48 protein-coding genes (2 of these 48 only partly in view) are annotated in these 57,671 nt (G+C 44.1%); 12 read left to right on the plus strand and 36 right to left on the minus strand.

Annotation, left to right across the window (positions count from 1 at the left end; genetic code table 11):
- The 17 genes from rho to B1K71_RS17745 form a co-directional block, all read right to left on the minus strand.
- A protein-coding gene (rho, locus tag B1K71_RS17665) for a transcription termination factor Rho (RefSeq protein ID WP_077329368.1) crosses the window boundary here: on the minus strand, positions 1–1,263 show its 5' portion. 18 nt of this gene lie to the left of the window's left edge; only the first 1,263 of its 1,281 coding nucleotides appear in the window; it begins with the start codon at positions 1,261–1,263; the stop codon falls past the left edge of the window.
- Positions 1,264–1,529: 266 nt separating this feature from the next.
- The gene (glpX, locus tag B1K71_RS17670; RefSeq protein WP_077329370.1) at positions 1,530–2,501 is read right to left on the minus strand and encodes a class II fructose-bisphosphatase; all 972 of its coding nucleotides are present in this window, start codon (positions 2,499–2,501) and stop codon (positions 1,530–1,532) included.
- 374 nt (positions 2,502–2,875) lie between these two features.
- Positions 2,876–4,162, minus strand: coding sequence for a UDP-N-acetylglucosamine 1-carboxyvinyltransferase (locus B1K71_RS17675; RefSeq protein WP_077329371.1), 1,287 nt, complete (start codon positions 4,160–4,162; stop codon positions 2,876–2,878).
- Between the two features lie 519 nt (positions 4,163–4,681).
- Positions 4,682–5,323 carry a fructose-6-phosphate aldolase gene (gene fsa / locus B1K71_RS17680; RefSeq protein ID WP_077330360.1) on the minus strand — a complete coding sequence of 214 codons (642 nt, stop codon included), beginning with the start codon at positions 5,321–5,323 and terminating at the stop codon, positions 4,682–4,684.
- Between the two features lie 346 nt (positions 5,324–5,669).
- Positions 5,670–6,029: a response regulator gene (locus B1K71_RS17685; RefSeq protein WP_077329373.1), complete on the minus strand. Its 360-nt coding sequence runs from the start codon at positions 6,027–6,029 to the stop codon at positions 5,670–5,672.
- 212 nt (positions 6,030–6,241) lie between these two features.
- Positions 6,242–7,849, minus strand: coding sequence for a CTP synthase (locus B1K71_RS17690; protein WP_077329375.1), 1,608 nt, complete (start codon positions 7,847–7,849; stop codon positions 6,242–6,244).
- A 246-nt stretch (positions 7,850–8,095) separates the two neighbouring features.
- Entirely contained in the window at positions 8,096–8,599 is a 504-nt protein-coding gene (gene rpoE / locus B1K71_RS17695) for a DNA-directed RNA polymerase subunit delta (RefSeq protein WP_077329376.1), read from the minus strand.
- 411 nt (positions 8,600–9,010) lie between these two features.
- Positions 9,011–12,247: a fused isobutyryl-CoA mutase/GTPase IcmF gene (gene icmF / locus B1K71_RS17700; RefSeq protein WP_077329379.1), complete on the minus strand. Its 3,237-nt coding sequence runs from the start codon at positions 12,245–12,247 to the stop codon at positions 9,011–9,013.
- Positions 12,225–12,893 (minus strand): TetR/AcrR family transcriptional regulator, encoded by a 669-nt coding sequence (locus B1K71_RS17705; protein ID WP_077329380.1) that lies wholly within the window; start codon positions 12,891–12,893, stop codon positions 12,225–12,227. The genes icmF and B1K71_RS17705 overlap by 23 nt, the downstream gene beginning before the upstream one ends.
- Complete coding sequence (gene meaB, locus B1K71_RS17710) at positions 12,886–13,821, minus strand: methylmalonyl Co-A mutase-associated GTPase MeaB (protein ID WP_077329382.1); 936 nt, start codon at positions 13,819–13,821, stop codon at positions 12,886–12,888. The genes B1K71_RS17705 and meaB overlap by 8 nt, the downstream gene beginning before the upstream one ends.
- A gap of 232 nt (positions 13,822–14,053) precedes the next feature.
- Complete coding sequence (locus B1K71_RS17715) at positions 14,054–15,193, minus strand: acyl-CoA dehydrogenase (RefSeq protein ID WP_077329384.1); 1,140 nt, start codon at positions 15,191–15,193, stop codon at positions 14,054–14,056.
- Between the two features lie 12 nt (positions 15,194–15,205).
- On the minus strand, positions 15,206–16,348 hold the full coding sequence (locus B1K71_RS17720; RefSeq protein ID WP_077329385.1) for an acyl-CoA dehydrogenase: 1,143 nt from the start codon (positions 16,346–16,348) through the stop codon (positions 15,206–15,208).
- A gap of 51 nt (positions 16,349–16,399) precedes the next feature.
- The gene (locus B1K71_RS17725; RefSeq protein ID WP_077329386.1) at positions 16,400–17,251 is read right to left on the minus strand and encodes a 3-hydroxybutyryl-CoA dehydrogenase; all 852 of its coding nucleotides are present in this window, start codon (positions 17,249–17,251) and stop codon (positions 16,400–16,402) included.
- Positions 17,252–17,344: 93 nt separating this feature from the next.
- Positions 17,345–18,532, minus strand: a complete 1,188-nt coding sequence (locus tag B1K71_RS17730) for an acetyl-CoA C-acetyltransferase (RefSeq protein ID WP_077329387.1) — start codon at positions 18,530–18,532, stop codon at positions 17,345–17,347.
- Between the two features lie 165 nt (positions 18,533–18,697).
- Positions 18,698–20,806 carry a (Fe-S)-binding protein gene (locus tag B1K71_RS17735; RefSeq protein ID WP_077329388.1) on the minus strand — a complete coding sequence of 703 codons (2,109 nt, stop codon included), beginning with the start codon at positions 20,804–20,806 and terminating at the stop codon, positions 18,698–18,700.
- Between the two features lie 476 nt (positions 20,807–21,282).
- Positions 21,283–22,953, minus strand: a complete 1,671-nt coding sequence (argS, locus tag B1K71_RS17740) for an arginine--tRNA ligase (protein ID WP_077329389.1) — start codon at positions 22,951–22,953, stop codon at positions 21,283–21,285.
- Positions 22,950–23,390, minus strand: coding sequence for a DUF1934 domain-containing protein (locus B1K71_RS17745; RefSeq protein WP_077329390.1), 441 nt, complete (start codon positions 23,388–23,390; stop codon positions 22,950–22,952). The genes argS and B1K71_RS17745 overlap by 4 nt, the downstream gene beginning before the upstream one ends.
- Positions 23,391–23,565: 175 nt before the next feature.
- Here B1K71_RS17745 and B1K71_RS17750 point away from each other — a divergent pair, with 175 nt between their 5' ends.
- Positions 23,566–25,632, plus strand: coding sequence for a transglycosylase domain-containing protein (locus B1K71_RS17750; protein WP_139343357.1), 2,067 nt, complete (start codon positions 23,566–23,568; stop codon positions 25,630–25,632).
- A gap of 184 nt (positions 25,633–25,816) precedes the next feature.
- On the opposite strand, the gene B1K71_RS17755 is transcribed toward B1K71_RS17750, so the two are convergent.
- From B1K71_RS17755 to B1K71_RS17765, 3 genes are all read right to left on the minus strand, one after another.
- On the minus strand, positions 25,817–26,341 hold the full coding sequence (locus tag B1K71_RS17755) for a YwhD family protein (RefSeq protein WP_077329391.1): 525 nt from the start codon (positions 26,339–26,341) through the stop codon (positions 25,817–25,819).
- Positions 26,342–26,444: 103 nt separating this feature from the next.
- Positions 26,445–26,951: a YwgA family protein gene (locus B1K71_RS17760; protein ID WP_077329392.1), complete on the minus strand. Its 507-nt coding sequence runs from the start codon at positions 26,949–26,951 to the stop codon at positions 26,445–26,447.
- Positions 26,941–28,254, minus strand: a complete 1,314-nt coding sequence (locus tag B1K71_RS17765; RefSeq protein ID WP_077329393.1) for an HD domain-containing protein — start codon at positions 28,252–28,254, stop codon at positions 26,941–26,943. Before B1K71_RS17765 ends, B1K71_RS17760 begins: the two co-directional genes overlap by 11 nt.
- A gap of 97 nt (positions 28,255–28,351) precedes the next feature.
- On the opposite strand from B1K71_RS17765, the gene B1K71_RS17770 reads away from it, so the two are divergent.
- On the plus strand, positions 28,352–29,200 hold the full coding sequence (locus B1K71_RS17770; RefSeq protein ID WP_077329395.1) for a lipoate--protein ligase family protein: 849 nt from the start codon (positions 28,352–28,354) through the stop codon (positions 29,198–29,200).
- 262 nt (positions 29,201–29,462) lie between these two features.
- Here the strand turns inward: B1K71_RS17770 and pta are convergent, their stop codons facing one another.
- Positions 29,463–30,434: a phosphate acetyltransferase gene (gene pta / locus B1K71_RS17775; protein WP_077329396.1), complete on the minus strand. Its 972-nt coding sequence runs from the start codon at positions 30,432–30,434 to the stop codon at positions 29,463–29,465.
- A gap of 193 nt (positions 30,435–30,627) precedes the next feature.
- Here pta and hemQ point away from each other — a divergent pair, with 193 nt between their 5' ends.
- From hemQ to B1K71_RS17795, 4 genes are all read left to right on the plus strand, one after another.
- Positions 30,628–31,368, plus strand: a complete 741-nt coding sequence (hemQ, locus tag B1K71_RS17780) for a hydrogen peroxide-dependent heme synthase (protein WP_077329397.1) — start codon at positions 30,628–30,630, stop codon at positions 31,366–31,368.
- A 160-nt stretch (positions 31,369–31,528) separates the two neighbouring features.
- Positions 31,529–31,951: a cell wall hydrolase gene (locus B1K71_RS17785; protein WP_077329398.1), complete on the plus strand. Its 423-nt coding sequence runs from the start codon at positions 31,529–31,531 to the stop codon at positions 31,949–31,951.
- A gap of 17 nt (positions 31,952–31,968) precedes the next feature.
- Positions 31,969–32,445 (plus strand): spore coat protein GerQ, encoded by a 477-nt coding sequence (gerQ, locus tag B1K71_RS17790; protein WP_077329399.1) that lies wholly within the window; start codon positions 31,969–31,971, stop codon positions 32,443–32,445.
- A 69-nt stretch (positions 32,446–32,514) separates the two neighbouring features.
- The gene (locus B1K71_RS17795) at positions 32,515–32,766 is read left to right on the plus strand and encodes a hypothetical protein (protein ID WP_077329400.1); all 252 of its coding nucleotides are present in this window, start codon (positions 32,515–32,517) and stop codon (positions 32,764–32,766) included.
- A 2-nt stretch (positions 32,767–32,768) separates the two neighbouring features.
- On the opposite strand, the gene B1K71_RS17800 is transcribed toward B1K71_RS17795, so the two are convergent.
- The 5 genes from B1K71_RS17800 to B1K71_RS17815 form a co-directional block, all read right to left on the minus strand.
- On the minus strand, positions 32,769–33,137 hold the full coding sequence (locus B1K71_RS17800) for a DUF423 domain-containing protein (RefSeq protein WP_077329401.1): 369 nt from the start codon (positions 33,135–33,137) through the stop codon (positions 32,769–32,771).
- A gap of 27 nt (positions 33,138–33,164) precedes the next feature.
- Complete coding sequence (locus B1K71_RS17805) at positions 33,165–33,440, minus strand: YwdI family protein (protein WP_077329402.1); 276 nt, start codon at positions 33,438–33,440, stop codon at positions 33,165–33,167.
- A gap of 95 nt (positions 33,441–33,535) precedes the next feature.
- Positions 33,536–33,670: a hypothetical protein gene (locus B1K71_RS20310; RefSeq protein ID WP_281250363.1), complete on the minus strand. Its 135-nt coding sequence runs from the start codon at positions 33,668–33,670 to the stop codon at positions 33,536–33,538.
- Positions 33,671–33,784: 114 nt separating this feature from the next.
- Positions 33,785–35,359, minus strand: a complete 1,575-nt coding sequence (locus tag B1K71_RS17810; protein ID WP_077329403.1) for an FMN-binding glutamate synthase family protein — start codon at positions 35,357–35,359, stop codon at positions 33,785–33,787.
- Positions 35,360–35,780: 421 nt separating this feature from the next.
- Complete coding sequence (locus tag B1K71_RS17815; RefSeq protein WP_077329404.1) at positions 35,781–36,080, minus strand: phasin family protein; 300 nt, start codon at positions 36,078–36,080, stop codon at positions 35,781–35,783.
- A 221-nt stretch (positions 36,081–36,301) separates the two neighbouring features.
- Here B1K71_RS17815 and B1K71_RS17820 point away from each other — a divergent pair, with 221 nt between their 5' ends.
- Entirely contained in the window at positions 36,302–37,651 is a 1,350-nt protein-coding gene (locus tag B1K71_RS17820; RefSeq protein WP_077329405.1) for a YjiH family protein, read from the plus strand.
- 364 nt (positions 37,652–38,015) lie between these two features.
- Here B1K71_RS17820 and B1K71_RS17825 read toward each other — a convergent pair whose 3' ends face one another.
- The 4 genes from B1K71_RS17825 to B1K71_RS17840 form a co-directional block, all read right to left on the minus strand.
- On the minus strand, positions 38,016–38,843 hold the full coding sequence (locus B1K71_RS17825; RefSeq protein ID WP_077329406.1) for a sugar nucleotide-binding protein: 828 nt from the start codon (positions 38,841–38,843) through the stop codon (positions 38,016–38,018).
- Between the two features lie 34 nt (positions 38,844–38,877).
- Positions 38,878–39,891, minus strand: coding sequence for an acyltransferase family protein (locus B1K71_RS17830; RefSeq protein WP_077329407.1), 1,014 nt, complete (start codon positions 39,889–39,891; stop codon positions 38,878–38,880).
- 176 nt (positions 39,892–40,067) lie between these two features.
- Positions 40,068–41,246, minus strand: a complete 1,179-nt coding sequence (locus tag B1K71_RS17835) for a M24 family metallopeptidase (protein ID WP_077329408.1) — start codon at positions 41,244–41,246, stop codon at positions 40,068–40,070.
- Between the two features lie 113 nt (positions 41,247–41,359).
- The gene (locus B1K71_RS17840; protein WP_077329409.1) at positions 41,360–42,193 is read right to left on the minus strand and encodes a non-homologous end joining protein Ku; all 834 of its coding nucleotides are present in this window, start codon (positions 42,191–42,193) and stop codon (positions 41,360–41,362) included.
- Between the two features lie 103 nt (positions 42,194–42,296).
- On the opposite strand from B1K71_RS17840, the gene B1K71_RS17845 reads away from it, so the two are divergent.
- Positions 42,297–44,081, plus strand: coding sequence for a DNA ligase D (locus B1K71_RS17845; RefSeq protein ID WP_077329410.1), 1,785 nt, complete (start codon positions 42,297–42,299; stop codon positions 44,079–44,081).
- Between the two features lie 83 nt (positions 44,082–44,164).
- Here the strand turns inward: B1K71_RS17845 and B1K71_RS17850 are convergent, their stop codons facing one another.
- The 4 genes from B1K71_RS17850 to B1K71_RS17865 form a co-directional block, all read right to left on the minus strand.
- On the minus strand, positions 44,165–45,559 hold the full coding sequence (locus B1K71_RS17850; protein ID WP_077329411.1) for an L-cystine transporter: 1,395 nt from the start codon (positions 45,557–45,559) through the stop codon (positions 44,165–44,167).
- Positions 45,560–45,775: 216 nt separating this feature from the next.
- Positions 45,776–46,216 (minus strand): OsmC family protein, encoded by a 441-nt coding sequence (locus tag B1K71_RS17855; RefSeq protein WP_077330364.1) that lies wholly within the window; start codon positions 46,214–46,216, stop codon positions 45,776–45,778.
- Between the two features lie 242 nt (positions 46,217–46,458).
- Positions 46,459–46,818, minus strand: a complete 360-nt coding sequence (locus B1K71_RS17860) for a DUF488 domain-containing protein (RefSeq protein ID WP_077329412.1) — start codon at positions 46,816–46,818, stop codon at positions 46,459–46,461.
- A 44-nt stretch (positions 46,819–46,862) separates the two neighbouring features.
- Positions 46,863–48,590: a phospho-sugar mutase gene (locus tag B1K71_RS17865; protein ID WP_077329413.1), complete on the minus strand. Its 1,728-nt coding sequence runs from the start codon at positions 48,588–48,590 to the stop codon at positions 46,863–46,865.
- A 192-nt stretch (positions 48,591–48,782) separates the two neighbouring features.
- On the opposite strand from B1K71_RS17865, the gene B1K71_RS17870 reads away from it, so the two are divergent.
- Entirely contained in the window at positions 48,783–49,862 is a 1,080-nt protein-coding gene (locus B1K71_RS17870; protein WP_077329415.1) for an AI-2E family transporter, read from the plus strand.
- 354 nt (positions 49,863–50,216) lie between these two features.
- On the plus strand, positions 50,217–50,396 hold the full coding sequence (locus B1K71_RS17875; protein WP_077329416.1) for an SE1832 family protein: 180 nt from the start codon (positions 50,217–50,219) through the stop codon (positions 50,394–50,396).
- Between the two features lie 62 nt (positions 50,397–50,458).
- On the opposite strand, the gene B1K71_RS17880 is transcribed toward B1K71_RS17875, so the two are convergent.
- A complete protein-coding gene (locus B1K71_RS17880) occupies positions 50,459–52,318 on the minus strand; it encodes a cation:proton antiporter (RefSeq protein ID WP_077329417.1) in 1,860 nt (619 codons plus the stop codon).
- 339 nt (positions 52,319–52,657) lie between these two features.
- Here B1K71_RS17880 and brnQ point away from each other — a divergent pair, with 339 nt between their 5' ends.
- Together brnQ and recQ are read left to right on the plus strand one after the other, a co-directional pair.
- Positions 52,658–53,962 (plus strand): branched-chain amino acid transport system II carrier protein, encoded by a 1,305-nt coding sequence (brnQ, locus tag B1K71_RS17885; protein ID WP_077329418.1) that lies wholly within the window; start codon positions 52,658–52,660, stop codon positions 53,960–53,962.
- Positions 53,963–54,218: 256 nt separating this feature from the next.
- On the plus strand, positions 54,219–56,378 hold the full coding sequence (gene recQ / locus B1K71_RS17890) for a DNA helicase RecQ (protein WP_077329419.1): 2,160 nt from the start codon (positions 54,219–54,221) through the stop codon (positions 56,376–56,378).
- Between the two features lie 172 nt (positions 56,379–56,550).
- Here the strand turns inward: recQ and B1K71_RS17895 are convergent, their stop codons facing one another.
- Positions 56,551–57,671: the 3' portion of an aminopeptidase gene (locus B1K71_RS17895; protein WP_077329420.1), read on the minus strand. The gene runs 124 nt beyond the window's last position; 1,121 of the gene's 1,245 nt are visible here — the last part of the coding sequence; the start codon falls outside the window, past its right edge; the stop codon is at positions 56,551–56,553.

Genomic DNA, 57,671 nt, shown 5'->3' on the forward strand with positions numbered 1-57,671 from the left:
ACGGGCCATTTCCTCGTCCATTTGCTGGAAAAATTCTTCGTTGTTCTTCGATGCACGCAATCGCTTCAGGAAGCGGTCCAGGAAGTTGTGGGAATCCTGCATTGTTTTGCGGATTGCCCAAATTTTGTCAAGATGACTTTTTGAAATAAGCAGTTCTTCTTTCCTGGTGCCGGATTTAAGAATGTCAATTGATGGGAAAATACGACGTTCGGCAAGACTGCGGTCAAGGTGCAGTTCCATGTTGCCGGTTCCTTTAAATTCCTCGTAAATCACATCATCCATGCGTGAGCCTGTATCGACCAATGCTGTCGCCAAAATGGTGAAGCTGCCACCCTCTTCAATATTGCGGGCAGCACCGAAAAAGCGTTTCGGACGGTGGAATGCCGCCGGGTCGATACCACCTGAAAGCGTACGTCCGCTTGGCGGGATAACCAAGTTGTATGCACGTGCCAGCCGCGTGATACTATCCATCAGTACGATGACATCACGTTTATGTTCAACAAGACGCATCGCGCGCTCCAGGACAAGCTCGGAAACTTTGATATGGCTTTCCGGAACTTCGTCAAATGTTGAACTGACCACATCGACATCCGGTGAGACGGATCGTTCAATATCGGTTACTTCCTCAGGACGCTCGTCGACCAGCAGAATAATCAGCTTCGCTTCCGGGTGGTTTGCGGAAATGCTGTTGGCAATTTCCTTCAATAATACCGTTTTACCGGCTTTTGGCGGGGCTACAATCAGACCGCGCTGTCCAAAGCCAACTGGTGTCATAATATCAATAATCCGGGTGGAAAGTCGTTTCGTATCTTTTTCCAATTGCATTAAACGGTCCGGATAAAGTGCTGTCAACGCCGGAAAATGGACACGTTCTTTTGCTGTTTCCGGGTCTTCCCCATTGACCGCGTCAACATGGAGCAAACCATAGTAACGTTCGTTTTCTTTTGGAGGACGGACTTTACCGGAAACTTTATCACCATTGCGCAAATCAAAACGCCGGATTTGTGATGCGGAAATATAAATATCCTCAGCACTCGGCGAATAGTTGATCGGACGCAGAAATCCGAATCCTTCCGATGGAATAATTTCCAGAATTCCATCCATAAACAGGTATCCGTCTTTTTCCGCCTGTGCTTTTAATATCGCAAAAATCAGCTCGCGTTTTGTAAGTTTTGCATAATAGGATACCTTATACTCACGCGCCAGAGTATATACTTCTTTTAATGTTAATGTCTCTAAATGAGATATTGTTAGTGCTGCCATTCAATTCACCACGCCTATTCATTTTTACAATTTGATTATTTGTTCAGATATGCTTTCATTAAAATTTTCCTTATGATGGTCAGTTTTATATGAAATGAAGAATTACTGGGAGCTAGAATAGAAGTTTGTACACATTACAACTATAATATCCAAACTATACTAGTATTAAACATCTACCATAATACCCTTTAACCTGGCAAGTTTCAACTCCATTTGAAAAAATAATAGAGAGGGAAGCCCGTTCAATGGCTTCCCTGCACTTATATTTATGGTTTGATTACGAGGTTTGGTTTTTTCTCCAGGCTGTGTTTTCCATCAATAAAGCGGACTGTTCCGCTTTTAGCACGCATGACGACTGTCTGGGTAGTTGCATTATTTGCGCCTTTAAACTGAACACCTTGCAGTAATTCGCCGTCTGTTACACCGGTTGCTGCAAATATGGCATCATCGCCGCCGCAAAAATCATCCATATACAGAACTTTTTCTGTATCCGGAATACCCATATCTTTGCATCGTTCGCGCTCTTCATCATTTGATGGAATCAGTTTACCCTGCATTTCACCGCCAAGGCATTTCAGTGCAACTGCACCAAGTACGCCTTCCGGTGCGCCGCCAATACCTAAGAGGAGGTCGACGCCTGTATCATCAAATGCGGTGTTCATTGCCGCTGCAACGTCACCGTCCGGAATCAGTTTGATACGGGCTCCCGCTACACGGATTTCTTCGATCAATTCTTTGTGGCGGGGGCGGTCCAATACGATAACAACAAGGTCTTCCACTGCTTTGTTTTTCGCTTCCGCAACAGCTTTCAGGTTGTCGGCTGTGGAAGCGTTAATATCAACTTTGCCTACCGCTTCCGGTCCTACTGCAATTTTTTTCATGTACATATCTGGTGCATGCAACAATTTTTTATGATCGGCAATCGCGATAACTGCCAGCGCATTCCATGTACCCTGGGCAACGATGTTTGTTCCTTCAAGCGGGTCTACTGCCACATCCACACTAGGACCGGAACCAGTACCAAGTTCTTCGCCTATGTAAAGCATTGGCGCTTCATCCATTTCACCTTCACCGATGACGACTCGTCCTTTCATCGGTATCGTATCGAATACGTCACGCATAGCGGAGGTTGCTGCATCATCTGCTTCTTCTTTTTTTCCCCGCCCCATCCAGCGAGCTGATTTAAGGGCTGCTGCTTCGGTAACGCGTACGATTTCCATTGTTAAACTTCTTTCCATGTCATTCCTCTCCTTTAAAACAAAATACCCTCATCCCACGAAGATATTTTGAATCTCCTTTAGAGAATGAAAAAAGCGTTGCGGCTGAGACATTGGAAAATGGAGCGAATAACCGCTCCGGAAATATACTTCGCTTTCACTGCCAGCATAAGTGCGACATCTGCTCAAGCAAGCTTTCGCAGTGTCTTCTTTACCGCGGGCGGCTGCTGAGCCTCCTCGTGCTTACGCACTGCGGGGTCTCACCTATGCCTTTCCTCCCGCTGGAGTCTCCGTATATTCCCTCCGCTAAATTCCCAATTTTTTCCTTTTGAATTACACGTTTTTATTATGTCCCAGCCTTTTTATATCTAATACCCATCCATAACCAGCCGGCTTCAGGAGTTTTGAAACTGCTGGACTTCCTGCTCGGTCATTTCCTCGCGCCAAACATTTGCACCAAGGGCAAGTAATTTATCTGTAAGCTTTTCATACCCGCGGTCAATGTGTTCGAGGCCGGTTATTTCAGTAATGCCATTGGCCATCAATCCGGCAATGACAAGTGATGCACCTGCACGCAAGTCGGTTGCTTTCACCTTTGCACCCTGGAGCTGAACAGGCCCGGATACAATGGCAGATCCACCCTCCACTTTTATTATAGCATTCATTCGGCGTAATTCATCAATATGTTTTAATCTTGCTGCGTAAATTGTATCGGTAATGACGCCGGTGTTGACTGCCTTGGTTAAAAGTGTTGTGAACGGCTGCTGCAGATCAGTCGGGAATCCCGGGTAGACCAATGTTTTAATATCAACACTTTTGAGCGGATTTTTCGGGGCAACCAAAAGCTGCTCATCACTTTCTTCTATCGTCACACCCATTTCGCGCAACTTTGCCAATACGGATTCCAGATGCTGTGAAATTACGTTATCAATGATAACTTCATTGCCCTGTGCAGCCGCGGCAATGGCATAGGTTCCCGCTTCAATTCTATCCGGGATGATGGTATGACGGCATCCATTCAAGGACGAAACCCCTTCAATGCGGATGACATCCGTTCCCACACCCTTGATCTTCGCACCCATATTCGTTAACAATGTGGCTACGTCAATGATTTCAGGTTCTTTTGCTGCATTTTCTATGATGGTTTTTCCTTTTGCTTTAACAGCGGCCAGCATAATATTGATAGTTGCGCCAACACTGACAACGTCTAAGTAAATCCGCGCGCCGGTCAATTCTTTTGCACGAAGATAAATCGCACCCTGTTCATTGGTCACTTCCGCCCCAAGCGCCTCAAACCCTTTGATATGCTGATCAATCGGGCGCGGACCAAGATGACATCCACCAGGCAGGCCAATGACAGCCTGTTTAAATTTGCCCAGCATTGCACCCATAAAATAATAGGATGCCCGCAGTTTTTTGACTTTTCCATTTGGCAACGGCATCGACACAACGTTAGTTGGATCAATGTAAGCTGTTTGCCCGTCCCAGGTAACACGGCCGCCTATTTCTTCCAGCAGACCGCCCAATGTATAGATATCCGAAATTTCCGGAAGACCTTCAATCGCTACCTCAGAATCAGCTAAAAGTGCAGCAGGCAGCAATGCAACTGCACTGTTTTTAGCACCGTTGATCCGAACCTTTCCATTTAACAAATGACCGCCTTCAACTAACATTTTTTGCAATTAGGAGCACCCCACTTTGTATGTTACAGGACTTACTGATGCAGGCTGACATTGCACTGCCATTCATTTCCATCCATATTCAGTCATAGTTTGCACAAATTTTCCATTTTCATGTACTTATTTTTTTAAAAAACAGGGTGAGCCGTGGCCAGCTCCAGCGCCCAGCAACTAGCAAACTTCACACTCCTCCACTACGATAAGTCAACATCGGTTCGGATTTTAAGGAAGGCCGACTAAAACCGGCCTTTGCGGCCAACGTCGGCACACCCCTATGAAGGGGCGTGTTTCCTTTATCCCATTGTTGAAGGAAGATCGGCTAAAACCGCCGCTTTGCGCGGCAACGCCGACCCACACTAAATGGCAGGGCGCAGTTTGTCGCAGTTTGACTGGCAGTAATCCCCACTGAAAATCGTGGGGAAACTGCCAGTTCAAGCCCGATTTGTTCAACTAACATTCAGTGGGAAAAACACCACTGAATGAAGTTTCACGATATACGTTGCTAAACGGGCGCTTCCGCTTTTATTTTTGCTTATTCCAATCTGCAAGGAATTTTTCGATACCTTGATCTGTTAGTGGATGTTTGACAAGCTGTCCGAGTACCTTGTATGGAATTGTTGCAATATTCGCTCCATTTGCTGCAGCATCAATCACATGGAGTGGATGTCTGATTGATGCAGCAATAATTTCCGTTTCGATGCCATGACGGTCAAAGATTTGTGAAATCGTTGCAATCAGATCCATTCCATCATGACCGATATCATCAAGTCTGCCGAGGAACGGTGAAACATATGATGCACCTGCTCGCGCTGCAAGCAGAGCCTGATTTGCATTAAAAATCAAGGTCACGTTCGTTTTAATATTCAGATCACTGAACGCTTTAACCGCTTTTAATCCTTCCAGCGTCATTGGAACCTTGACAGTGATATTTGGTGCGATTGCAGCAAGCTCCTTGCCTTCCTTAATCATTCCTTCCGCATCTTCGGAAATGACTTCTGCGCTGACGGAACCGTCCACCTCACTGGTGATTTCCTTCAAACGATCATGAAACGAAACACCTTCCTTTGCCACCAGGCTTGGGTTGGTCGTCACGCCGGCCAGTATCCCGAGTTCATTTGCCGAACGAATTTCTTCAATGTTCGCCGTATCAACAAAAAATTTCATCGTTGTATACCCCACTTTCATGCATTATTTATTCCTATGAATTATGCCCGATCAGATGAACCGAATGCACACATTTTAACGTGCCATATTTCGTTTTATTTCGACGAAAACACGCTGAATTAGATGCGGTTCGACAGCTTTTTTCGTCAACGTACCGGCAGTTGTGCCGATACCTCTTCATAGCGGCCTGAAAAGCACGGGCATATAAAACTTCACCTGATTCCATATATTTTTACTACAGTATTAGAATACCAACTACTGCCGGAAGTGGCAAGAACAAATACAGGTGGTCAATCCATTAAAAAAACAGCCGGTGATAAAATCATCGGCTGTTTTGCGCTGAATATTATCCCAACAGGTTCCTGGTGTAGTCGCATACTTCCTGAACATTAAACGGTTTGGCAAGAATCTTTTTCACCAATCCGAATTGCTCGGTTTCACGGCTGATATCCTCCGGCAGTCCGCTCATTACGATTGCCGGTGTTGTTATTTCACGCTCGCTCATCTTTCGAAGAACTTCAATTCCATCAATTATCGGAAGTTTATAATCGAGCATAAGCAGATCAAATTCTTTGCTGGACAGATAATCCAACGCTTCTTTTCCCGTCTGTACAGTCGTTACCTGATAGCCTTCATTTGTAAAAATCTCCTGCAGAAGCAAGCGGATGCCTGGCTGATCATCTACGACCAGAATCTCTCTTGTCATTGTTTTGAACCATCCCCATCCCCATTTCGCAATTATTTTACTTTTTACCCTAATTTATCTTTTATCACATTATATCTAATTCTACATGAAATGAAAATATCCTTTTTCATATCGAATTTTTGACATGAAATAAGTAATTTGACTGTATTTATACGATAAGACCTACATATGGAAGCAAACGCGCGTTCCGCATGTAGGTCTTTATCCCTTACCTATATTTCTTTTTGTTGAATGGCTGCTCCGACGAATCCTTCGAACAGTGCTTGCGGGTTCGTTGGACGTGACTTGAATTCCGGATGGAACTGGCACGCGATAAACCATGGATGGTCTTCAATTTCAATGGTTTCAACCAGTCTGCCGTCAGGGCTTGTTCCGGAAAAGATAAATCCGCTGTCCGCCATTTGCTCACGGTATTCATTGTTGAACTCATAACGGTGACGATGGCGTTCATACACGATATCCGCATTTTGATAGGCAGCTTTTGTTTTTGTGCCCTCCACCAACTTGCACGGATAAATACCAAGTCGCAAAGTACCACCCATATCAGAAATATTTTTCTGCTCAGGAAGCAAATCTATGATTGGATATGGAGTGTGCGGGTCGATTTCCGCAGAATGTGCTCCTTCTAATCCGAGGACATTACGAGCGTATTCGACAGTCGCAAGCTGCATGCCGAGACAAATTCCGAAGTATGGAACTTTGTGCTCTCTGGCATAGCGGATTGCCGCGATTTTCCCTTCAATCCCACGGTCTCCAAACCCGCCGGGAACCAAAATGCCGTCCACGTCTTCCAGTGCATGCTTAATGCTTTCTTCACTAAGTTTCTCAGCATTAATCCACTTGACTTCGACATTGGAATCATACGTATAACCGGCATGCTTCAGCGATTCAACAACTGAAAGATATGCATCCGGCAATTCGACATATTTACCTACAAGCCCAATCGTTGTTGTTTTGGACAAACCACGTACTTTATTGACTAGCTTCATCCATTCTTCCATTTCCGCCTCTTTGCATTCCAGTCCGAAATGGTCGCATGTCAGCTGATCCAGATGCTGCTCCTGCAAGGAAACCGGAATCTGATATAATGTATCGGCGTCGATCATTTCAATAACCGCTTCTTTATCAATATCGCAGAAAAGTGCAATTTTCTCTTTCATTTCCTGGCTGATAGGAAGTTCTGTCCGCAATACAATGGCATCGGGCTGTATCCCAAGTGAACGCAATTCCTTTACACTGTGCTGGGTCGGCTTTGTTTTCATTTCACCTGCTGCTTTAATATATGGAACAAGTGTACAATGAATGTACATGACATGGTCCCTGCCGATATCACTTTTAATCTGGCGGATTGCTTCCAAAAATGGTAATGATTCGATATCGCCGACTGTCCCGCCGATTTCTGTAATGACAACATCTGCCTTCGTTTCCTGTCCGGCGCGGAAGACCTGTTCTTTAATTTCATTTGTGATATGCGGGATAACTTGTACCGTCCCGCCAAGATAATCCCCGCGGCGTTCCTTTTTGATGACGCTGGAATAAACTTTTCCAGTTGTGATGTTGCTGTATTTATTCAGGTTAATATCCGTAAAACGCTCATAATGGCCAAGGTCAAGATCTGTTTCCGCGCCGTCTTCCGTCACGAAAACTTCACCATGCTGATACGGGCTCATAGTACCCGGATCCACGTTGATATACGGATCAAATTTCTGAATGGTAATTTTTAATCCGCGGTTTTTTAATAAGCGTCCCAGTGATGCTGCCGTAATTCCTTTTCCCAATGAGGAGACAACGCCCCCGGTTACAAAAATATATTTCGTCACTGTTCATCCCTCTTCCTTCTATTGTTAATATGTTCATTTGAGTCGAAATTAAATCGTCAAAAACTATTTTGTGGGAATCTCCGCTTATTCCTGCCATTTCGAATTTGGTTTTTGTAGCTGATTTTCCAATAAAACAAAAAAAGCGCTCCCCTAACGGAAGGGGAAACGCTTTGTATTTTGAAATTAAAGAGCCCAATAAAAATTGTACTCATCCCTTATCAAAAAGTCAAGCAGCCTTCATGAAAACTATTTCTTTTTTTCCTCATTATCGTCGTCATCTTCGTCATCATAGTCTTCATCATGTTCGTCATCATAATCGTCATAATCTTCATCATGATCGTCATCATGGACTTCGTCTTCAAAATTATCGGTCAACACTTCAAGATCATCATCATGATCTTCCGGTTCTTCTACTTTTTCTTCTTTCTTTTTCTTCGTTGCCTTTTTCTTTTTTGTCGTTTTTTTCTTTTTCGGCTTAGGGCCGTCCTCTACCTGATCAATCGGGTACCACCGTTTCAATCCCCAGATGCCTGAACCGGTTGTAATAAAACGGCCGTCCACGGTCAGGTCTGTATAGAACTGTGAAAGGTAGTCCTGTTTTAGTTCCTCAGTAAAGCCTTTCATTTCAGCTACCTGATCATATAATTCACTGTAATGAACAGCTTTTTTATTATCTGTCAAAATGATATGTGCCAATTCAATCATTGGCATTCTTTGCATTTCCTCGCGGCTGTAATCTTTCAAACCCATGCTACCGCACTCCCTTTTTCATGTATTAAGGCGATGGTTATTGTTCATCGCAACATAATGTTCGTTTTATGGTTGTATAGTATAAATCATACCATACATTATAAACAAATCTGAAACGAATATGCCAGTATGAACCTGAAAAAAGTTGAGAAAATCTTGTTTTCTCAACTTTTTTGAATTCGTCGTACGATTCTATGCTTTTGTACCATCCAGCTCAAGCACCCAGCGACTAGTAAACTTCCTGGAGCCTCCCTACGATAAGTCAACGTCGAATCGTAATTTAAGGAAGGCCGACTAAAACCGGTCTTTGCGACCAACGTCGGCATACCCCTATGAAGGGGCACGTTTCCTTTATCTCGTACGGTCCAGTCCAGTTTATACGTCGCTAAACGGGTGCTTTCGCTTTTGTACCTACATATTCCTTCTGTATTGTCCGCCGACTTCGTACAGGGCGTTGGTGATTTGTCCGAGGCTGGCAATTTTTACAGTTTCCATCAATTCGACGAAAACATTTCCGCCGGTTGCTGCGGTTTTTTTCAGTCGTGTTAATGCCTCTTCCACTTCGTCTTTGTTTGCATCCTGGAATTTATGCAGTTCGCTGATCTGATGTTCTTTTTCCTCTTTGGATGCCCGGGCGAGCTCCATTGAATCAATCTGATCCTCTGACGGCGGATTTGGATTGATGTAAGTGTTGACGCCGACGAGCGGCAGTTCACCGGAATGTTTTTTCCCTTCATAATACAGCGATTCTTCCTGAATTTTACCGCGCTGATACTGGCGCTCCATTGCACCAAGCACACCGCCGCGGTCATTCATTTTTTCAAATTCCTGCAGTACCGCTTCTTCGACAAGATCTGTCAGTTCCTCTACAATAAACGAACCTTGCAGGGAGTTTTCATTTTTTGTCAAACCGAATTCTTTGTTGATAATCATCTGAATCGCCATTGCACGGCGGACAGATTCTTCGGTTGGTGTCGTAATTGCTTCATCATATGCATTTGTGTGCAGTGAATTTGTATTATCCTGAATCGCAATCAATGCCTGCAATGTTGTGCGAATATCATTAAAATCAATTTCCTGTGCATGCAATGAACGTCCGGATGTCTGAATATGATATTTCAATTTCTGGCTGCGTTCATTCGCACCGTACTTATCACGCATCGTAACAGCCCAGATGCGGCGAGCCACGCGCCCGATAACCGTGTATTCCGGATCAAGCCCATTTGAGAAAAAGAAGGATAAGTTTTTCGCAAACTTATTAACGTCCATTCCCCGGCTTAAATAATATTCCACATACGTGAAGCCATTTGCCAATGTAAAGGCAAGCTGTGTAATCGGATTTGCCCCCGCTTCTGCAATGTGGTAGCCGGAAATGGAAACCGAATAGTAGTTGCGCACTTCTTTATCAATGAAATACTGCTGAATATCCCCCATCATGCGAAGCGCAAATTCGGTTGAGAAGATACAGGTGTTCTGACCCTGGTCTTCTTTCAAAATATCTGCCTGCACTGTACCGCGAACGACCGATACCGTTTCATCCCGGATTGTCTCGTATTCATCTTTGTCCGGTCCACGATTATTCTCTTCCTTGAATTTGGCAACCTGCTGATCAATGGCGGTGTTAAAATACATAGCCAAAATAATCGGTGCCGGTCCATTGATTGTCATGGAGACCGATGTTTTTGGATCAGTGAGGTCGAAGCCGCTGTACAATTTTTTCATATCGTCCAATGTACAAATGCTTACACCGCTTTCGCCAATCTTTCCGTAAATATCCGGACGCTCTGCGGGATCTTCTCCATACAGAGTTACCGAATCAAACGCGGTGGACAATCGTTTGGCGTCTTCATTTTTGGATAAATAATGAAAACGGCGGTTGGTTCGTTCCGGCGTTCCTTCACCGGCAAATTGACGGGTAGGATCTTCACCTTTTCGTTTAAATGGAAAAACACCTGCCGTAAACGGAAATACGCCTGGTACATTTTCCTTCATCAGCCAGTTCAGGCGTTCACCCCAGTCGGCAAATTTCGGGAATGCCACTTTAGGAATTTTAAGGCCTGCAAGCGACTCTGTTGTATTGTCCATTTCGATTTCTTTATCCCGGACTTTATATGTCAGCTTATCACCACTGTACCGTTCCTTTGTTTCATCCCAGCCATCAAGAAGCCTTTTCGCTTTCGGATCAAGGTCTTCCTGGTATGTCCCGATAGATTTATCAATTGCTTCTTTCGCGCTTTCATCTTCAAGTACCTCTTTTGCCCCTTCCAGCTGATACAGCTTCCGGGCGATTTTACTCTGTTTGTCGGCATGGCTGTGATAGTTGCGGACATGTGTGGCAATTTCACGCAAATAATGCCGGCGTTCATTTGTAATAATCATATTATCCTTTTGGGCGATTACGTTACGCTCAAAGTCAATATCGGCATTCCATTCATATTTTTCGTTCAATGTATCGATAATGGCAGCAAACAAAGCGTTCGTACCGGCATCGTTAAACTGGCTGGCAATCGTGCCGAAGACCGGGAATTTCGTTTTGTCCTCGTGGAAAAGCATATGGCTGCGCTCATATTGTTTACGGACTTGATTTAACGCATCCTCAGAGCCTTTTTGTTCAAATTTATTAATGACAATAAAGTCGGCAAAATCAATCATGTCGATTTTTTCCAACTGTGAAGGTGCACCAAACTCTGCAGTCATCACATACATGGACAGGTCAGTCACATCGGTAATTGCCGCATCACCCTGACCGATACCGCTTGTTTCCACAATAATAAAATCGTAGGATGCGGCGCGTACAACATCAATAATGTCATGAAGCGCCTTCGATAATTCGCTCCTTGAATCACGCGTTGCCAGTGAACGCATGTATACACGGTCGGTAAAAATAGCGTTCATCCGAATACGGTCGCCTAATAATGCGCCGCCGGTTTTCTTTTTCGTCGGGTCAATCGAGATAATCGCAATTTTTTTATCGGGTACTTCGTTAATAAAACGGCGAATCAGTTCATCGGTGAGGGAACTTTTACCCGCACCGCCAGTACCGGTAATCCCGAGCACCGGTGCATGATTGGATTTTTGCTGTAATTTTTTCAGTACCGTTTGTTTTTTATCGTCTTTCTGATTGCCTTCCATATACGTAATGAAACGGGCGATTGCCTGTCGTTCTCCGGCAGCCAATTTATCCTGATCTTGTTTCAAATCAATCGGCGGCAAAAAGTCACATTCCTCAAGCATTTTATTAATCATACCCTGAAGCCCCAGTTCACGGCCATTTTCCGGTGAAAAAATCCTGGAGACTCCGTAATCATGCAATTCTTTTATTTCCCGCGGGATAATGACACCCCCGCCACCGCCGTAAACTTTTATATGTTCCGCGCCTAACTCATTCAGCAGGTCAATCATGTATTTGAAATATTCCACATGACCGCCCTGATAGGATGAAATCGCAATTCCTTGCGCATCCTCCTGAATCGCCGCATAGACGACCTCCTCAACAGACCGGTTATGACCAAGGTGAATCACTTCCGCTCCGCTCGACTGGAGAATTCTGCGCATAATATTGATTGATGCATCATGACCGTCATATAAACTGGATGCCGTTACAAAACGAACGGGATTTACCGGCTTATACAGTTGCACTTGTTCCATCATCCATCCTCCTGTCTTTCGTATTTTTTCGTTCAATTGCCAGTGCCTGTGTTAAATAGTCTGTCTGGCGTTCAATGTACTCATCAAGGGTAAACTGCTTTTGCAGCATCCATCGTCTGAACCCCCACATTTGTCCTTGGATAAATATGTTATTCGCCAGAAGTTTCACATCCTGCTTTGCCATGTCATGCGGGACACATGAAACAATGACCTCTTCCAGCATGCCGACCATGTCGCGTTCCTTTTGCAGGACATAGTCGCGTGTTTCCTTTTTCAGCGATTTAACTTCCTGATACAGGATAATGACTTCTTCCTGCATGTCATCCATCAATTCAAAATAAGAGCGGATAACACTTTCCAGATTGTCAACGGATGGATTCTTCAGGTCAATAGCCGCCTCAAGCCGCTGTCTGACTTGCTTATAAATCGCATCCACAACAAGAAAAAGCACATCTTCCTTTGTTCGGATATATTCATAAAGTGTGCCGATGCTGAACCCGGATTCTTTGGCTATTTCACGTGTCGTTGTCCGGTGAAAACCTTTTTCCTTAAAAAGCGAAATTGCACCTTTGATCATTTGGCTGCGGCGTTTTTCGACCAGACTAACATCTTTTACAGAAGAAAGGATTTTGTTTTTTTCAGTCATGTTTGTCCCCCTTCCATTTTTTAAAAATTTCCTGTGCCAGCTGATATGGATCACTGTCTGCCTCAATTGTAATGTCCGTGTTGTTTTGCTCCATGTATTCTTTTACGTCAAGCCATATTTCTTCGCGAACAAGTTCATAAACTTCCAGCTCCTGCTGAAATTGACGTCGTTCTTTTCCTTCAGCTGTATGATATAAAAAATCATGATGCGCATTGATTTTTTCCCACAGTTTATCAATGCCTTTGTTTTCTGTCGTAATCGTTTTGACAATCTGGGTCTCCTGATCGCCTTTAGCTGTCATCATCACAAGCTCTTTTAATAGTGCCTTGAGCTTGCCGTAACCAGGCAGGTCTGCTTTGTTGATGACAAACAAATCGGCAATTTCCATAATGCCCGCTTTAAAAATCTGCAGCACATCACCACTATTCGGCGTCAAAACAAGTGCAGTCGTATCAACAATTTTCATAATGTCCAGCTCTGACTGACCGACACCGACTGTCTCAACGATTACGACATCAAACCCATATGCATCGCAAATCCTTACTGCATCTTTGGTCGCCCGGGCAAGACCGCCAAGACTGCCGCGCGTTGCCATACTGCGGATGTAGACACCTTCATCGGTAAAGTGTTCATTCATCCGGACACGATCGCCAAGCAGTGCACCGCCGCTGAACGGGCTTGTAGGGTCGACAGCAACCACTGCAACAGTTTTTCCTTCACTCCGAATATGTGTAATCAGCCGGTTAACGAGTGAACTTTTTCCGGCACCGGGCGATCCGGTTAAGCCGACATATTGGGCATGTTTTTTCAAGGAGAAAACATCGCTCAGCATAGCGAGCTTCTCAGGATGGTCATTTTCCACCATGGTGATGGCACGTGCCAACGCGCGTATATTTTTTTCTTTAATTTGTTCAACAAGCTGGTGCATGTTCATGACCATCCTTTCTGTTTCAAAGTAGTTCACCGGTATTTGGAACTGCTTGCCTGATTGGATGTGCTCCCCGTCCGGGTCTGGATTTCGCACGGTCGAAATTATAAACTTGAGCCAAATATTTGTGAACTTAAGCCGATTCGGATCAAATTTGGGCCAAAATTAGTTCAACTTGGGCCAAAAGCCCGTCAATTTGAGCCAAACGCTATTCACTCCCGCATTAGATCTTCTACTTCGTCAGCATCCGGCCAATAACAAGGCGCTGGATTTCGTTTGTGCCTTCATAGATCTGCGTGATTTTCGCATCGCGCATGTAACGTTCAACCGGATAATCTTTCGTGTAGCCATATCCGCCGAATACCTGAACAGCTTCAACGGTAATGCGCATGGCGGCATCACCGGCAAACAGCTTCGACATTGCGGATGCTTTGCCGTATGGTTTTCCTTCTGATTCAAGCCATGCAGCCTGATAGGTTAAGAGACGCGCTGCTTCCACATCTGTTGCCATGTCAGCAAGCTTAAACGAAATACCTTGATTCGCTGCAATCGGTTTGCCGAACTGTTCGCGTTCTTTCGCATAATCCGTTGATGCATCCAGTGCACCTTGGGCGATTCCGAGCGCCTGTGCAGCAATACCATTACGGCCGCCGTCAAGCGTTGTCATAGCGATTTTAAATCCTTCGCCCTCTTCACCAAGCATGTTTTCTTTTGGCACACGGCAGTTTTCAAAAATCAATTCCGTCGTAGGGGATGAACGGATCCCCAATTTCTTTTCCTTCTTACCGAATGTAAACCCTTCTGTTCCTTTTTCCACGATAAATGCGCTGATCCCCTTATGTCTTGCTTCCGGGTTTGTCATGGCAAAAACGATGTAAAGGTCAGCCACACCGCCATTGGTGATCCAGACTTTGCTTCCATTCAGAATGTAATCATCACCGTCTTTTTTGGCAATGGTTTTCATACCTGCTGCATCACTCCCTGAACCCGGCTCAGAAAGCGCATATGCGCCCAATGCTTCACCGGTAGCCAGGCGGTACAGGAATGTCTTCTTCTGCTCTTCGTTTCCGTACTTATAAATCGGCCAGCTGGCAAGTGACAGGTGTGCGGACAATGTTACACCAGTAGATGCACATACACGTGACAGCTCCTCAACCGCAATGACGTAGCTGACAAAATCCGCTCCTATTCCGCCATATTCTTCAGGCCATGGGATTCCTGTCAGTCCCAGTTCAGCCATTTGATCAAAAATTTTCCGGTCGAAACGCTCTTCTTCATCACGTTCTGCCGCAGTTGGTTCCACCTCTTTTTTGGCGAAATCACGGACCATCTTGCGCAGCATTTCTTGTTCTTCGGTCAATTGAAAATTCATCTGTTCTTCCTCCTAGTCTTTCAAAAGATTCTTGGCAATTACGATATGCTGGATTTCGTTCGTTCCTTCATAAATCTCGGTAACCTTGGCATCACGGAAGAGGCGCTCCACCGGGTAATCTTCGGTATAGCCATATCCGCCGAAAACCTGTACGGCCTCAATCGCAGCTTTTCTGGCTGTTTTTGATGCGAACATCTTTGCCATGGATGCCTCTTTGCTTGCCGGAATATCCCGCTCAACAAGCGAAGCAACGTTATACACTAATAGTTTCGCAGCTTCGACTTCTGTCGCCATATCTGCCAGTTTAAATGAAATTCCCTGGTTTTTGGCAATCGATTTCCCGAATTGCTGTCGTTCTTGCGCATATGCTGTTGCATGCTCCAATGCTGCTTCACCGATTCCGAGTGCCTGTGCAGCAATCCCGATTCGACCGACATTTAAATTAGCCATCGCAATTTTAAATCCGTCGCCTTCATTGCCGAGCAGCTGCTTCTTTGGTACTTTGCAATTATCAAAGTTCAATTGTACGGTGCTGGAACCATGCAGCCCCATCTTCCGTTCCGCCTTGCCGATTTCGAAACCCGGTGTATCGCGCTCGAGGATAAAAGCACTCACACCTTTTGAACCAGCTTCATCGCTGGTTCTGGCAAACGTGATAAATGTATCAGCAAATCCGCCGTTTGTAATAAAAACTTTGGAACCGTTCAAAATATAATAATTCCCGTCTTTTTTCGCCCTCGTTTTCATGCTTGCCACGTCAGATCCGGCACCGGGTTCTGTCACGGCGAATGCACCAAGGTACTCCCCGGATGCGAGTTTAGGAATGTAATGCTTTTTTTGTTCCTCTGTACCGAAATACAAAATCGGATTTGTCCCGACAGATGTATGCACAGATAAAATAACGCCGACTGTCGCACTGACCTTGGCCAGTTCATTGATGGCAATAATGTACGATGTATAATCCATGCCGCTCCCGCCGTATTCTTCCGGGATTGGGATACCCATCAGTCCGAGTTCCCCCATCTTACGGATAACTTCTTCCGGAAAACGGTCTTCTTTTTCCATTCGTTCAATGTGCGGTTGTACTTCCTTTTGGGCAAAATCCCGAACCATTTTCCGCATCATTTCCTGTTCTTCTGTAAAATTAAGGTTCATCCAATTGCCCCCCTCTCTGTTATTCCTGTTGATTTAAAACGAACAAATAAATCAGCTGTATTGATAAAAACCGCGGCCGGATTTTTTACCGAGCCAACCAGCCTTTACATATTTTCTGAGCAGTGGACATGGACGATATTTACTGTCCGCAAATCCTTCGTACAGTACTTCCATGATATACAAGCATGTATCCAGCCCGATGAAGTCCGCCAGTGTCAGCGGGCCCATTGGGTGATTCATACCGAGTTTCATAACCGTATCAATGTCCTCAACAGATGCGACCCCTTCCTGCAATGCAAAAATCGCTTCATTGATCATCGGCATTAAAATACGATTCGCTGCAAACCCAGGGGCATCATTTACTTCCACCGGCGTTTTTGACAGTTTTTTCGTCATATCTTCAATTGCCTGATACGTTTCATCACTTGTCTGAATGCCTCGGATGATTTCAACAAGTTTCATAACAGGAACCGGGTTCATGAAATGCATCCCGATAACCTGTTCCGGCCGATTGGTTGACGCCGCAATTTCTGTAATCGGCAGTGACGAAGTGTTTGTTGCTAAAATCGCATGTTTCGGTGCGAATGCATCAAGATCACGGAACACTTTTGTCTTCACTTCCATGTTCTCTACAATTGCTTCGATAACCAAATCACATGACCCGGCATCCTTTATTTCCGTGGATGGTTTCAGCCGGTTGATTGTATCTGTTTTGTCCTGTTCACTGATACGCTCCTTTTCAACCGCTCGTGTAAGAAGCTTTTCAATTGATTTCATCCCTTTATTCAGTGCTGATTCATTGACATCATTTAAAATAACGTTGAATCCTGACTGGGCACATACTTGGGCAATTCCGGCGCCCATCTGTCCGGCGCCGATTACCATAACTTTTTCAATTGCCATTGTATCTCCTCCTTTTTCTAGCCATGTTGTTAAAACTTCAGCATTGCAAAAAATCGAATGCCGGTTGCTGCCGCAACAGCCGCAGCACCTGTATTACTGCTTCGGAACTTCAATCAAGACAGCATCTCCCTGGCCGCCGCCGCTGCAGATGGCTGCAATTCCGAGTCCGCCGCCCTGGCGTTTCAGTTCATGAATAAGTGTTAAAATGATGCGTGCCCCGCTTGCGCCGATTGGATGGCCAAGTGCAACGGCACCACCATTGACATTCACATTTTCCGGATCAATGTCAGCAATTTTTCCGCTGGCCAATGATACAACTGCAAACGCTTCATTGATTTCGAACAAATCTATATCATCTTTGGCATAGCCTGTTTTTTCAAGCAGTTTGTTGATGACGAGTCCTGGTGTCTGCGGAAAATCTTTCGTATCGACTGCAACTTCAGCATGGCCAAGTACTGTTGCCATCGGTTTTTTACCAAGTGCTTCCGCCTTTTCATCCGACATTACGACAAATGCGCATGCGCCATCATTGACACCAGGTGCGTTTCCGGCAGTGATTGTACCATCTTTATCAAAAGCCGGGCGCAATTTGCCGAGTTTTTCCAAGCTTGTGTCTTTCCTTGGTGCTTCATCTGTATCAACTAGAATTGGGTCACCTTTACGCTGCGGAACTTCCAGTGACACGATTTCTTCGGCAAACTTGCCATCCTCGATTGCCTTTACTGAACGCTGATGACTGCGGTATGCCCACTCATCCTGATCCTCCCGGGACACATTGAATTCATCGGCAGTACCATTTCCATAGCTTCCCATGTGCACATTGTTGAATGAACATGTCAACCCATCATGGACCATCATATCGACAACGCGTTTGTCACCCATACGGTTTCCCCAACGCGCATCCGGCAAATAGTATGGTGCATTGCTCATGCTCTCCATTCCGCCAGCGACAATGACGTCCTCATCGCCAACTCGAATGAGCTGATCGGCAAGAGTCACACTTCGTAATCCTGATGCACAGACCTTGTTAATCGTTTCAGTTTTTACATCCCATGGAATGCCTGCAATACGTGCTGCCTGACGTGACGGAATCTGGCCCTGGCCGCCCTGCAAAACAGTTCCCATAATAACTTCATTGATTTCTTTTTCCTCGAGTCCGGCGCGATCCAGCGCTTCACGGATTGCTTTTCCGCCAAGCTGCGGGGCCGTAAAAGATTTTAACGATCCTCCAAACTTTCCAAACGGGGTTCTGGCACCTGATACAATAACGGTTTTGCGCATTTTTTCAGCTTCCTTTCTTTACAAGTTTTATAGATTCCTATTGTGAACGCTTTCTTTTAACCTATCATCATGGTATAGAAGATGCAATCAAAAAGCGATTGAACGCTCGCTCAATACTGGGCCTAAAAGCAGAGGGGCATTTAAAAACCCCTCTGATACTGCCTTTTATGCTGTTTTTACTCCTTCTTCCACAAAAACACTCAATGCAAGTATTTCTGCAACATCCATTGTACTGATATCTTCTTCCACTTCTTTTGCCTTCGTACCATCACTCAACATGGTCAGGCAATATGGACATGCACTGGAGATCATCGTTGATTCCGTCTGCAATGCCTGCTCCGTGCGGGCAACGTTGATCCGGTTGCCTGTCGTTTCCTCACTCCACATCAGGCCACCGCCGGCACCACAGCACATCCCGTTTTCACGGCTGCGATCCATTTCTGTAAGTTCAAGCCCCGGAATGGATTTCAGAATTTCACGCGGCGGGTCATACACGCCATTATACCTTCCAAGATAACAGGAGTCATGATAAGTCAAGCGCTGGTTAATATCCCGCTCCGGCTTCAATTTCCCATTCATCACCAAGTCATACAGCATTTGTGTATGATGATAAACTTCCGCTTCAAATCCGAAATCCGGATATTCGTTTTTGAAAATATTGTATGCGTGCGGATCGATGGTTACGATCTTTTTCACGTCATGTTTGTTGAATTCCTTCATATTTTTCTCGGCAATTTCCTGGAATAGAAACTCGTTCCCGATACGACGTGCCGTATCACCGGAGTTTTGCTCTTTGTTTCCCAAAATCGCAAAGCTGATGCCAGCCTTATTCATCAGTTTAGCAAATGCCAGGGCAATTTTTTGACTGCGGTTGTCAAATGAGCCCATTGAGCTTACCCAGAAAAGGTATTCAAAATCTTTATCTTCTTTTTTCAGTTCTTTGACAGTAGGGATGTATGCATCTTCATCCTGTTCACGCCATTTAATCCGGTCTTTTTTGGAAAGCCCCCATGGGTTGCCTTGGCGCTCAATGTTCATAACAGCACGCTGGGCATCCGGGTCCATCTTCCCTTCCGTCATAACCAGGTAACGGCGCATATCAATAATTGTACCGACATGCTCATTATTAACCGGACATGCATCTTCACAGTTTCGGCAAGTTGTACAGCCGGCAAGTTCTTCCTGTGTAATAACGTCGCCAATCAGGCTGACTGCATCCATTTTTTCCACTGCACCATCGGCAGCTGCCATCTGGTTTCCAGCCGTACCTGCAAACGCATAAGTCGGAACCCACGGCTTTTTGCCGGTAACTGCAGCACCTTTTTGGGTCAGGTGATCACGTGCTTTAATCATGATATCCATCGGTGACAGCATCTTTCCTGTACCGGATGCCGGGCAAACGTCTGTACAGCGCCCGCACTCCACACAGGCATAAAAATCAATCATCTGATGCTGCTCAAAATCTTCCACTTTACCAACACCAAAGGATATCTCATCTTCGTCTTCAGTATCTTCATCAATATCAAAATCTATTTTTTTCAGTTTACCAGGTACGCGTTTACTCAAAAACACGTTAGCCGGCGCAGCAATCAAGTGTGCGTGTTTCGATTGCGGTACATAAATCAGGAATGACAGGATCGTAATGGTGTGCACCCACCAGAATACAAAGAATAATACCATTGCTGCTGTTTCAGGCAGCCAGCTGAAGACCAATGCTATTAAACTGGCAACAGGCTGTGACCATCCAATTTTTGCTTCTTCCAGCCAAATAAGTTCCATCCCGTTTGAAAATAGTACGGAAAACATCAGTGTACCGATAAATAGCAGAACAAGTCCCGCTTTAAATCCCCGTTTCAAACGAATGATTTTTTCAATGTAGCGGCGGTAGAATGCCCACACGACAGCTACCAGGATCATCAAAACAACCAGTTCCTGAAAGAATGTAAAGGCCGGATATACTGGCCCGAACGGTAAATGACTGCCCGGGGAAAGCCCTTTTACAAATAGGTCAATTGCGCCGAATTGCACAAGCAGGAAACCGTAGAACATCATGACATGAATGGAACCTGATTTTTTGTCTTTCAATAGTTTGGACTGTCCAAATACTATTTTTCCGATTCGGCGGAACCGCTCTTTAAAATCACGGTCAAAGTCTGATTTCTTCCCCATCTTGATGTAGGAAATCCGCGTTGTCACAACTCTGGCAAACAAGTATAGACCATAGATGACGATAGCCGCGAACGCCACACCGTTTATTAGCAGAAATGTGTCCATTATTCGCTCCCCCTCTGTAAGTAGTATTGTAACGTAAAATGACAGCGATTGCATTTTTCAGCAAAAAACGACAAACGCGATTTATGTGAAATGTCCATAGTTATACTTTATAAGTGAATGATCATTCAGTCAACTCATTTTTTGCTAAATGTGATAATTGTCATAAATTATTCTTTCGGTAAGCCTTTATTTGGCGTGGATAAACATATTAAAAACCGGGTATTGGGAACTACCCGGTTTTTTATGAACCCTTGCCTCCGTGGGGTAAAATAATATCTGAATAGGTAGCTTTCTTCGGCGCGAGCCGGGGGTTCTTCGGCGGGTTCAACACTTTCTTCGGCGGCTGTCGCGATTTGTTCGGCGGTTCTGACTCTTCCTTCGGCGGGTTGTGCACTTTCTTCGGCACGTTCACCTTATCTCCGCGGAAAGCGAAGTGTATTTCCGGAGCGGTGGCATATCAACTCAGCAGCCGTCCTCTACATCTTCTCCGGTGCATTCACTCCGAGCAGGCCTAAGCTGTTTTGAATGGTGATTCGGACTGCTTTCATCAGGGCGATGCGTGCTTTAGTCTGTTCCGGATCATCTGGATTCAGCACTTTTTCCGCATTGTAAAAACTGTGCAGCTGGGATGCCAGATCGAATACATATTGCGTTATTTTATGCGGGGTCTGTTTTTGTGCTGCATCTGCAACGGTCTGCGGGAATTCCCCCAGTTTTTTCAGCAATTCCACTTCTTTTTCAGATGTGAGAAGCTCCGCATTATAATTACCATCACCTGCAAGGCCTTTTTCCTCCGCCTGCTTCAGCATCGTGCAAATCCGGGCATGTGCGTATTGTACATAGTATACCGGATTATCATTTGATTCCGATTTGGCCAGATCCATGTCAAAATCCAGCTGCGTATCATTTGAACGCATAATGAAGAAATACCGAACTGCATCAGCTCCAACCTCATCGAGCAGATCGCGGAGTGCCACAATTTTCCCGGTGCGTTTGGACATTTTAATCAGTTCATCATTCTCAAACAGGCGAACCATTTGAATGACTTTCACGTCAAACTTTTCGGGGGAATAACCCAATGCCTCAATGGCTGCGCGCATTCTGCCGATATAACCGTGGTGATCCGCTCCCCACACATTAATAATCTGATCATAGCCGCGTTCCAGTTTATTTTTATGATAAGCAATGTCCGGGGTGAGGTACGTGTAATTACCATCCTGTTTGATAAGCACGCGGTCTTTGTCATCGCCAAATGCCGTGGAACGGAACCATACCGCACCATCCTGATCGTAAACATACCCGCCGTCCTTCAATGTCTGTACCGCTTCTTTCACTTTGTTGGCATCATACAATGATTGTTCCGAGAACCAGTTGTCAAAGTAAACACCGAAATCATTCAGGTCTTTTTTCAACTTATCTAATTCAAAATTCAGGCCATATTCCTTGAAAAAAGCAAGCCTTTCCGTTTTTCCCGTATTGATCCACTGTTCCCCATACTCATTTGCAAGCGTTTTGCCGATATCAATAATATCTGCGCCGCGGTAACCATCTTCCGGCATTTCTCCTTTCATGCCAAGTGCCTCTTTGTAGCGCGCCTCAATCGATAATGCGAGATTGTCAATCTGGCTTCCGGCGTCATTCACATAATATTCCCGGTCAGTTTGATAGCCGGCCATCTCGAGCACATTGCAGAGGACATCACCAAATGCTGCGCCGCGGGCATGTCCCAGGTGCAAGTCCCCGGTCGGATTAACCGAAACAAATTCAACCTGCACTTTCCCGTTTTTTCCAGTGTCCGTCCGGCCGTAATCCTTGCCGGCATTCAGGATGGTTGGAATTAATTCACCTAAATAGTCACCTTTCATGAAAAAGTTGATAAAACCTGGTCCGGCAATCTCCACTTTATCAACTGCTGCCTTCGTACTGTCCAGATTTTGCACAATATCATCCGCAATCAAGCGTGGTGCTTTTTTGGCAATACGGGCCAACTGCATGGCAATATTGGTCGCAAAATCACCGTGTGCCTTTTCTTTTGGTTTTTCCAGAATAATTGCCGGGAGTTCTGCTTCTGATGCGAGTTCCGCTTTTACAACCGCGGCTGCAATTTCCTGCTTTAACGTGTCTTCCGTTTGTGCAAGGACATTCATTCGGATTCCTCCTTCTTCAGTGTCATTTCCAATTTGTGTGTTCGTGCTTCCTGTCCATTAAGACTTACTGAGTAATCAATGGTCAGTAACCCATTCCTCTCTCCTGTCAGAGACTGAAAAGCAATGGTATCCGTATAGGTTTCCATATGTATGTTGCCATGGGGATGCTGAAATACGTTCTCCGTTTTTTGACCGGTATGGAATTGCTGATGCATCGTAACGACACCAACCCGCTTGATACTGACTCGGTCCGGATTAATGGTGATCAGATTCTTAATTGCTGCACCATCATCAGTTGTTTCCTCATATGTCAGTATACAGCGGTTTCCCTTTTCATAATACGTACCGGATTCGTTTAGAGTATTGTATTCCATTTCACCATCGTTATCAATCATTGTCTGCATCTCAATTGTAATGGATTTTGACTCCAAGTTCATCCTACTCCGCTCCTGTATCATATAATTTCCTATTATATCGATAATGGTACCTGTTTATCAATATAAAAAAATTTTGCTCAGCGGAACGGAATTATACGAATTTTTCCGTTTATTCCGGACTTTCTTTTCCCATAATGGTAATAATTAATCGATAACGATAATGGGGTAAAGCTGTATGAAGATGAAAAAATTTATACCCGAAAACAAATGGTATCTGTTGCTGTACAGTTTTGGCGGCTTGTTCATGCTTGGTCTGACCATGCTTGTTGCTGTGTATTTCATCAGTTTCCTGCTTGGACCGCCAAAACTGATGACAGATCAAAATACAATCTACTATGGCATTCACGGTGATGTAATCGGCGAAGAAAGCGGTGTTGAAAACCGTTACTGGGTTAATCTCGAGGATATTTCGCCGCATGTCATCCGGGCCACGCTTGCGATTGAGGACCAGCATTTTTACGAGCATAATGGATTTGATTTAAAACGCATTGCCGGTGCAGCGTTGGCTGATTTAAAAAGCATGTCCCTGCAGGAAGGTGCGAGTACCCTGACCCAGCAGTATGCCCGAAATTTGTATTTATCCCATGAAAAATCGTGGACACGTAAAATCAAGGAAGCATTTTATACGGTACGAATTGAAATGTACTACTCCAAAAATGAAATTCTGGAAGGCTATTTGAACACCATCTACTTCGGACACGGGGCATACGGGATTGAAGCAGCAAGCAGGTTTTTTTTCGATAAATCGGCAAGTGAACTAAGCTTGGCCGAAGCATCGATGCTTGCTGCAATTCCAAAAGGGCCATCTTATTACTCCCCGTTAAATAACCGGAAAAATGCGGAACGGCGTCAGAAACAGATTTTACTGACGATGTGGAAAAATGATGTCATTTCAGAGCAGCAATATTATTTGGCGTCACATGAAACATTGGCATATGCAGGGAAAAATGAAGAAAAACAGCCTGCTGCCGCACCGTATTTCCAGGATACGGTCCTGTTGGAAGCTGCCAATATTCTTGACACAGATACCGAATCCATCCGGTCAGGCGGCTATAAAATCTTTACAACACTTGATAAGTCGCTTCAGAAAAAGCTGGAGAAAAATGCAGCCAGTGTCATAAATGATGCAAGTGACATTCAGCTTGGAGCCGTGGCAATGGCCCCTGACACCGGCGGAATTCGCGCGCTGGTTGGCGGAAGAAATTACCGGGAGAGCCAATTTAACCGGGCAGTCCGCGCCAAACGCATGCCAGGTTCAACGTTTAAAGCCTTTTTATATTACGCCGCACTGCGGAACGGGTACACCCCGAGCACGATGCTGGAGAGCAAACCGACAGCTTTTGAATTGGAAGACGGAAAGGTGTATCAGCCGAGCAACTTTAATGGCTATTACGCCAATCGCCCAATTTCACTTGCCCAGGCACTTGCCCTTTCGGATAATGTATACGCCGTTAAAACGAATATTTATTTGGGGGCGCAAAAACTGGTTGATACAGCAAAAAAATTCGGGATTGACAGCAAACTTCCGGCAGTTCCGTCGCTAGCCCTTGGAACCGCGTCAGTCACAGTTGAGGACATGGTTGCCGGTTATGGAATGATCGCCAATGGCGGGCACCAAATTGATGGACACACCATTACGAAAATCGTGAACCGTCGCGGCAAAGTTATTTTTGAACGAAAAGAAGAAACCGGTGAGCAAATATTGGACAAACAAACAACATTCGTTTTGACTCAATTGCTGACAGGCATATTTGATCGTACGCTGGACGGCTACATGTCAGTTACCGGCTCGACAGTTGCCGATGAACTTGACCGCATATATGCAGCCAAGTCCGGCACAACCAATACAGACAGCTGGATGATTGGCTACAGTCCTCAGCTCGTGATGGGCGTGTGGACTGGCTACGACAATAATAATCCGCTTGTTAAAACCGAAGAAGTTGCATATGCGAAAAATATTTGGGCGGATTTTATGAAGGCCGCGCATGAAGATATGCCCGCCAAACGCTTTACTGTCCCGGATGGCGTTGTCGGCGTGTCGATTGATCCGGTTACAGGAAAAAGGGCAACACCATATTGTGAGAAAAGCCGTGTGATGTATTATGAAAAAGGAACAGCACCTGAAGTCCATTGCACCAAGCATATGCCGGAAGATGGCGAAGATGTAAAGCAAGATTCCGATCGGGAAAGTCATGATAAAGAGAAAGGTATTTTTGAAAAGTTGTTTGATATGCTGTTTTGATGGATTTTCCCAGTAGGGTCTCCATAAAAGACAAAAAAGAAGCCGACCCTATCCGTATAGAGTCAGCCTCTTTTTTGTCCTAGTAATACATGAGTTAGCCCATGTATACATATTTTACAAATTTCCGGTTGAAAGTACAAGATTTTAAATTATTGTTCATAATTCAGTCACAAAATGTTCAATTTTATTCCGGAAGTACATCTTTAAGTTCGTCGGTAGAGTTTTTCCACATTTCCCCGCCTTCAAAATCAGCAAGGAAATCCTTCAGCAATTTCTTGGAATGGTCATCCATATGTTCAACCATGACTTTACCTTTAAGTGACTTGTCCATATGTGTGACATGCTCAGGCATGGACTTGTATGCGCGCTTGATTGAGCGGTCTACACGGATTTCACTTCCGCATACACCGGAAAAATATGGACCATTTTCCCCTTTTTCAACTGTTACCCAGACGATCCAATACAGTTTTCCGTTCGGTACTTCCTCTTTATTAGGCAAAAATTTCACACGGCGTTCCACTTCACTGCGGGCATGCATCGCACCCATATCAACGAACGCACGGTCTTCATTTGGATCAATTATTACCGGTGACATATTTTCAAGGCTGATGGAACCGATGCCGTAGCCGCCATGGCCATCCGTGGAATCGTCCTTAAGTATCGTAAATGGATTGCTTTTCTTTTTATTTGAAGATTGCTCTGAACTCATTATCTGACCCTCCTACAAGCTTTGGTAACCATTGTAGCATAGGTTAATGGGACATTTCACATATGAGCGATTGCTCAAGCTTTTCACCTGAAAAAACCCGCCATCAGGAAGGCGGGCTCTCACGTAATGATCGGATAAACAGCTGGGCGTCGCTGATTTCGGTATCCGTATAATTTTGTTTCGGTTTGACGGTATGTATTTTTTCATACAATTCATCTTCCGCTAAATCGTCAAAAAAGAGCATTGTGGAAACAAGCTCCAGGAAGCGTGAACTTTTTTCTTTCAGCATCTTTACGTGAGTGGTCATATCCGGCATCTCAAGCCGAAACTGATCCAAAAAAGATTTTCCATCGTCAGTAATTGTATAATTGTATTGAAAATAGTTGCTCCGGTCCTCTTTTTCCTCCGCGATAAAACCAAGATTGCACAATTCTTCCACCCGGAGTGAAAGCTCTTCAGAGTATGGACCGTAAAAGTGAAACTGATATTTTTCCTCAAACGGCATGTGACACCGCTGCAAAATATAAATCATTTTCTGCAGTTTTTTTCGTCCGCTGACATCGTTTGCCACCGAAAAAAATTGCATTAGTTTTGCATGATTAGTCAGCATGATTCCCTGCACCTCCATATAAAAGCTCCAGAATTTTACCTTTTACTCCATCATCAGCTATTTTTTCAATCATATCAGCCGGAAAATACAGCTTATGGTCCGTCCGTTTTTTCCCGGATATCGCTTCAACAATATCAGAGTGCCGGGAAAGTTCCTTCAACTCACCATTCGGCATGCGTAAATGAATCGGGAGCCGCTCTTCCTCTTCACCCGGCCTGTAAAAATCGTACGGCAGGTCCGATGATGAATCGACAACCAAATAATATTCCGGATCAATGCCCGCCTTCTGAAACAAACGGTAAAGCTCCATCCATTCATTCATCTGCTGATTTGGATTGAATTCGATATACTTAAATAAGTGCCGATTCATGAACCGCTCGCACAAATCTCTTAAGATCTTATCGTCTTCCTCCTGCCATAGCTGGAAGTAATAAGAAACAATCGATTCATCCAATCTAAGATAATCACTCAGGTCGACATCTTCCTTAAAAAAGGAAATAAAATGGGCCGGCCGTAATTTAAATGTGTAATTTTGTTGAAACAAATATTTGGCCCGATGCAGGATTTTCGACAAAATCACTTCTGCACTCCTTGTCACCGGATGGAAATAAACCTGCCAGTACATTTGATAGCGGCTCATAATGTAATCTTCCACCGCATGCATTCCGCTTGATTTGATGACGACCTGATCTTCAATCGGCCGCATCACCCGCAAAATCCGCTCCATATCAAAATGTCCGTAACTGACACCAGTGAAATACGCATCCCGCTGCAGATAATCCATTCGATCCGCGTCAATTTGGCTGGAAATCAAGCTGACAACGAGCTTATCTTCGTATGTTTTATTAATGACATCGGCAACTTTTTTGGAGAATCCCGGTGAAACATGTTCCAAAATCCGGTTAATCCCCGTGTCGCCAACGATAATTTGTTTTGTAAAGTGCTCATGATCCAGCTTGAATACTTTTTCAAACGAATGCGAAAACGGTCCATGCCCCAGGTCATGCAGAAGTGCCGCACATAGACAGAGCAGACGTTCATCCGGATTCCAATGTGTATGTCCGTTGAAATTATACAGAATCCGGCGGACAATCTCATAGACGCCGAGCGAGTGGTTAAACCGGCTGTGTTCAGCACCGTGAAACGTCAAGTATGTGGTACCAAGCTGTTTAATACGCCGCAGCCGCTGGAATTCCGGGGCGGCGATCAAATCCCAAATCACCTGATCCTGTACATGAACATACCGGTGCACCGGGTCTTTAAACACTTTTTCTTCGTTTAATTGTTCATCTTTGTAAGCCATTTTTACAACCCGTTTCTTTTCGACAACTTTTATTTTATTATATAATAGATGTCTAAAGTTAAAAAGAGTCAATCTTGATTTACAGAAGGAGAAAACAATGAAAAACTGGCGTGGCCTCATCCGAAATTCAACTATCCGATATCTTGATCATTCCGGGAAAAAAACGTTTCATCATAAACCCTACTCCGCATTGACATCATTTGCAGTGGACGATGTGTTGGCACTGTTTGTCAACGGGATTACAACGCCGGCGGTACGGCTGTGGGTACATCCGGATACCGTTGTACTCGGAATCCCCGATGCCCGCCTGCCATATATAGATGAAGGCGTACAACTGCTCGCCGCCCGCGGGTATCACGTCGTTGTCCGCAATTCCGGCGGGCTTGCTGTAGCACTGGATGCTGGTGTTTTGAACATTTCCCTTGTGCTGCCGGGGGTCAAACATGTATCGATATATGATTGCTATGAGGCGATGGTCGGTTTTGTAAAATATTTGCTGCGCGATTTGACAGACAGCATTGAAACATATGAGATAGTCGGGTCCTATTGTCCGGGCGACTATGACTTGAGTATAGACGGACGCAAATTTGCCGGGATTTCACAGCGGCGCGTAAAGGATGGCGCTGCGATTCAAATTTATTTGGATGTCGAAGGAAAAGGCGTGGAGCGGGCTGAATTAATCCGGGACTTTTATAATATTGCATTGAAAAATGACGAGACAAACTTTGAATTTCCAAAAGTTGATCCATCGAAAATGGCATCTTTATCTGAATTGCTAGGCATGCGGCTTACCGTTGGTGATATGAAAGAACGTGTCGTGAACGCATTGCAGGAAATAAGTGAAGAAGTCGTTTCCTCCGACTTTTCTGATGCAGAAGCTGCACAGTTTGAAAAACGATATGCACAGATGGTGAAACGGAATGAGGGGATTGCCGGGCTGCAGTAGTAAGGACTCTTGTGTGGAGCCGGCTTTATGAAGGATGAATGGGGAATATCAACTTTGCGGCGAACAAATCGACCCTCATGTACCAGTATCAACCTTCATCCGGTGATATCAACCTTCACAGTTGAGTTATCAACCCTGATGCAGCAATAATCGACCCACGCGCTGTAATTATCAACCTTCATGTCAAGTTATCGACCCTGCGTGCGGTTCTTATATGGCAAAAAAAGCTTGCAGCACATTGCCGCAAGCTTTTTTGTCGCTCCTATCCAGCCTGAACCGCTGTAATGATGGCAAGTTTATACACATCATCTGCCGTGCAGCCGCGGGACAGATCATTGACCGGTTTGTTCAATCCCTGCAAAATCGGGCCGACAGCACCGAATTCCCCCAGGCGCTGGGCTATTTTATAGCCGATGTTACCTGCCTCAAGACTTGGAAAAATGAATACAGTCGCATCCCCTTGTAAGACAGAACCGGGAGCTTTTTGTTGCGCCACATCCGGTACAAATGCCGCATCGAATTGGTATTCCCCGTCAATAAGAAGATCGGGGTTTTTTGATCTGGCAATTTCCAGTGCCTCTGTTACTTTTTCCGTCTCCGGTGAGGTTGCCGATCCTTTCGTGGAAAAGCTGAGCATCGCCACACGCGGATCAATATCGAACAATGCTGCAGTGTTGGCGCTCTCCATCGCAATCTCGGCAAGGTCCTGACTATCAGGACTGATGTTGATGGCACAGTCTCCGAAAATATATTTTTCATCATTGCGGACTATTACGAAAACACCGGATGTCTTTTTGATGCCTTCTTTTGTTTTAATAATCTGCAGGGCAGGTCTGACTGTATCTGCTGTTGAATGGACAGCCCCGCTCACAAGACCGTCTGCCTGATTCATATAAACGAGCATGGTTCCAAAGTAATTTTCGTCGGTCAGAATAATGCGGGCTTCTTCATCGGAAACCTTCCCTTTGCGGCGTTCGATGAAAGTTTCAACCATTAAATCAAACTCGGCAAATTCCGCCGGGTTCATCAGTTTGCACGAATGGATATCCACACCAATTTGTTCTGCCTGCCGATTAATCTCATTCTTGTCCCCCAGCAGGATCGGGGTCAACGTTCCGGAAGCTCCAAGCTGGCTGGCGGCGGTTAAAATCCGCTCATCGGTGCCTTCCGGAAAAACAATTGATTTATCCACGTTGGCTAATTTGCTGCTTAATTGTTCAAAAAGCGTACTCATAACACGAACCTCCCAATTAAAATAACCTAATTAAATGATAATCGATGGCGGACTTAATATAAAGAATCTGCTCCCAAAAAACTTTGGCCTTATGACAGAACGTTGACAGAACCTGTTTTCCATGATTATTGTTCCCAGGTTATGATATAGTAAAAACATATGAAAATTTTTATGACTGAAGGAGAGATATAGCATGGCAGCTGAAGCAGTTGAAACATTGGATGGCTGGTATTGTCTGCATGACCTGAGAACAATCGACTGGACTTCCTGGAAGATGGCATCAGATGAGGATCGCCAGTCAGCAGTCAGTGAATTTAAAGACCTCCTGACAAAATGGGAAGCGCTCGAAACAGAAGAAAACGGCAGCCACGTTGTTTATAAAGTTGTCGGACAAAAAGCGGATTTGATGTTTATGTTCCTTCGACCGACAATGAACGAACTGACCGACATTGAAACAGAATTTAATAAATCCAAATTTGCGGAGTACTTAAAGCCGGCCCATTCCTATGTGTCTGTAGTCGAACTTTCCAAGTATGGACCGCAGCGCCCGGCGGATGATCCGCGGACACTGGAACGCCTGCACCCGATTTTGCCAAAATGGGAGCATATGTGTTTCTATCCGATGGACAAGCGCCGTCAGGGAGAAGAAAACTGGTATTCCCTTGATTTTAAAGAACGTGCAAAATTGCTTTATGAGCACAGTAAAACAGGCCGCAAATACGCCGGCAAGGTCAAACAGATTATTACCGGATCATTTGGCTTTGATGACTGGGAATGGGGCGTAACACTGTTTGCCCACGATGTATTGCAGTTGAAAAAAATCGTGTATGAAATGCGCTTTGATGAAGTAAGTGCCAAGTATGGTGAGTTCGGTGAATTTTTCGTCGGCAACCATCTGGCAAAAGAAGATATTGATGCATACCTGAGCATCTAAATCACTACCCCCTGGCTATAGCCGGGGGTTTTTTTGTGCAGTTTAACTTCGTTGCAAGGTACCAGGCACCTCCATTTTTGCAGTCATTATCCGTTTTTATGTTGCATACACATATCTAGTAGCCTGACAGCATGAGGTGCAGAATTGGGGTGTGTTGGTTATGGCTGTTATCAAGACAACGGAAAAAGGTGTTAAGCTGCTTGCCCGTTTAATGCGGGCAGAGGCTGAAGGTGACGGCAAGCTGGGGATGCTTTTGGTTGGAAATACCGGTGTTAATCGTGTGCTTTCCAATTGCCTGGATTTCACCAACCTGGGCACCATTCGGGAAATGGTTTTTCAGAGTCCGGGTGGATTTGAGGCAGTTCAGAAAGGATACTTTTACCAGGCAGCTCGCCAGCAAGACATAAAGCTTGCCCGTAAAGTAATCAGCGGGAAACAATATCGACCGGCCACTAATGCCCTCTGGTTCTTCAGACCATCAGGAAACTGTCCCTCCCAATGGTTCGGCCAGTTGAATGCCGGCAGATTTAAATCACACTGCTTCTATGCACCGCTGGAAAGTGAATGTCCGAGAGTCTATTAAACATAAGGAGGTATGTTATGAGTAATCAGGATCCAAACGGAAATCAGCCGTACAATAATCCGTATCAGGCCTATTATCCATACTATTATTATCCGCAGGCGGCACCTGCCTATTACCCTGCGTATGACACAAGGCAGATGGATCAGTCACAGATGCAGCCGCCGATGCAGAATCCCGCAGCACCTGCCCCGGAACAGGCTGAACCAATGCTGCCGACCGAGCAGTCTTACATCGAAAATATTTTGCGGTTAAATGAAGGGAAAATTGCAACCGTCTACATGTCATTTGAAAACAATGCCGAATGGAGTTCCAAAATTTTCAAAGGGCGAGTCGAAGCAGCGGGCAGGGATCACATTATTCTAAGTGATCCGGAGACAGGGAAAAGATATTTGCTGCTGATGATTTACTTGGATTATGTAACATTTGATGAGGAAATTAATTATGCCTATCCATATGGTAATTCTGGAAATATGACCACAAATCCATCAAGATAAGGGACGATTTTAGAAAAACTTGGCTTCCATCCAAGTTTTTCTAATGTCCCAACAAAAGGGGAAATTCCAATGCGACATCCATATGAAAAATTTATTCGCCTGGAACTGCTGACATTGGCGGCAGCCGTTATTATCGGGCTTATTGCCATTATTCAGGGATACCTTTTAATTGTTTTCTTTTGTCTGTTTCTTGTAGCAATCAGTATGATTTTTGAAGGCCTGATTGCCATGAATACCTTCCACACAACGGAAGGACTAAAGCAGTTTACAAAAGCCGCCATTCTGTTGCTGCTGACGTTTATTCTGTTTTTCAAGCTGTAACGCTATACATATTTGATAACCGTATAGCCGAGCAGGATCCAGCCAATCAGAAATGCCACACCACCAAGCGGCGTTATCATCGCGAACGTCGTTACACCGGAAACAGAATAAATGTACAAACTTCCGGAAAACAGAATAATTCCGATGAAGAACATCCATCCGGCCCAAACCATCCCGCCATTTTGCAGTTTGGCAAACAATAATCCGGTAACAAGCAATGCCATCGTATGGAACATCTGGTAAGTTACCGCCTTGTCCCAGATACCCAGCATCTTTTCTGTCAGTTTACCTTCAAGACCATGTGCCCCAAAAGCACCTAATGCAACTGCTAAAAATCCATTTATTGCACCTAACAATAAAAACAATTTCATCTTTCTGCTCCTTCCCATTTCCTGCTGTTAAAAATCAAATAAGGATTCACCATTTGCCCCATCGTCAACTGTTACTCGTCGTGCTGGTTTCACATCAGCTGTACTGTTTTTACCGATCATCGCCTTCATTTCCTCTTTTGAAAGATTGTGATCGACTGGTTCCGCCCTATCCCCTTCCAGCATCAGATCACAGAGCAGCTGCACATTGGCAATATGTTTCTTCATGCCGCTTTCATCTTTACCTTGTGCCTTGTTCAGTTCGTCAATCATTTTCTGTATGATGGTTTCATTTGCAACCGCCATGGACGCTCACTCCTTCTATTGAGAAGTATACCACTTCCTGAAGCATGAAAAAAAGCCTTGACCAAAATCAAGACTTTTCCGTATATCTTATTCCATTATGTACCAACTTGCTGTTGTTCTTCTGTATAGCGCTGATAAACCCAGTGCAGGAACTCCACTTCATTCTCCTGCAATTCCCTGCCAAGTTTCTCTTCCGTCTCTTCGTGAACCTGCGAAAAGCTTTCCATCACGCTATATCCCCCCAATAAAGAAAAGACCCCATTTATTCTCCCATCTTTTATTGTACATGGAACAGAGTGAGTAATCAACAACCAATTGTCAATTTACATAATTTACAGATAAAATTAGCTTATTCGGGATAGGTCTTTTTCTCTTGTAATTTGATGCAGACGGTTTTTATGAACAATGTGATCGCGGTTAAATTCTGTCGGACTTTTGATGCCAACCGCTGCAGCCATTTGAAACACACCTTCACGGAGCGCAACCAGATAATTGCAAACGCGATATTTCTTTTCTTCCACACTTAATGCCTTCTGCAAATCCGGATCGGTTGTCGCCACACCAACGGGACAATTATTTGTATGGCAAACTTGTGCCATGATACAGCCGACCGACAGCATAAATCCTCTGGCAATATTAATCATATCCGCACCCAGGGAAAGCGCCATAGCAATTTTATCCGGTGTAATCAACTGCCCGGATGCAATGATTTTTGTCCGGTCGCGAAGTCCGTATTTTTTCAGTAAATCGTCCACAAGTGGCAATGCTGCAAATGTCGGCAGCCCAACAGATTCAGCAAGTTCAAAATACGACGCGCCTGTACCGCCATTACCACCGTCAACAGTAACGAAGTCCGGTACAATGCCTGTTTCCTTCATTGCCTTAATGTAAGACTCTGCCTGAAGCTCATCACCGACAACAATTTTTGTCCCGACAGGCTTACCGCCAATATCCCGCAGCTTGTTTACAAATTCAAGCAGTCCTTCTGCATTATCAAATTCACGGAATCGGTTTGGACTGTTAATTTCCTCCCACGGCTCCACTTTACGGATTTCAGCGATTTCCTCTGTCACCTTACTCCCGTCAACATGACCGCCGCGCGTTTTGGCACCTTGTGCGAGCTTTAATTCAAATGCTTTAACCTGATCAATGTCACTCCGCTTTTTAAATTCCTCCCAGGAGAATTCCCCGTCTCTGGTCCGGACACCGAAAAGTCCCGGACTGATCTGCATAATAATGTCGACGTCCCCTCTTTGATGGTATGGGGAAATGCTTCCTTCCCCTGTGTTCATCCATGTTCCGCCGGCCATACCAAGTCCTTTGGAGAGTGCAGTGATGGCATGATCTCCAAGTGAACCGAAACTCATTGCGGATTGTCCAATCATTCCTTTAACCTTAAACGGGGTGCGCACAGTATGTTCACCCAGAATAATCGCATCATCGTCTTTTAAATAAAACGGATTGATTTCAGCATCCTCACTATGTTCTTTGCGACTAATCAATTTTTCATTATCAATGTTGTACAGCTTTGTTTTTATTTTCGGATTCTGGTCAATCCGGAGCTCTTCCCGCTGACTTGGAAACATGTTGTTGACAATGTATATTCCTTCCTCATCAAAGTCACGTTCCGAACCATACCCGATCATCCGGCTTTTATATTTTGCCGCTTTGTACACATATTCAAATTCCCTGCGATGAAACGGTTTTCCCTCACTATTATTCAGGAATAAATATTGCCGGAATTCCGGTCCAACCTTTTCCATTATGTAACGGATTTTTCCCAGTACCGGATAGTTCCGCAAGATAGAATGTTCCTTTTGTTTGGCATCGTGGATATAGACCCGTACCAGTAAGGCGAGCGGAATCACGATAATCAGACCAAGTACTATAATCAGTACCGTTAACAACCCTGTTTCCATTTGATTACCCCCAACTATATGTATTTTTTCTATATGTACCTTCCCTTTCTGAGTGTTGATAAACATCGTGGACATTAGGATAATGGGAGATTAGCCTATAAAAAACTCCAACAAAAGAGGCTGGGACAAAAATGTTTTATTCAAAAGAAAACCCAAACAATTTTCTGGAAAATGGGGCGTATAGCCGCTACGGAAATATACTTCGCTTTCACTTTCGAGCATAAGTGCGACATCTGCTCAACTATCGTTTCGCAGTGTCTTCTTTACCGCGGGCGGCTGCTGAGCCTCCTCATGCTTACGCATTGCGGGGTCTCACCTATGCCTTTCCTCCCGCCGGAGTCTCCGTATATTTCCTCCGCTAACCTAATTGTTCGTCTTTTGAATTACACGTTTTTGATATGTCCCAGCCCCTATTACTGTATCACTGCTCCTTCAATTTGCTTTCCAATGCAGCGATCCGCTCTTGAAGTTCATGTATATCATCTTTGGTGGCTAACCCAAGATCTGCAGCGAATTCCTGTGTCTGCTCGGTTTGTTTCGTACTCCATTCTTCGGTCTTCATCTCGCCTTTTTCAACAAAGTTGCGCATGACCGTTCGTGCTTGTTCCTGTGTCAGCTCGTTCTTTTCCACAAGCTCTTTCAGCTTTTTATCAAGCCTTTCCTTACCGCTGACAGCAGCTCCGAGACCGAGCAAAAATCCTTTCTTTAAAAAGTCACTCATCATTGCCACCCCCTTCAAAGTCTATGCTTATCAACCGGATTGAGCACAGCCGAGTTACTAACTTTCAGAGTTAATATCCTCACGATACTTTACCCGTATTATCCGGGATTCTAAACCAGTTAAGATTTGCCGGATAACAGTAAAAGATATATACTTTTCCTCATAGTCATATGTACAGGAATCCTTTATAATGATAAAAAGTACAATTTTAGGGGGATACGATGCAAAAGAATACCTATAAATGGACAGATCATATAAAAGTTATCGTGCCTTCGTTAATCGGTATCTTTCTGTTCATGACACCGGTCGTTACAGAGGGAGGGATGACCATCCCAATCGCGATCCTGTCTAACTGGCTGCAGTCAGCATTACAGGATCAGCTCTCAGCAATTATGATGATCATTATTGTTGTGACGGCCATTATGACAATTATTGCTAAAATTGCCGGTAAAGAGGCATTTCAAAAAACACCATTTTTTCAGCAACTTTTTTATGTGAGCACATTCTGGACCATTACACGGGTTGTCGCTGCTGTATTTGCCATCATGGTGTATTTCAAATTGGGTTCAGAGGCAATTTACGGACCGGATACCGGGCAATTGCTGCTTGGTGACCTGCTGCATGTACTGTTTGCGGTATTCCTGTTTGCAGGCCTATTTCTGCCGCTGCTGATGAACTTCGGTCTGCTGGACTTTTTTGGAACGTTAATGACGAAAATTATGCGTCCGCTGTTCCGTCTGCCGGGCCGATCATCAATTGACTCACTTGCATCATGGGTAGGTGACGGTACAATCGGTGTGCTTTTAACAAGTAAGCAGTATGAGGACGGCTATTATACGAAGCGGGAAGCAGCAATCATCGGTACTACTTTTTCCGTTGTTTCCATTACATTTACACTTGTTGTGATTGATCAGGTCGGACTTATTAATATGTTTGTTCCTTTTTATCTGACGGTCATTGCGGCCGGACTTGTTGCAGCATTGATTATGCCGCGCATCCCTCCGCTTTCCACAAAGGCAAATACGTATATTAGTGAAGCAGAAGGCGATATTGAAGAAAAGGTACCTGACGAACACAACATGCTTTCGTTTGGTTATAAAAAAGCACTTGATCAGGCAAAAACAGAGACAAGCTTTTATAAGTTTTTAAAAGAAGGCTGCCAGAACATTCTTGATATGTGGATGGGGGTTGCCCCGATTGTTATGGCATTCGGGCTGATTGCATTAATGATTGCAACCTATACACCTGTGTTTACGTGGCTCGGACTTCCGTTCATCCCGCTGCTCGAACTGATGCAGGTGCCATATGCGGAAGCGGCATCTGAAACGATTCTGATCGGTTTTGCGGACATGTTTCTGCCATCGATTATGATTACCCCGATTGAAGCGGACATTACCAGATTCATAATTGCCGCACTGTCGGTTACGCAGCTGATTTATATGTCCGAAGTCGGCGGACTGCTGCTCGGGTCGAAAGTGCCGGTTTCGTTCAAAGATCTGTTTATTATATTTGTATTGCGGACAATCATTACACTGCCGGTTATCGTATTGATTGCGCATTTTCTTTTTTAAAAAAAATATTTGAGTGGTACAATACCGCTTCGGAAATATTTGCGTAACAATTTATGGGAATTGCATTGTTCTTTTAATTTGAGGAAAAACCAATCCAGCTGGGGAAAAATGCGAGACTCCTAGGGGAAGAGCAGCAAGTGAAGACCCCGCAGTGAGCGGGTTTTGCGAACGAGGAGGCTGAGCTGCTGCCCCTGGAAAGCGAGTATTTTTCCACAGCGGCGATTCAACAGTGAACCAATGATTTTGTTGCGGTTTATAAATCTATTCCTAAAATGACAAAAAGGTCCGCAGCAAACAGCCCGCCATTGTTTAAATGGCGGGCTGTTTATATCTATTAACTATAGAGGGTCATCTGTTATACGTTTCAGCGAAAATTCAGTTTCGTTATTTGTTTAATTTTTTCCGTTTTTAACGACGTATTTTTCGGAACTTCTTTGTCAACCACTTCTGTTTCAGATCCTTTTTCCACAAGCTGCGGGTTGTAACCTAATCTCTCGGTCATCTCACGCATAAAGCCGTAGAAACTGCTGCTTTCCCCTGAACCTATGTGGTAAACACCTGTCACATCACTTTGTATCTGCTCTTTAATGATCTGAGCCAGATCATCCACATGTACAAAGGTGCGGATCAAATCGTCCCGATAAGCAATCGGTCTGCCGGAACTTAGATGATATGCAAGTTCATCGGTCCGTTCGTCCAGCTTTCCGATTTTGTTTTCGCCATAAATCGGACCGGCTCGCAAAATAACATAATTGGATATTTGGCTTGTTATAAAACGCTCAGCTTTCACTTTGGCATTTGCATAGGTGCTGTACAGATGGTCATCCGGCAGTTTCGACATTGGATCTTCTTCACTGTATGGCCCTTTTCCCTCCGTAAAAACAAAGTCGGATGAAATATAAATCAATTTTGTCTGTGGTGTCAAATGCGTGATCAGGTGTATAAGACCTTGATCCGTTAATTCATGCTCATTCGGACCATCCATAACAGACCAGACAACCACATCAGGATTGGTTTCTTTGTAGAACTCAGAAAAAGACTCCGGTTGATTGACATCCAGTTTATATAAGTCATCAAACAAGGACGGTTCTTCCAAATATGTTCCGGTTACAGCAGCATCCGGAATTTCTTTTGCCAGTTGATACAACGATGCACCTACATACCCATTTGCTCCAAATACACATACTTTCATCGTTGACACCTCCCCTTTTTATCGACTTAACCTATTAATATTCTGATCTGCTTTTCCTTCCGCGGTGTCCAAAGGCCTCTCTTATAATGGACGCTTTTGCTTCAATTATTGGCTGTGACAATCCTTGTATTGGTCTGCTTGAAAGCAGCAATACGATAGAAGCGGCAATAACGCCAAGTCCAATAACGTCCATGAAGTTATTCACCTCAAACAGATTGGTTGCACGGAAAAGCTGGATGAAAAAGCCGTGCAGCAAATACACATAAAGCGTTCTCGCTCCAAGTTTTGACAATTTGCTGTGTGCCTGCGGAATCAGTGCAAGTGCACTGAACGACATGGCTATTGACGTGGCATAAACCAGCAATCTTGCCAGTCCGCCGAATTCCGGAAGTCCCAGATCACCATATGATTTTGATGCCAGGAGCCAACCGGAGTTAAATTCCGGCGCAATGTAAATCGCTGCCGCAACACCTACTAAAACGGCCACTGCCGCAATTCGGAACCCTTTCCGTTTCAGCACCATCACCTGTTCTTTCGTCATCCAATACCCCATCACGAAAAATGGGAAGAAGACAAGCGTCCGTGACAAACTGAATGTATGGCCGATATCGCCAAAATAACCTGCAATAAGCCCTATGGCAATTGCTGTTATAATACCTGCTGCAGCCGGGATTTTTTTAAAGGCTATCAGCAGTATGTGCCAACTGAACAGGCTGAACAGGAACCAAAGTGACCATTGCGGGTAAAAAATCCCGCTTTCCCATCCTTCTTTTCCGATAAAGAAATAGTAGCCTGTGTACAATAACTGGAAAATCAAATATGGCACGAGTAGTTTTTTTGCCAGATTCATAATGTATTTCCAGTTTCCTGACCCTTTTGCAAAGAAACCTGCCAGAAAGATAAATGCAGGCATATGAAACGTATAGATCCATAGATACATTGTGTTCATCCCATGTGATCCATCGGTAAATGGCTGGATCAAATGACCGAAAACAACTAAAAATATTAAAAATAGTTTCGCATTATCAAAATACGCATTTCTGTTCATTTTTTCTCACCCTTTTTACTTTCCTACCTTAGGTTATACCCGATTCTAAACAAAAATACGACGGTAAACCAACGATTTCATAAGGTTGTTAAAGAAGTGTAAACGGAATGAAAAAATGATACATTTCAGTAACGTTGCAGGAAAAATCTGCTCGGTCCAAACATGCGCATTCACTATTATGGTTCTTTTGTTAATAATTCACGTTGAAAATTGGCGAGTGTTTCACATCCATTTTCGGTGACAACGAATGTTTCACTGATTTCGACGCCGCAATCTTCCTCCCATAACCCCGGAATCAAATGAAAGGTCATGTTCGGTTCAAGTTCAGTCTGGTTGTATTGGCGAATACTTGCCGTGTGTTCACCCCAGTTTGGCGGATAACTGAAACCGACGGAATATCCGAGTCTGTCATACTTTTCAAAACCGTGTTTCCGGATGGCATCACTCCACACCAGGGCAAGTTCACCGCAAGTAACCCCTGGCTCAACCGCATTTAATGTTTGATTGAGACTATCCGTAACCGCATCACCTAACCGTTTTTCTTTAGCAGATGGCTGACCGAGCTTGATTGTTCTGGCAAGTGGTGAGTGGTACCGTTTGTGTACACCTGCAAGTTCAATCGTAACGATTTCATCACCATTAAACACTTCCCCGCTCCATGTCAAATGCGGACTGGAGGACTTAACTCCGGAAAGCAATAAGGGTGCAATTGATGGATAGTCACCGTCTATCCCCTCTGCCCCGCTGATTTGTGCATAGTAGATATCAGCAGCAACTTCATTTTCGGGGACACCCTTTTTAATCGCGTCTATTCCGGCATGCATTGCTTTTTCAGCATTGGAAGCAGCGTTCCGCATATAGTGCAGTTCCTGATTGGATTTGATCATTCGCACATTGCCAATCAGCCTTGTCATATCAGCAAATGTTGCATCAGGAAGCCAGCTTCTGAATGTTTCATAGGACATCGCGGATAAAAAGTAGCTGCCCATCTCGACACCAATCCGCCTCTGATCCTGCTTCCATTTTTTAAAAAGTTGAGCAATGACATCCATAGGGTGCTTTGTATCGGAATGCAAGTAATCATCCGTATAATAGTAAATGTGTTCATCATCTATCCAGGTTGTCAATTTTGCACCGTTTGCATCCTGTCTCCTTCCAACCCAAAATGGCTGATCCTTTTCCTTAATAATGATCAGTGCCTGTGTGACGTAGAAGGAATATGCATCATAACCGGACAGATAATTCATGTTGGATGGATTTGTCACAAGCATTACATCAACACCCTGCTCCTCCATTTGCAATTTCACCTGTCTGAGCCGCTCATGATACTCGGACGTATTAAACAACTGTTCCATAACCCAAATCCTTCTTCCTTAAAAAGACTTATATGTCCTTTCCCGGGAAAAGGCAAATATAAAACGTTGCCTATTTCGACAAATATCGACAAAGTCGGGTGGCGCCAGCCCTCTCATGTTCCTGTTTTCTTTTTGCGGGTGGTTGTGGTTTTCTTTTTGGTTTTGGGTTTGTCTTTTTTGGCGCGGTCAAGGGATGCTTCGAGTGCGTCCATAAGATTGGTGACATTGTCGGGTTTTGGTTTTTCGGCTGTGGTTGTAACCTCATCCTGATTTTTCTTTTCCTCGATTAATTCAAGCAGGGCCGTGCGGTAATCGTCTTTATATTTTTCCGGATCGAATTCAGTTGTCAGCTGATCAATCAGCATTTTAGCAGTGTCCAGCTCTTTTTCTTCTGTTTTTGTTTCCTCCGGGACATTCGGAACGTCCTGGACATTCCGTACTTCATCCGGGTAATGGATTGTCTCGACAACCAGCGTGTTTTTATAAATCCGGATAATCGCCAACTGCTCTTTCGAACGAATTATCATTTTGGCAACGCCGATTTTTCCCGTGTCTTCCAAAGCTGATCGCAGCAGCCCATACGCTTTTCCGCCGCCCTCTCCAGGAGACAGGTAGTAGCTTTTTTCAAAATAAATCGGATCGATTTCCTCAAGCTTTACGAAGTCTACAATCTCAACTGCCTTATCTTCCTGCTCCTTTTTCAATTTAGCAAGCTCTTCATCATCCAGAACAACGAATTTATTTTTTGCATACTCATACGCTTTAACAATTTCATCATTCTCCACTTCACGGTCACAATTCGGACATGTGCGTTCATATTTAATCGGTGCCTGACATTCTTTATGGAGCTGCCTTAACTTGACATCTTTGTTTTCTGTGGCAGCATGCATCTTTACCGGGATGTTCACAAGTCCAAAGCTGATAGTGCCTTTCCACATGGTGTGCATCTTTCATTACCTCCTGCAGGTTATTATCCGGAAGACTCCGGGTTGCTCGTTTTCATATTTTCCCCCGAAATAGGCAACTTTATGAATATGGGAGGATTTATAGATGAAATTAATGAAGCCGATTGCCAGTACTAAGATCCCGCGCGGAAATGACTGGGTTTATGAAGTGAAATATGATGGCTTTCGCTGCGTTCTGGTTTGGGAAGCGGATTCCGTGAAACTTATCAGCCGGAATGATACAGATTTAAGTGGAAATTTCCCGGAAATTATTGCCTACTGCCGGGATAAACAGGAGCTTATTGCGGATTTGCTGCCGCTCACGCTGGACGGGGAACTGGTTGTACTTAACAACGCATACCAGGCCAATTTTGGTTTAATTCAAAAGCGCGGCAGGCTCGGAAAAAAAGATGCCATCCGTGCAGCTGCACAGATGCGTCCGGCATGTTTGATGGTATTTGATTTACTTCATCAAAAAGATAACACCGATTTCAATACACGAAAAAAACATCTGGCAGCGGTTATGGAGCGGATTGGAACAAGCGGGCGTCTCCGATATATTCCTTTCCATAAGGATCCGGATGCATTGTGGCGGGAGATTTTTGAGCATAAAGCAGAAGGAATGGTTGCCAAAAAACGGACCAGTGCATACGGAAATGAAAAACAGCATCGTGACTGGTATAAAATTAAAAACTGGCGGACCATTACCGTATTTTTGACGTTTTACAATCCCGGAAACGGATATTTTACAGCAGCAGTTTATGATAATGAAACAATTCACGAAGTCGGTAAGTGTAAGCATGGGCACGATCATGAACAATTGGACACCTTGAAAGATTTATTTTTATCCAAAGGTAAGAAAGAGGATGGCGGCTACCGGCTGCCGCCTGCTATTTGTGCATCCTTACATACACTGGATTTGCATGGCGGGGAAATACGTGAACCGGAATTCGTGCAGCTTTTGCCCGAAATGGCTGTCGATACCTGCACATGGAAGAAACTGCAGCAGGACCTCGCCATGCTGCCAAAGGAGATTGAACCTTCCCATACAGACAAAATTTTTTGGCCGGAGCCCGGTTTAACAAAAGGAGATCTGCTTGTATACATGCGGGAAATTGCACCATATATGCTCCCGTTTCTTTGCAAGCGGCGTCTGACAGTGATCCGCTGTCCTGATGGCGTTCATGACAAATCTTTTTTCCAAAAACATCTTCCGGAATATGCGCCAGAATATATACAGGAAATTGAAGCAGGAGATGAAGTGTTTTTCAGTTGTGAAGATTTACGTTCCTTAACCTGGTTTTCCAACCATGGGGCAATTGAATTCCATGTGCCCTTTCAAAAAATTGGCAATGATCATCCGTGCGAAATTGTATTTGATCTTGATCCGCCCGGCAGAGAAGCCTTTCCTCTTGCTATTAAGGCAGCAGAATTGTTGAAAGAGATGCTTGATGGCCTGGAACTTACTTCATTTGTGAAAACATCTGGCGGAAAAGGGCTGCAGGTCCATATTCCAATCCCCGCCAACAGTCTGACATATGATGAAACTGCCATTTTCACACAAGCAATTGCATGGACCATTGAACGCGGTTATCCTGATTCATTCACAACGGAGCGGCTGAAAGAAAAGCGTGGCAACAGACTTTATATTGATTATGTACAACATGGAAAAGATAAAACATTGATTAGCCCCTACTCCCCGCGTAAAACCGCAGATGCTTCAGTTTCTGCACCATTGTTTTGGGAGGAAGTACGAGATGGACTGACGCCGGATTTATTTACAATTGAAAATGCTGTTGAGCGTGTTAAAAAAAATGGATGTCCATTTGATGGTTATTGGGAAGCCGGAGAAAGACAGAAAATGGATAAGCTGCTGAAGCTGATCCGGTAGCGCGCAGTAAGGCTTGGAATATGCCCCAGCCTCAAAGAAGAAGCTGTCCCGGCCTGCGGGAACAGCTTCTTACACATTTACTGTTACGCTGAAATTTCCTGTTCTATTGCAGTTTTATCATTGTATGTTTTCAGGTTTAATTTCTTCAAAATCCGGGATGTCAATGTACCTGTGAGCATTGCATCGTTTACGTTCAATGCTGTACGTCCCATGTCAATCAACGCCTCAATTGAGATTAGTAAGCCCGCAAGTGCAACAGGCAGCCCCATCGATGACAGAACTATTAAAGCGGCAAATGTTGCTCCGCCACCAACCCCGGCAACACCGAATGAACTAATGCCGACAATCAGCACTAATTTGATCAGAAATTCCGGTGTGAAGGGATCAATGCCAACTGAAGGTGCGATCATAACCGCAAGCATAGCCGGATAAATCCCGGCACACCCGTTTTGACCGATGGTTGCACCAAAAGATGCGGACATGTTGGCAATTCCCGAATCAACACCGAGTGAATTTTTCTGTGCCTGGATATTTAATGGAATCGTACCGGCACTGGACCGGGATGAGAATGCGAAACCTAGTACTGGCATTACTTTTTTCAGGTATATCAAAGGGTTCAACCCAAATAGCCCGACTAACACTAAATGAATAATAAACATGACAATCAATGCGACATAGGAAGCAATGACAAACTTACCAAGTTCAAGTATACCGGCAATATCAGTCGTTGCTGCCATATTTGCAATCAGCGCAAGAATGCCGAATGGTGTTAAGCGCAGAATCAACGTTACAATCCGCATGACTACTGCATAAAACGAATTAACAATTTTTGTAAAAGTTTCAGCCTGTTCCGGGTTTTTTCGCCGTAATCCAAGAACGGCGATACCCACAATAATGGAAAAAATAACAATTGCAATTACCGATGTTGGCCGCTGTTGGGTCATATCCTGAAAAATGTTCGTTGGAATAAAGCTTAGAATTTTTTCAGGTGTGGACATATCTTCCACTTCACCCAGTGTTGACTCCAGCATTTGCCCACGCTCGTTTTCTGCCTGCCCGGCATCAATCTGATCGGCATTTAAATCAAATAGTGCCGCACTTCCAATCCCTACAGCCGCAGCAATCATGGCAGTTCCCACGAGAATGCCGATAATCCAGGCAGACATTTTACCAAGATCAGATGACTTTTCCAAGTTAATAATTGACTGAATAATCGATACCATTACAAGCGGAACAACGATCATCATCAGCAAACTGACATAGCCTCTTCCAACAATGTCGTACCATGCTCCTGTCTGACTTAACACTTCCGATTCAGCACCATAGATCATCTGCAGGATGGCACCAAGCACAATCCCCATGCCTAAACCGGTGAACACTCTTTTACTGAATGAAAAATGCTTCTTCTGCATGTAAATGAGTAAACCAACCACCGCAAGCAGCATAGCAATGTTAATAACAACATATAATGTATCCAAACCATTTCCCCCTTTACTCAAATGTTACTTTAAGTATATAATTCTTATAAAAATAGTATGATTTAATAATATACAGGGACAACTTCAAATGTGTCAAGAGATTGAATTTTGGTAAAAGTCGCCTTAAACTTGAAAAAATAAGCCTGGCTAAAGGCAGGCTAAAAAATCCCGTACTGCCAAAAAGCAGTACGGGATTTCCTTTATAAAAAACTTTCTTCATATTATGTCTGCTTCGACCTCGACACTTACATTTCCTTTTAAAGCGCGGGAGATCATGCAGCTTTCCTCCGCCTTATCCACCAGTTTTTCCAACATGCGGTAATGTTTCCGTTCAGCATCGTCCTGCAATGCGACATGTGGTTTATGAATAATTCGCTTGTATGTAATCACACCGTCTGTCACATCGACAATTCCGGCCGAATCGAGGGACATTTCCTTTAATGGCAGCCGCGCCCGCTCAATCATAGCTGCAAGTGTAATTAAATAACATGTTGCGGCCGCTCCAAGCAGCATTTCATCCGGATTTGTTCCAACACCCGGTCCATCCATCTCAGGTGGTATGGAGATTTTCGTCTGTAAGTTTCCTGCTTCAATATAGCCGGTACTGTTACGACCACCAGGCCAGTCTGCTTTTAAATCAAATTGGTGTTCTGCCATTATGATCACTCCTGTTTTAATTTTTTTCTTTGACCGGATTATACCATTCATACTCCGAAACGTGTCCTTAATCAACCTTCGCGATGCGATATCAACCCATCCACACTTGAAATCAACCTTCCGCACACCATTATCAACCAATATGGTCCAAGTATCGACCTTCCTGTAGTAATTATCAACCATTCTCGGTAGAATATCGACCTCCAAAAAACCTCCCCCGATATGACCGGTGGAGGTTATGATTATTGATGGTCCAATATTTCTTTCAGGATGCGGGCCTGGTTATGTTTTTTATCCTTCGCGGAATACAGCAGTGTTACGTTTTTGTCATTCTGCTTCGTCAGCTCTTTCAGTTTGCGAAGTTCCTCATGCTGATCTCCGCTTCCGAGCTCTTCCCTATACCTCTCTTTGAAATCATCAAACTTGTCGGGGTCATGCCCGAACCACTTTCGAAGTTCAGATGAGGGACCGATTTCCTTCATCCAATGGTCAAGTTTTGCTTTTTCCTTGGACATGCCGCGCGGCCAGACGCGGTCGACCAAAACGCGGAGGCCGTCATCTTCGCTTGCTTCTTCATAAATCCGTTTCATCTGCACTGGCATTTATATCACCTCACTATAGTGATTCTTCCACTGCCAATCAGAACTCAAACCTGATCCATCACACTTTCCATCTCGCGCTTCAGGCGCTCAAGCGTACTGGCACTCTCTTCCTTGCTTGTTGTACACACCCCAAAGTAGCATTTAATTTTCGGCTCTGTCCCGGATGGACGGAGGCATACCCAGCAATCCTTTTCAAGTTTGAATTTTACGACGTTTTCTTTTGGTAAGTTGATTTCCTCAACTGAGCCGTTTTCAAGCAGTTTTCGTTCACCTGCCAGATAATCTTCCACTTGCAGCACTTTCAGACCGTCAATTTCCGTCAATGGTTGGCTGCGGATGTTTTTCATAATGGCTGCAATTTTTTCGGATCCTTCTTTACCCTTCAGTGTCAAAGCAGACATGCCTTCAAGGTAATATCCGTATTTTTCGAACAGTCCATCCAATGCTTCATGCAGTGTTTTGCCCCGCTTTTTCCAGTAATAGGCCATCTCACAGGCAAGGACGGCTGCCTGTACAGCATCTTTATCCCGGGAAAAGCTGCTGATTAAATAGCCATAACTTTCTTCATACCCAAAAACAAAAGATTCACCAGTCGCATCAAATTGACGGATCTTTTCGCCAATATATTTAAAACCGGTCAATGTATCAATTGTTTCAACATCATACGCTGCGGCAATTTTTTTACCCAGTTCCGATGTTACAATCGTTTTGATCATCCGGCCATTCGCCAGGATTGCATCTTGACTGTGGGAAAGAATGTAGTCCAATAGCAGCGAGCCAAGCTGATTTCCGGTCAGCACTTTATATTCACCCGAATCATCTTTCGCAGCAACGCCCAGTCGGTCTGCATCGGGATCTGTGCCAATCAGGACGTCAGCGTTTGAATTTTTCCCCTCATGAATTGCCATTGTAAATGCCTGATGTTCTTCCGGATTCGGCGAGTCAACCGTTGAAAATTCCGGATCCGGCGCAGCCTGTTCCTTTACAACGTCAACATTGGTAAAGTTCAACTGACGCAACCCTTGTGTAACCAGTTCAAAGGCAGTTCCGTGGAGCGGTGTAAACACAATTGGCATGTCTTTTTGCTGTTGCAGCTCCTCATTGTCAAGCTTAGAAATTTGTAAAAGCTGTTCCAAATACGCATTATCAATTTCGTCGCCGATCCAGTTCAACAGCTCTTTTGCTTCCAGTTCACTCCGTTCCAAAAATGGGACAGTTAATTCATTTTCCGTCTGCTGAATAAAGGCGATGATCTCATCTGCCTCAGCGGGAACAATTTGCCCGCCATCCTCATTATAAACTTTGAACCCATTATATTCCGGCGGATTGTGACTTGCTGTGATCATAACCCCCGCGGCTGCCCCCAGGTACCGGACAGCAAATGACAATGCCGGTGTCGGGTGCAATGTTTCAAAGACATAGGATCTGATACCATACGCACCGAGCACTTTGGCCGTTTCCATGGCAAATTCCTGCGACATATACCTGGAATCATAGGAAATTGCCACACCACGGTCATAAACGTTGACCCGGTTCTCCCGCAAATATTGAGCAAGCCCGTTAACGGCTTTTCGTACTGTATAAATATTCATCCGGTTTATGCCTGCTCCCAGAACACCGCGCAAGCCGCCTGTTCCGAATGTTAATTCCTTATAAAATGCATCCTCCAGCGCATGTTGATTATCCGCCAAATGATCCAGCTCTTCTTTCAGCACCGGATCAAGATTATGAAAAGTTGTCCATTTCTCGTGCACTTTTTCCCACTCAGCCAATTCGAAAATCCCCCTCTATATAAACAACAATTATATGCCAAAATTCTAGCATACTTTTAAACTTAATTCTATTGTACTGGTAATATGGGGTTTAGACATATAGATTTCAGGTGAAAATATGAAAAGCATCCTTTCTATTCAAGGCCCGAACAGGTAAAATAGATATTAATAACCAAAAGAAAGTTGTGATGTATGGTGCAGCATAAGCGGTGGTTCCAGACACTTATCACGTTTATACTCATTTTCTTACTTATCTTATTAATCTCAGCAACGGATTTTATTTTTGATCCGATTTTTAAATATGTTGGTGCGGTAGCCATCCCAGTTATTGGAGCAGGCGTTCTGTATTATTTAACACGGCCAATTATGCATCTGCTGGAAAAATACAAAGTTAACCGGATTATTTCGATTATCATTGTATTTTTGCTGTTAGTATTGCTCGGATATTTATTAATTACATATATTGCTCCAATTGCACAAAAACAGGTAACAAGACTGATTGAAAGCATTCCGGAGATGATTTCAGCGGTACAGGATTTTATCATTTACTGGCAGGCAAATCAGGAAAATATACCTCAGGAAGTCAATGACACGATTAATAACATTACATCCAATTTGCAGACGTACACTGAAACTGCTATGTCATTTATATTCGGCTTTGTCGGGGACCTGATCAGCTTTATTTTTTCCATCGTGCTTATCCCGTTTTTCCTTTTTTTCATGTTAAAAGACGGAGACAAATTCGCGCCGTTTGTAACCCAAATATTTGAAAAAAAGAAAGCAAAAAATTTCCGGGAACTGCTCCATAAAATTGATGAAGTCCTAACATCCTATATACAAGGACAATTAATTGTCAGCCTTTGTGTTGGCATACTCCTGTACATTGGCTATTCGATTATTGATTTGGATTATGCGATGACTTTGGCACTGTTTGCAATGCTCGTGAATGTTATCCCATTTCTCGGACCATTTCTGGCAGTCATTCCGGCATTGATTGTCGGCGTCTTTCAGGACCCGATTATGGCAGTTTGGATAGGTATTATCATGCTCGTCGCTCAACAGCTTGAGGGAAATCTTGTTTCACCGAATGTTATGGGACGCGCACTGAAACTGCATCCGCTTACGGTAATCACCATCATCCTGGCTGCGGGAAGCATTGCAGGCTTTCTCGGCATTCTTTTTGCGGTACCGTTCTATGCAGTCGCCAAAACGGTTATTGTCCATTTTTATCACACTTACTACAAGAAAAATGGCGATGATGCATTGATTTGAAACAGCGTTTAGTGGCCAGGTCCCAATCTAAAAGAGGATAAATTCTATATTTTAGCGGAAGAAATGTACGCAGACTCCTGCGGGAGGAAAGGCATAGGTGAGACTCCGAAGTGCGCAGGCACGAGGAGGCTCAGCAGCCGTCCGCGGTAAAGAAGACACTGCGAAACGATAGTTGAGCAGATGTCGCACTTATGCTCGAAAGTGAAAGCGAAGTATATTTCTGGAGCGGTTTTATACACTATTTCAGGTTAGTAAGAAGTTTTCTCTTGAAAAACGTTTTTGTAACCATAGGCAATGGAATCTTTTTTGTAAAAGCGGCTGTTTTCCGCTAAACTGGTAGTGGGAGTGATGGAGATGACAAAAAAAGAAATAGAAGATGAACTGATGGATTTGAAATCAGATTATATCCGAATTCAGGGGGATCTGGAAAAAGCTACTTCATTTGGTGTAAATACTTCCAAAGGGGAGCAGCAATTGATTGAAATGGAAAACCGGATGAAAGAACTGAACCGGAAACTGGATGAGCTCAAGTAATAAGATTACATCTTTAAATACAAAGACTGCCCGTGCTGATGCTCAGGCAGTCTTGTTTTATATTAATCCTTATTGCCGTTGTTATTGTTACGTTGATTTTCAAGCCGTTCCTTAATCTTTTTGATTTCTTTTTTCGGCGGTGTCAGACTTACGATTGTATCGCCTGATTCAGGAGAAACCCGCATTTCTTCGGTGTAAAATTTAATTTTTCCGGATGGCTTCAATGCATAAAGCATAACAGCTTCCTCATCTTTTTCCGTCAAATATTTTTTATAACTGTATTGATCAGTCAATGTTGTCTGACGGAACACATAATGTTTGGCAATTTTGTTGATCAGATCCTCCATAGAGACATCCTCTTTAAACAAAATTCGGCCGCCAACCCGATCGACAGAATCGTTGACACCGCCATCCAGTAATTTATACGGACTGACTTTAAATACATTAGTCCTCCCGTATTCCGGCATAAACGTCGTACATACCAATGCATTATAGGAATGGAAATCAGTTGCCGCAACCAAATATTCATATGGATTCGTATCTAAATGATATTCAGTCTGCTCTGACATCATTTCACCATGATAGAATGGCACCCCTGCTTCCCGTGCCAGACGTAATCTTTCCCACGATGAATCAACAATCAAAACCGGATTTTTGGCTTTGGACAATGTTTTGGCAAGATTTACAGTGAATTTATTACTGCCGACAATAAGTGTACCTGGTCTTCCTTCCAGAGAAAGATGAAGTTTTTTTGCCAGCGGTCCGATTGAAAACCCGTGTGCGCAAACTGTGAAAAATACCAATCCAAAGGTAAGTGTGGTAATGATTGATGCATCTTCATACCCGGCGTCTGTCAGAATGGAAGCAAAATAACCGGACACTGTCAGTGCAACAATTCCCCTTGGTGCAATCCAGCCGACCAGAAGTTTTTCATTCAATGACAGGGACGTACCCCATGTTGACAGAAAGATGGATAACGGTCGGACAACAATCATCATCAAAATGACATATCCAATTATGTTCGGGTCAAAAATTTTCAGTAAAACATCCACTTGAAGGGAAGCTGTAAGCATTACATAGATTGCGGAAATAAGCAGGATAGAAATATTTTCCTTAAAGTGACGCATGTCTGCGACGGAACTTATACCGAGATTCGCCAGGGTCATCCCCATAGCTGTTACGGCCAGCAGTCCAGTTTCATGCTCTATTTCATCGGCAAAAGTAAAGGCAAAAATGACAACGATAAAGACTGCCGGAGACTTCAGAAACTCCGGTATATGACCTGTTTCAAACATCCAGCCTATTCCGCGGCCGCAAGCCCACCCTAATATAACAGCAAATATGGATGCAGCAAAGAATAAGAGTAAAGAAGTGCTATCCGGGTTAGTTGAAGTCAAAAAGGCGATAATTTCAAACGCAAAGACTGCGAGCAAAGCACCGATTGGATCAACAATAATGCCTTCCCATTTTAACAACTTCGCGGGCGTTGCCTTTAACTTTGACTGGCGCAGCAAAGGCAGAATAACAGTCGGTCCGGTTACAATGAATAACCCTCCGATTACAAAAGCAACGGTCCAGGATAGTCCAGCAATATAATGTGCGGTCAATGAGCCTAAAATCCAGGCAATAAACGCACCGACTGTAGCGATCCGAAATACCGGCTTGCCCAGACCCTTCAGCTCCTTAAAACTCAGGTTAAGACTACCTTCAAAAAGGATAATCGCAACCGCAACGGAGATAATAGGATTATATAAACTGCCGAAGTCTTCCTCAGGATTCATGAGTCCCAGTATCGGACCAACGATAAGTCCGGAGATGGACATCACCACAATGGCAGGCATACGGTAGCGCCAGGCAATCCATTGTGAACCAATCCCTAAAAGGCCAATCAGCATGACTTCAAATAAAAGAGATGGAACCATATCTTTCCCCCTAACTTAAATTTTCCAATTGGGTAAATAATATAAGGTTATTTTAAATGCGGTTCATCATAATGTAAACAATTTTATTTCATCCGTAAGCATGGCTGTTGGATAGTAGTTTGCCAAAAGCTTCCCTTAAACCGATGCAGTACCTTTTTTATTATTTCACGGAAGTGTCAGATTTACGTACAGATATTTATTGACTTCCTTTTATTCAACTTGTTAAAATGTATTTTGCTTTGTGATATTTTTGAAAACTTTGCGTAAAATTGTCAAATTATTTTGTATTATATAATTGTAATTGATTTCGCTAAGACGATACAGAAAGGGACGAGCATCATGAATAAAAATACCTTTGTAATAGGATTTATGTTATTTGCACTATTCTTCGGTGCAGGAAATCTGATTTATCCACCGACTTTGGGAATGGATTCCGGAACATCGTACTGGCCGGCGATTGCCGGTTTTGTCATAACAGGAGTCGGTTTGCCGATACTCGCAGTCACATCCATTTCATATGTGGAAAATGATGCAAGGGAATTGGCAGATAAGGTCCATCCGATTTTCGGACTTATTTTTACATCTGCTGTATATCTGGCAATCGGTCCATTTTTCGGGGTGCCGCGTGCTGCAACAGTAGCATATGAAATGAGCATGGAACCATTTATGAATGGTACCTCCTCCCTGATGCTGTTTATTTTTACAAGTCTCTTTTTTATCCTGGTTTATGTTGTGAGCATGAATCCGTCAAAAATGGTGGATCGGATTGGCCAATACTTAACACCAATTCTGCTTCTTTCCATTATTGCCTTAATCATTGGCGGTTTTTTCCTGCTTGATGATCCATTAATGGAACCGACTGAAAAATACACAAATGCTCCTTTTTTCAAAGGGTTTATTGAAGGATATTTGACGATGGATGCCATTGCAGCCTTGGCCTTTGGAATTATTGTGGTCAACGCGTTTAAGGACCGCGGCATCCACACAAAAAAAGCACTTTTGACATCTACACTAAAAGCGGGGATCATTACCGGGATCGGTCTCATTGCTGTTTATTCATCAATCGGCTGGATCGGCGCAAAAATGGCAAACAACGGAAATTATGCCAATGGTGGTGAAATTTTATCCGGAGCGGCTGATATAATATTTGGTACGTTTGGTGCATTATTGCTCGGTGTCATCGTATCACTTGCATGTTTCACGACATGTGTCGGGCTGATTGTGGCATGCGGCCAGTTTTTCTCTAAAATTACACCATTGTCCTATAAATGGATCATTGCATTCGTGACAATTGTCAGTTACCTGATTGCCAACCAGGGTCTAAACACCATTATTAAGGTATCTGTTCCAGTTCTCGTATTTATTTATCCGATTGCCATTGTGCTTATATTACTTACCTTTATGCAAAAAATATTTGGTGGTGCACATTCAGTTTATCGCGGGGCCATCCTCCTTACAGCCATTATATCGTTGTATGACGGTCTTACCGCATTCGGATTGAAAATGCCAGCAGTCACCGCTGCCTTGGAATATCTGCCATTTTTCGCTATTGGGCTTGGCTGGATTGTTCCGGCTTTCATTGGCGGACTGATCGGTTACATGTTTAAAGGAAAACAGCACCAGCCTGTATCCGTTAAGAGCTGACTTATGTCGGCTCTTTTTTTACTGTGAAGGATTGTATTTCAAATGGAAAAGGTTCCATAAAATTATCGCTTTGTTTTTCGTTCTGAATCAGATAAAATAGAAATTAGCCTGGTGACCCGCTCACTTATTTTGTTCTATGCTTCAGATTTACGCTCGCCTAATTCCCTTCTTTCCAGTAAACACTTTCCACATTAAACCGTTACATTTTAAAAGCCAATTCCTGCAAGCTGCAGGTAGAATCATAAGGAGAATCAAAATGACACTTGCACAAGAAGAAAAAATACTGCAATCCTATTTTGGATATGAAACATTTCGCCCCGGACAAAAACAAACAATCAATCATATCATTCAAGGCAAAAATACGCTCTCCGTTATGCCTACAGGTGGCGGGAAATCGCTCTGCTACCAGATTCCCGGATTGACACTTGATGGTACGGCCATTATTATTTCGCCATTAATTTCACTGATGAAGGATCAGGTTGACGCGCTTCAATCACTGGATGTCCCGGCTACATACATAAACAGTTCACTGTCCGCCGGGGAGCAGCAGACACGTCTTGCTGACATGAAAGCCGGCCGCTATAAATTTGTTTACGTTGCACCGGAGCGTTTTGAATCACCTGTTTTTGTCAATGCCATTAAACATGTTCCACTTTCGCTAATCGCATTTGATGAGGCACATTGCATTTCGCAGTGGGGACATGATTTCCGGCCAAGCTACCGGTCGATTGTGCCGAATCTGCAAAAACTGCCGAACCTGCCTGTCTTTATTGCACTGACTGCAACAGCCACAGGTGAAGTTATTTCGGACATTCGTGAACTGCTGCATATTGCAGATGATGCTGTCGTTAATACCGGATTTGAACGGGAAAACCTGGCCTTTCATATTGTAAAAGGGAAAGATAAAGCAACCTATATACGCTCTTTTTTGTCCGAACATCCGGGGGAATCCGGCATCATTTATGCCGCAACACGGAAACAGACAGATGCATTGTACGATCAGTTGTCCAAGCGCGGTATTTCAGTCGCAAAATACCATGCGGGACTCAGTGAACAAGATCGGAAACAGGCACAGGCAGCATTTATTCATGATGAAACAACTGTAATGGTGGCGACAAACGCTTTTGGAATGGGCATTGATAAATCTAACGTCCGCTACGTCATCCACTATGCAATGCCGATGACCATTGAATCGTATTACCAGGAGGCAGGCAGGGCTGGCCGTGATGGGGAGCATAGTGATTGTATATTGCTGTTTTCACCACAGGATATCCAGCTGCAAAAGTTTTTAATCGAGCAATCACTGATGGATGACGCGGCAAAACAGGCCGAATATCGGAAACTGCAGGCAATGATTAATTATTGTCATACACACAGCTGTCTGACAGCGTTTATTCTTGATTATTTCAGCGAAATATCAACCAGGAGCAGTGCCACATGCAAACGCTGCAGCAATTGTCTGCATCGTCAGGAACGTGTTGACCTGACAGAAGAAGCGCAAATGATTTTATCGTGTGTCAAACGAATGGGCGAACGTTTTGGTGTCGGCATGACCGCCAAAGTGTTAAAAGGATCGCGCGACAGAAAAATTGCTGATTTCCGGCTGGATAAAATTTCTACTTATGGATTGCTTTCCGCGTATACTGAAAAAGAATTGACCGAATGGATTCATTTTCTGATTGCTGAACAGCTATTGGCAACAGAAGAAGGGAAATTCCCGACACTGAAATTAAATCAGAATTCCGTTGAGGTTCTAAAAGGAAGGCGGACGGTGTGGATGTATACTGCACCAATTCCATCCGATAGTGAAGCAGATTATAAGGAAGATCTGTTTGCTGCATTAAGGAAACTGCGAAAGGAAATGGCCGATGAGCGTAATGTTCCGCCATATGTATTGTTCTCTGATGCTACACTGAAAGAACTCAGCCGTTATTTTCCGGATACAAAAGATGACATGCTGACAATTAAAGGTGTTGGCGAACGAAAATTTGAGCAGTACGGTGAGGCTTTTTTGAATGAGATTCAACAATGGCGAGCGGAGCATCCGGATCAGAAACCGGCTGTACGGATTACCGGTTCGACTGCATCACCTCCCCGGGAGAAGAAACAGTCGGATGATGACCGCCCAAGTCACACAATCAGTTATACTATGTTTCAGTCAGGAAAATCAATAACAGATATTGCGGCAATCCGGGAATTGTCACCGCAGACGATTGAAGGACATATTTTCAAAGCATACAAGGATGGTTATCCAATCGCATGGAATATATTTTTCACGGAACAGGAGGAAGCCGCTGTTCTGAAAGCAAGGGAGACAATTGTTGAGCCAAAACTCAAACCGTTAAAAGAGGCATTGGCTGATGAATTTGATTATACGAAAATAAAAGCAGTGCTGGTGAAGAATGGAATACTGTAGCTGACTCGTTATCGGTCAGTTTGTGTGATTTATCAGTCAGTACGGGAGATTTATCAGTCAAGTGGGGCCTTTTATCAGTCACTACGGGGAGTTTATCAGTCAAGTAGAGGCTTTTATCAGGCTCTTTACAAAAAGGGAATCCGCATTTAAAACGGATTCCCTTTTTCATGCATTATTCTCCTTTTATATTCAATGCCCATGTCCCGTTGCGGAATACCGGCTCAGTGCTGCCGTCTTCCAGGACACCGTCGATATCAAGCTTCTCGGAACCAATCATAAAGTCAACATGTGTGAGACTGTCGTTGACCCCATGCTGATCAAGCTCTTCATCGTTCATGGAAGCGCCGCCTTCCAGGTTGGTCGGGTATGCCTTTCCAAGCGCAATGTGGCATGATGCATTCTCATCGAATAGTGTGTTATAAAAAATCAAACCGGACTGGGATACCGGGGATTCATGCGGTACAAGTGCAACTTCACCAAGACGGCGTGCGCCCTCATCTGTATCAAGCAGGTGCTTCAACGTGTCCTCACCCTGCTCCGCCTTGAAATCCACTACTTTTCCGTCTTTGAATGTCAGGCTGAAATTATCAATCAGACTGCCGCCGTAATTAAGCGGCTTGGTGCTTGATACTGTTCCATTCACACCATATTTATGCGGCATGGAGAATACTTCCTCGGTCGGCATATTTGGATTGAACGTCGTCCCCTTTTCCGTTTCGGCCGAGCCGCCTTTCCAGATATGCCCTTCCGGAAGCTCCATTTCAAGATCTGTTCCGGGTGCTTTGTAAATCAACTTTTTATAGTTTCGCTTATTCAAAATTTCCCTTGCAGTTTTCAATGTTTCATTGTGTGCATCCCATGCTGCAATTGGATCATCCTGGTCAACACGAACAATTTTAACAATTGCATCCCACAGACTTTCAATTGCATCTTCTTTGGACTTATCAGGGAAAATCTTTTGCGCCCAATCACCCGTCGGAATGGAGATGATTGACCATGGAATCCGGTCGTTCATAGTGTACTGGCGAAAATTAGTCATTGCCTGTGCAGCAGCTTTGTTCGCAGCAGCCACGCGTGAGGAATCGACATCTTTTAATAGGTCCGGGTTTGTCGAGCGGATGGATAATACCGCCGCACCGTCCTCCGCATATTCGTCATGCAGTTTTACTTTCCACTCCGGAAAATCCGCAATAACTTCATCCGGCGCATTTTCAAATTTCAGGAGTGTTAATTCATCGTCTGACCAGTTAATATGTACGTCTTTGGCGCCCATTTCATACGCTTTGCGGGCTA

The organism is Virgibacillus siamensis (assembly GCF_900162695.1).
Classification (GTDB): Bacteria; Bacillota; Bacilli; order Bacillales; family Amphibacillaceae; genus Lentibacillus; species Lentibacillus siamensis_A.

Coding starts and splice junctions, on each gene's coding strand:
- B1K71_RS17705 (WP_077329380.1), bottom strand. CDS start 12,893: ATGACTGAAAAAAACAAAATCCTTTCTTCTGTAAAAGATGTTAGTCTG.
- B1K71_RS17880 (WP_077329417.1), bottom strand. CDS start 52,318: ATGGTTCCATCTCTTTTATTTGAAGTCATGCTGATTGGCCTTTTAGGG.
- recQ (WP_077329419.1), top strand. CDS start 54,219: ATGACACTTGCACAAGAAGAAAAAATACTGCAATCCTATTTTGGATAT.
- B1K71_RS17835 (WP_077329408.1), bottom strand. CDS start 41,246: ATGGAACAGTTGTTTAATACGTCCGAGTATCATGAGCGGCTCAGACAG.
- B1K71_RS17715 (WP_077329384.1), bottom strand. CDS start 15,193: ATGAATTTTCAATTGACCGAAGAACAAGAAATGCTGCGCAAGATGGTC.
- B1K71_RS17735 (WP_077329388.1), bottom strand. CDS start 20,806: ATGGACACATTTCTGCTAATAAACGGTGTGGCGTTCGCGGCTATCGTC.
- B1K71_RS17720 (WP_077329385.1), bottom strand. CDS start 16,348: ATGAACCTTAATTTTACAGAAGAACAGGAAATGATGCGGAAAATGGTT.
- B1K71_RS17800 (WP_077329401.1), bottom strand. CDS start 33,137: ATGAAATTGTTTTTATTGTTAGGTGCAATAAATGGATTTTTAGCAGTT.
- B1K71_RS17805 (WP_077329402.1), bottom strand. CDS start 33,440: ATGGCGGTTGCAAATGAAACCATCATACAGAAAATGATTGACGAACTG.
- pta (WP_077329396.1), bottom strand. CDS start 30,434: ATGAGTACGCTTTTTGAACAATTAAGCAGCAAATTAGCCAACGTGGAT.
- B1K71_RS17750 (WP_139343357.1), top strand. CDS start 23,566: ATGAAGATGAAAAAATTTATACCCGAAAACAAATGGTATCTGTTGCTG.
- B1K71_RS17765 (WP_077329393.1), bottom strand. CDS start 28,254: ATGGCTTACAAAGATGAACAATTAAACGAAGAAAAAGTGTTTAAAGAC.
- meaB (WP_077329382.1), bottom strand. CDS start 13,821: ATGCACCAGCTTGTTGAACAAATTAAAGAAAAAAATATACGCGCGTTG.
- B1K71_RS17875 (WP_077329416.1), top strand. CDS start 50,217: ATGACAAAAAAAGAAATAGAAGATGAACTGATGGATTTGAAATCAGAT.
- rpoE (WP_077329376.1), bottom strand. CDS start 8,599: ATGGGTTTGAAAGATTACAGCCGCGAGGAAATGCAAAGAATGCCAATG.
- B1K71_RS17815 (WP_077329404.1), bottom strand. CDS start 36,080: ATGAGTGACTTTTTAAAGAAAGGATTTTTGCTCGGTCTCGGAGCTGCT.
- B1K71_RS17770 (WP_077329395.1), top strand. CDS start 28,352: ATGAAAAACTGGCGTGGCCTCATCCGAAATTCAACTATCCGATATCTT.
- B1K71_RS17730 (WP_077329387.1), bottom strand. CDS start 18,532: ATGCGCAAAACCGTTATTGTATCAGGTGCCAGAACCCCGTTTGGAAAG.
- B1K71_RS17745 (WP_077329390.1), bottom strand. CDS start 23,390: ATGAACTTGGAGTCAAAATCCATTACAATTGAGATGCAGACAATGATT.
- glpX (WP_077329370.1), bottom strand. CDS start 2,501: ATGGAAAGAAGTTTAACAATGGAAATCGTACGCGTTACCGAAGCAGCA.
- fsa (WP_077330360.1), bottom strand. CDS start 5,323: ATGAAATTTTTTGTTGATACGGCGAACATTGAAGAAATTCGTTCGGCA.
- B1K71_RS17785 (WP_077329398.1), top strand. CDS start 31,529: ATGGCTGTTATCAAGACAACGGAAAAAGGTGTTAAGCTGCTTGCCCGT.
- argS (WP_077329389.1), bottom strand. CDS start 22,953: ATGAATGTCCTTGCACAAACGGAAGACACGTTAAAGCAGGAAATTGCA.
- B1K71_RS17685 (WP_077329373.1), bottom strand. CDS start 6,029: ATGACAAGAGAGATTCTGGTCGTAGATGATCAGCCAGGCATCCGCTTG.
- B1K71_RS17830 (WP_077329407.1), bottom strand. CDS start 39,891: ATGAACAGAAATGCGTATTTTGATAATGCGAAACTATTTTTAATATTT.
- B1K71_RS17840 (WP_077329409.1), bottom strand. CDS start 42,193: ATGCACACCATGTGGAAAGGCACTATCAGCTTTGGACTTGTGAACATC.
- brnQ (WP_077329418.1), top strand. CDS start 52,658: ATGAATAAAAATACCTTTGTAATAGGATTTATGTTATTTGCACTATTC.
- hemQ (WP_077329397.1), top strand. CDS start 30,628: ATGGCAGCTGAAGCAGTTGAAACATTGGATGGCTGGTATTGTCTGCAT.
- gerQ (WP_077329399.1), top strand. CDS start 31,969: ATGAGTAATCAGGATCCAAACGGAAATCAGCCGTACAATAATCCGTAT.
- B1K71_RS17860 (WP_077329412.1), bottom strand. CDS start 46,818: ATGCCAGTGCAGATGAAACGGATTTATGAAGAAGCAAGCGAAGATGAC.
- B1K71_RS17825 (WP_077329406.1), bottom strand. CDS start 38,843: ATGAAAGTATGTGTATTTGGAGCAAATGGGTATGTAGGTGCATCGTTG.
- B1K71_RS17795 (WP_077329400.1), top strand. CDS start 32,515: ATGCGACATCCATATGAAAAATTTATTCGCCTGGAACTGCTGACATTG.
- B1K71_RS17810 (WP_077329403.1), bottom strand. CDS start 35,359: ATGGAAACAGGGTTGTTAACGGTACTGATTATAGTACTTGGTCTGATT.
- icmF (WP_077329379.1), bottom strand. CDS start 12,247: ATGGAACAAGTGCAACTGTATAAGCCGGTAAATCCCGTTCGTTTTGTA.
- B1K71_RS17725 (WP_077329386.1), bottom strand. CDS start 17,251: ATGGCAATTGAAAAAGTTATGGTAATCGGCGCCGGACAGATGGGCGCC.
- B1K71_RS17820 (WP_077329405.1), top strand. CDS start 36,302: ATGCAAAAGAATACCTATAAATGGACAGATCATATAAAAGTTATCGTG.
- B1K71_RS17855 (WP_077330364.1), bottom strand. CDS start 46,216: ATGGCAGAACACCAATTTGATTTAAAAGCAGACTGGCCTGGTGGTCGT.
- B1K71_RS17755 (WP_077329391.1), bottom strand. CDS start 26,341: ATGAGTTCAGAGCAATCTTCAAATAAAAAGAAAAGCAATCCATTTACG.
- B1K71_RS17845 (WP_077329410.1), top strand. CDS start 42,297: ATGAAATTAATGAAGCCGATTGCCAGTACTAAGATCCCGCGCGGAAAT.
- B1K71_RS17760 (WP_077329392.1), bottom strand. CDS start 26,951: ATGCTGACTAATCATGCAAAACTAATGCAATTTTTTTCGGTGGCAAAC.
- B1K71_RS17870 (WP_077329415.1), top strand. CDS start 48,783: ATGGTGCAGCATAAGCGGTGGTTCCAGACACTTATCACGTTTATACTC.